The 55,164-nt window shown below is 72.8% G+C and carries 54 protein-coding genes, 2 tRNA genes and 2 pseudogenes (1 of these 58 running past the window's edge); 33 read left to right on the top strand and 25 right to left on the bottom strand.

Features of this window, described 5'->3' with window-relative positions:
* Positions 1-1,599, bottom strand: the 5' portion of a protein-coding gene (gene fabD / locus ACIBAF_RS09845; RefSeq protein ID WP_399462630.1) for an ACP S-malonyltransferase. 5,760 nt of this gene lie to the left of the window's left edge; the window shows 1,599 of its 7,359 coding nt (coding positions 1-1,599); the start codon lies at positions 1,597-1,599; the stop codon falls past the left edge of the window.
* A 145-nt stretch (positions 1,600-1,744) separates the two neighbouring features.
* Here fabD and ACIBAF_RS09840 point away from each other — a divergent pair, with 145 nt between their 5' ends.
* From ACIBAF_RS09840 to ACIBAF_RS09805, 8 genes are all read left to right on the top strand, one after another.
* Positions 1,745-3,376 (top strand): PfaD family polyunsaturated fatty acid/polyketide biosynthesis protein, encoded by a 1,632-nt coding sequence (locus ACIBAF_RS09840; RefSeq protein WP_399462629.1) that lies wholly within the window; start codon positions 1,745-1,747, stop codon positions 3,374-3,376.
* A gap of 43 nt (positions 3,377-3,419) precedes the next feature.
* Positions 3,420-9,737 carry an SDR family NAD(P)-dependent oxidoreductase gene (locus ACIBAF_RS09835; RefSeq protein ID WP_399462628.1) on the top strand — a complete coding sequence of 2,106 codons (6,318 nt, stop codon included), beginning with the start codon at positions 3,420-3,422 and terminating at the stop codon, positions 9,735-9,737.
* Positions 9,738-9,744: 7 nt separating this feature from the next.
* A complete protein-coding gene (locus ACIBAF_RS09830; RefSeq protein ID WP_399462627.1) occupies positions 9,745-13,281 on the top strand; it encodes a hypothetical protein in 3,537 nt (1,178 codons plus the stop codon).
* Positions 13,282-13,467: 186 nt separating this feature from the next.
* Positions 13,468-13,899 (top strand): SRPBCC family protein, encoded by a 432-nt coding sequence (locus ACIBAF_RS09825; protein WP_399462626.1) that lies wholly within the window; start codon positions 13,468-13,470, stop codon positions 13,897-13,899.
* 153 nt (positions 13,900-14,052) lie between these two features.
* Positions 14,053-14,448, top strand: coding sequence for a protein NO VEIN domain-containing protein (locus tag ACIBAF_RS09820; protein ID WP_399462625.1), 396 nt, complete (start codon positions 14,053-14,055; stop codon positions 14,446-14,448).
* A gap of 238 nt (positions 14,449-14,686) precedes the next feature.
* Complete coding sequence (locus ACIBAF_RS09815) at positions 14,687-14,884, top strand: hypothetical protein (protein ID WP_399462624.1); 198 nt, start codon at positions 14,687-14,689, stop codon at positions 14,882-14,884.
* Positions 14,885-15,154: 270 nt separating this feature from the next.
* Positions 15,155-15,667, top strand: coding sequence for a hypothetical protein (locus ACIBAF_RS09810; RefSeq protein WP_399462623.1), 513 nt, complete (start codon positions 15,155-15,157; stop codon positions 15,665-15,667).
* A 434-nt stretch (positions 15,668-16,101) separates the two neighbouring features.
* On the top strand, positions 16,102-16,755 hold the full coding sequence (locus ACIBAF_RS09805) for a tyrosine-type recombinase/integrase (protein WP_399462661.1): 654 nt from the start codon (positions 16,102-16,104) through the stop codon (positions 16,753-16,755).
* Between the two features lie 28 nt (positions 16,756-16,783).
* On the opposite strand, the gene ACIBAF_RS09800 is transcribed toward ACIBAF_RS09805, so the two are convergent.
* A tRNA-Pro gene (locus tag ACIBAF_RS09800) sits at positions 16,784-16,860 on the bottom strand.
* 98 nt (positions 16,861-16,958) lie between these two features.
* Between ACIBAF_RS09800 and ACIBAF_RS09795 the strand changes: the two genes are divergently transcribed.
* Genes ACIBAF_RS09795 through ACIBAF_RS09785 form a run of 3 tightly spaced genes read left to right on the top strand, consistent with a single transcriptional unit; the run spans position 16,959 to position 20,448 of the window.
* Positions 16,959-17,489 carry a DUF309 domain-containing protein gene (locus ACIBAF_RS09795; RefSeq protein WP_399462622.1) on the top strand — a complete coding sequence of 177 codons (531 nt, stop codon included), beginning with the start codon at positions 16,959-16,961 and terminating at the stop codon, positions 17,487-17,489.
* Positions 17,490-17,533: 44 nt separating this feature from the next.
* Positions 17,534-18,307, top strand: coding sequence for a precorrin-6A synthase (deacetylating) (gene cobF / locus ACIBAF_RS09790; RefSeq protein WP_399462621.1), 774 nt, complete (start codon positions 17,534-17,536; stop codon positions 18,305-18,307).
* Positions 18,308-18,363: 56 nt separating this feature from the next.
* Positions 18,364-20,448 carry an MDR family MFS transporter gene (locus ACIBAF_RS09785; protein WP_399462620.1) on the top strand — a complete coding sequence of 695 codons (2,085 nt, stop codon included), beginning with the start codon at positions 18,364-18,366 and terminating at the stop codon, positions 20,446-20,448.
* Between the two features lie 32 nt (positions 20,449-20,480).
* On the opposite strand, the gene ACIBAF_RS09780 is transcribed toward ACIBAF_RS09785, so the two are convergent.
* Together ACIBAF_RS09780 and ACIBAF_RS09775 are read right to left on the bottom strand one after the other, a co-directional pair.
* Positions 20,481-21,227 carry a cobalt-precorrin-6A reductase gene (locus tag ACIBAF_RS09780; protein WP_399462619.1) on the bottom strand — a complete coding sequence of 249 codons (747 nt, stop codon included), beginning with the start codon at positions 21,225-21,227 and terminating at the stop codon, positions 20,481-20,483.
* Complete coding sequence (locus ACIBAF_RS09775) at positions 21,224-21,673, bottom strand: hypothetical protein (protein ID WP_399462618.1); 450 nt, start codon at positions 21,671-21,673, stop codon at positions 21,224-21,226. Before ACIBAF_RS09775 ends, ACIBAF_RS09780 begins: the two co-directional genes overlap by 4 nt.
* A gap of 180 nt (positions 21,674-21,853) precedes the next feature.
* Between ACIBAF_RS09775 and ACIBAF_RS09770 the strand changes: the two genes are divergently transcribed.
* The 3 genes from ACIBAF_RS09770 to ACIBAF_RS09760 all read left to right on the top strand — a co-directional run bounded on the left by ACIBAF_RS09770 (position 21,854) and on the right by ACIBAF_RS09760 (position 23,743).
* On the top strand, positions 21,854-22,450 hold the full coding sequence (locus ACIBAF_RS09770; protein WP_399462617.1) for a TetR/AcrR family transcriptional regulator: 597 nt from the start codon (positions 21,854-21,856) through the stop codon (positions 22,448-22,450).
* Between the two features lie 73 nt (positions 22,451-22,523).
* Positions 22,524-23,198, top strand: a complete 675-nt coding sequence (locus ACIBAF_RS09765; RefSeq protein ID WP_399462616.1) for an enoyl-CoA hydratase-related protein — start codon at positions 22,524-22,526, stop codon at positions 23,196-23,198.
* A gap of 131 nt (positions 23,199-23,329) precedes the next feature.
* Positions 23,330-23,743, top strand: coding sequence for a PaaI family thioesterase (locus tag ACIBAF_RS09760; protein ID WP_399462660.1), 414 nt, complete (start codon positions 23,330-23,332; stop codon positions 23,741-23,743).
* Between the two features lie 39 nt (positions 23,744-23,782).
* Here the strand turns inward: ACIBAF_RS09760 and ACIBAF_RS09755 are convergent, their stop codons facing one another.
* Entirely contained in the window at positions 23,783-24,556 is a 774-nt protein-coding gene (locus ACIBAF_RS09755) for a sulfite exporter TauE/SafE family protein (RefSeq protein WP_399462615.1), read from the bottom strand.
* 124 nt (positions 24,557-24,680) lie between these two features.
* Here ACIBAF_RS09755 and ACIBAF_RS09750 point away from each other — a divergent pair, with 124 nt between their 5' ends.
* From ACIBAF_RS09750 to ACIBAF_RS09735, 4 genes are read left to right on the top strand one after another with little or no spacing between them, the layout of a single operon-like run.
* The gene (locus ACIBAF_RS09750; protein ID WP_399462614.1) at positions 24,681-25,478 is read left to right on the top strand and encodes a lysophospholipase; all 798 of its coding nucleotides are present in this window, start codon (positions 24,681-24,683) and stop codon (positions 25,476-25,478) included.
* 22 nt (positions 25,479-25,500) lie between these two features.
* Positions 25,501-25,791 carry a WhiB family transcriptional regulator gene (locus tag ACIBAF_RS09745; RefSeq protein ID WP_399462613.1) on the top strand — a complete coding sequence of 97 codons (291 nt, stop codon included), beginning with the start codon at positions 25,501-25,503 and terminating at the stop codon, positions 25,789-25,791.
* The gene (locus tag ACIBAF_RS09740; RefSeq protein ID WP_399462612.1) at positions 25,788-26,270 is read left to right on the top strand and encodes a Dps family protein; all 483 of its coding nucleotides are present in this window, start codon (positions 25,788-25,790) and stop codon (positions 26,268-26,270) included. Before ACIBAF_RS09745 ends, ACIBAF_RS09740 begins: the two co-directional genes overlap by 4 nt.
* 22 nt (positions 26,271-26,292) lie before the next feature.
* Positions 26,293-26,625: a DUF3140 domain-containing protein gene (locus tag ACIBAF_RS09735; protein WP_399462611.1), complete on the top strand. Its 333-nt coding sequence runs from the start codon at positions 26,293-26,295 to the stop codon at positions 26,623-26,625.
* A 26-nt stretch (positions 26,626-26,651) separates the two neighbouring features.
* On the opposite strand, the gene ACIBAF_RS09730 is transcribed toward ACIBAF_RS09735, so the two are convergent.
* Entirely contained in the window at positions 26,652-27,896 is a 1,245-nt protein-coding gene (locus ACIBAF_RS09730; protein ID WP_399462610.1) for an amidohydrolase, read from the bottom strand.
* 136 nt (positions 27,897-28,032) lie between these two features.
* Here ACIBAF_RS09730 and ACIBAF_RS09725 point away from each other — a divergent pair.
* From ACIBAF_RS09725 to ACIBAF_RS09715, 3 genes and pseudogenes are all read left to right on the top strand, one after another.
* Positions 28,033-28,134 (top strand): annotated as a pseudogene (locus ACIBAF_RS09725) (ABC transporter ATP-binding protein); the annotation flags it as partial.
* Positions 28,135-28,150: 16 nt separating this feature from the next.
* On the top strand, positions 28,151-28,522 hold the full coding sequence (locus tag ACIBAF_RS09720) for a hypothetical protein (RefSeq protein ID WP_399462609.1): 372 nt from the start codon (positions 28,151-28,153) through the stop codon (positions 28,520-28,522).
* Between the two features lie 14 nt (positions 28,523-28,536).
* Positions 28,537-29,253, top strand: coding sequence for a response regulator (locus ACIBAF_RS09715; RefSeq protein ID WP_399462608.1), 717 nt, complete (start codon positions 28,537-28,539; stop codon positions 29,251-29,253).
* An 18-nt stretch (positions 29,254-29,271) separates the two neighbouring features.
* Here the strand turns inward: ACIBAF_RS09715 and ACIBAF_RS09710 are convergent, their stop codons facing one another.
* The gene (locus tag ACIBAF_RS09710; protein WP_399462607.1) at positions 29,272-30,126 is read right to left on the bottom strand and encodes a Cof-type HAD-IIB family hydrolase; all 855 of its coding nucleotides are present in this window, start codon (positions 30,124-30,126) and stop codon (positions 29,272-29,274) included.
* Between the two features lie 70 nt (positions 30,127-30,196).
* On the opposite strand from ACIBAF_RS09710, the gene ACIBAF_RS09705 reads away from it, so the two are divergent.
* From ACIBAF_RS09705 to murJ, 6 genes are all read left to right on the top strand, one after another.
* Positions 30,197-31,039 carry an SAM-dependent methyltransferase gene (locus ACIBAF_RS09705; protein WP_399462606.1) on the top strand — a complete coding sequence of 281 codons (843 nt, stop codon included), beginning with the start codon at positions 30,197-30,199 and terminating at the stop codon, positions 31,037-31,039.
* 79 nt (positions 31,040-31,118) lie between these two features.
* Entirely contained in the window at positions 31,119-32,522 is a 1,404-nt protein-coding gene (locus ACIBAF_RS09700; RefSeq protein WP_399462605.1) for a glutamine synthetase family protein, read from the top strand.
* Between the two features lies 1 nt (position 32,523).
* Positions 32,524-33,660, top strand: coding sequence for an amidohydrolase family protein (locus tag ACIBAF_RS09695; protein WP_399462603.1), 1,137 nt, complete (start codon positions 32,524-32,526; stop codon positions 33,658-33,660).
* 15 nt (positions 33,661-33,675) lie between these two features.
* A complete protein-coding gene (locus tag ACIBAF_RS09690; protein ID WP_319672363.1) occupies positions 33,676-34,215 on the top strand; it encodes an NUDIX hydrolase family protein in 540 nt (179 codons plus the stop codon).
* A 5-nt stretch (positions 34,216-34,220) separates the two neighbouring features.
* Positions 34,221-34,637 (top strand): (2Fe-2S) ferredoxin domain-containing protein, encoded by a 417-nt coding sequence (locus tag ACIBAF_RS09685; RefSeq protein ID WP_399462602.1) that lies wholly within the window; start codon positions 34,221-34,223, stop codon positions 34,635-34,637.
* Positions 34,638-34,697: 60 nt separating this feature from the next.
* The gene (gene murJ, locus ACIBAF_RS09680) at positions 34,698-36,341 is read left to right on the top strand and encodes a murein biosynthesis integral membrane protein MurJ (RefSeq protein ID WP_399462601.1); all 1,644 of its coding nucleotides are present in this window, start codon (positions 34,698-34,700) and stop codon (positions 36,339-36,341) included.
* Here murJ and ACIBAF_RS09675 read toward each other — a convergent pair.
* The 3 genes and pseudogenes from ACIBAF_RS09675 to ACIBAF_RS09665 form a co-directional block, all read right to left on the bottom strand.
* Positions 36,253-37,014: a sigma-70 family RNA polymerase sigma factor gene (locus ACIBAF_RS09675; protein WP_399462600.1), complete on the bottom strand. Its 762-nt coding sequence runs from the start codon at positions 37,012-37,014 to the stop codon at positions 36,253-36,255. The genes murJ and ACIBAF_RS09675 overlap by 89 nt on opposite strands.
* Positions 37,015-37,118: 104 nt before the next feature.
* Positions 37,119-37,304, bottom strand: coding sequence for a hypothetical protein (locus tag ACIBAF_RS09670; protein ID WP_399462599.1), 186 nt, complete (start codon positions 37,302-37,304; stop codon positions 37,119-37,121).
* 628 nt (positions 37,305-37,932) lie between these two features.
* Positions 37,933-38,433: pseudogene (locus tag ACIBAF_RS09665) on the bottom strand (site-2 protease family protein); the annotation flags it as partial.
* A 231-nt stretch (positions 38,434-38,664) separates the two neighbouring features.
* Between ACIBAF_RS09665 and ACIBAF_RS09660 the strand changes: the two are divergent.
* From ACIBAF_RS09660 to ACIBAF_RS09650, 3 genes are all read left to right on the top strand, one after another.
* On the top strand, positions 38,665-38,961 hold the full coding sequence (locus ACIBAF_RS09660) for a hypothetical protein (protein ID WP_399462598.1): 297 nt from the start codon (positions 38,665-38,667) through the stop codon (positions 38,959-38,961).
* Positions 38,962-38,972: 11 nt separating this feature from the next.
* A complete protein-coding gene (locus ACIBAF_RS09655; protein ID WP_399462597.1) occupies positions 38,973-39,248 on the top strand; it encodes a hypothetical protein in 276 nt (91 codons plus the stop codon).
* A 516-nt stretch (positions 39,249-39,764) separates the two neighbouring features.
* Positions 39,765-40,193 carry a VOC family protein gene (locus ACIBAF_RS09650; RefSeq protein ID WP_399462596.1) on the top strand — a complete coding sequence of 143 codons (429 nt, stop codon included), beginning with the start codon at positions 39,765-39,767 and terminating at the stop codon, positions 40,191-40,193.
* Positions 40,194-40,272: 79 nt separating this feature from the next.
* Here the strand turns inward: ACIBAF_RS09650 and ACIBAF_RS09645 are convergent, their stop codons facing one another.
* Positions 40,273-41,181, bottom strand: coding sequence for a class I SAM-dependent methyltransferase (locus ACIBAF_RS09645; protein ID WP_399462595.1), 909 nt, complete (start codon positions 41,179-41,181; stop codon positions 40,273-40,275).
* Positions 41,182-41,410: 229 nt separating this feature from the next.
* On the opposite strand from ACIBAF_RS09645, the gene ACIBAF_RS09640 reads away from it, so the two are divergent.
* Positions 41,411-41,995 carry a dihydrofolate reductase family protein gene (locus ACIBAF_RS09640; RefSeq protein ID WP_399462594.1) on the top strand — a complete coding sequence of 195 codons (585 nt, stop codon included), beginning with the start codon at positions 41,411-41,413 and terminating at the stop codon, positions 41,993-41,995.
* Positions 41,992-42,405 carry a VOC family protein gene (locus ACIBAF_RS09635; protein WP_399462593.1) on the top strand — a complete coding sequence of 138 codons (414 nt, stop codon included), beginning with the start codon at positions 41,992-41,994 and terminating at the stop codon, positions 42,403-42,405. Before ACIBAF_RS09640 ends, ACIBAF_RS09635 begins: the two co-directional genes overlap by 4 nt.
* Before the next feature lie 225 nt (positions 42,406-42,630).
* On the opposite strand, the gene ACIBAF_RS09630 is transcribed toward ACIBAF_RS09635, so the two are convergent.
* The 9 genes from ACIBAF_RS09630 to tdh all read right to left on the bottom strand — a co-directional run bounded on the left by ACIBAF_RS09630 (position 42,631) and on the right by tdh (position 49,110).
* Positions 42,631-43,617 (bottom strand): NAD-dependent epimerase/dehydratase family protein, encoded by a 987-nt coding sequence (locus tag ACIBAF_RS09630; RefSeq protein ID WP_399462592.1) that lies wholly within the window; start codon positions 43,615-43,617, stop codon positions 42,631-42,633.
* Between the two features lie 66 nt (positions 43,618-43,683).
* Positions 43,684-43,929 (bottom strand): hypothetical protein, encoded by a 246-nt coding sequence (locus ACIBAF_RS09625; RefSeq protein WP_399462591.1) that lies wholly within the window; start codon positions 43,927-43,929, stop codon positions 43,684-43,686.
* Between the two features lie 210 nt (positions 43,930-44,139).
* Positions 44,140-44,213 (bottom strand) — tRNA-Pro (locus tag ACIBAF_RS09620).
* Positions 44,214-44,322: 109 nt separating this feature from the next.
* The gene (locus tag ACIBAF_RS09615) at positions 44,323-44,682 is read right to left on the bottom strand and encodes an MmcQ/YjbR family DNA-binding protein (protein WP_399462590.1); all 360 of its coding nucleotides are present in this window, start codon (positions 44,680-44,682) and stop codon (positions 44,323-44,325) included.
* 30 nt (positions 44,683-44,712) lie between these two features.
* Positions 44,713-45,234, bottom strand: coding sequence for a GNAT family N-acetyltransferase (locus ACIBAF_RS09610; protein WP_399462589.1), 522 nt, complete (start codon positions 45,232-45,234; stop codon positions 44,713-44,715).
* Complete coding sequence (locus tag ACIBAF_RS09605) at positions 45,231-45,815, bottom strand: helix-turn-helix domain-containing protein (protein WP_399462588.1); 585 nt, start codon at positions 45,813-45,815, stop codon at positions 45,231-45,233. The genes ACIBAF_RS09610 and ACIBAF_RS09605 overlap by 4 nt, the downstream gene beginning before the upstream one ends.
* Before the next feature lie 35 nt (positions 45,816-45,850).
* Positions 45,851-46,765 carry a LysR family transcriptional regulator gene (locus tag ACIBAF_RS09600; protein WP_399462587.1) on the bottom strand — a complete coding sequence of 305 codons (915 nt, stop codon included), beginning with the start codon at positions 46,763-46,765 and terminating at the stop codon, positions 45,851-45,853.
* A 49-nt stretch (positions 46,766-46,814) separates the two neighbouring features.
* Complete coding sequence (locus ACIBAF_RS09595; RefSeq protein ID WP_399462586.1) at positions 46,815-48,008, bottom strand: glycine C-acetyltransferase; 1,194 nt, start codon at positions 48,006-48,008, stop codon at positions 46,815-46,817.
* A gap of 73 nt (positions 48,009-48,081) precedes the next feature.
* The gene (gene tdh / locus ACIBAF_RS09590; RefSeq protein WP_399462585.1) at positions 48,082-49,110 is read right to left on the bottom strand and encodes an L-threonine 3-dehydrogenase; all 1,029 of its coding nucleotides are present in this window, start codon (positions 49,108-49,110) and stop codon (positions 48,082-48,084) included.
* A gap of 248 nt (positions 49,111-49,358) precedes the next feature.
* Here tdh and ACIBAF_RS09585 point away from each other — a divergent pair, with 248 nt between their 5' ends.
* A complete protein-coding gene (locus ACIBAF_RS09585) occupies positions 49,359-49,964 on the top strand; it encodes a GPP34 family phosphoprotein (RefSeq protein ID WP_399462584.1) in 606 nt (201 codons plus the stop codon).
* A gap of 16 nt (positions 49,965-49,980) precedes the next feature.
* Here ACIBAF_RS09585 and ACIBAF_RS09580 read toward each other — a convergent pair whose 3' ends face one another.
* The 5 genes from ACIBAF_RS09580 to ACIBAF_RS09560 form a co-directional block, all read right to left on the bottom strand.
* Positions 49,981-50,553: a GAF domain-containing protein gene (locus ACIBAF_RS09580; protein WP_399462583.1), complete on the bottom strand. Its 573-nt coding sequence runs from the start codon at positions 50,551-50,553 to the stop codon at positions 49,981-49,983.
* A 61-nt stretch (positions 50,554-50,614) separates the two neighbouring features.
* Positions 50,615-51,253, bottom strand: coding sequence for a GTP-binding protein (locus ACIBAF_RS09575; RefSeq protein WP_399462582.1), 639 nt, complete (start codon positions 51,251-51,253; stop codon positions 50,615-50,617).
* Positions 51,231-51,602 (bottom strand): DUF742 domain-containing protein, encoded by a 372-nt coding sequence (locus ACIBAF_RS09570; protein WP_385277831.1) that lies wholly within the window; start codon positions 51,600-51,602, stop codon positions 51,231-51,233. The genes ACIBAF_RS09575 and ACIBAF_RS09570 overlap by 23 nt, the downstream gene beginning before the upstream one ends.
* 2 nt (positions 51,603-51,604) lie before the next feature.
* Positions 51,605-52,039 carry a roadblock/LC7 domain-containing protein gene (locus tag ACIBAF_RS09565; protein WP_334575178.1) on the bottom strand — a complete coding sequence of 145 codons (435 nt, stop codon included), beginning with the start codon at positions 52,037-52,039 and terminating at the stop codon, positions 51,605-51,607.
* Between the two features lie 83 nt (positions 52,040-52,122).
* Entirely contained in the window at positions 52,123-55,044 is a 2,922-nt protein-coding gene (locus tag ACIBAF_RS09560) for an ATP-binding protein (protein WP_399462581.1), read from the bottom strand.
* Positions 55,045-55,164 lie beyond the last annotated feature (120 nt).

Here is a 55,164-nt window from a genome sequence, read left to right as displayed (position 1 = left end):
GTCGAAGGCGTCGGGGGCGCGCAGATACGCCCCCCAGGGCACGTGCGCGGCGTCGTCGTCGCCGTGCCGCCCGTAGGGCGCGCGCCAGTCCCAGCGGGCTTCGGGGACACGGCGGATGACGTCCTGGCCTGCCATCAGGTTCCGCCAGAACTGGTCGAGGTCGTCGGCGCCGGGCAGCATCCCGCTCATGCCGACGACGGCGATGGGTTCGGGATGGGGCCTGTGCTCGGACACGGTGGGGGCGTGCACCGGGCGTTCGGTGGGCGAGAGCCTCGGCGCCGGGGCCTTGGGGCCGGCGGCGGACCGGTGCGCCGCGTCGGCGTCCTCGCCGTACCGCGCCGCCAGCCGCTCGCCGTACGTGCCGACGAGGTGTGCGGCGAGATCCCGCACCGTGCGGTGTTGGAAGAGGATCGCCGGTGGCACATCGAGTCCGAGTGCCTCGCACAGTTCGGCGCAGAGGTCGACCAAGGCGGCCAGGCCCATGCCGTGGGTCCCGAGGTCCTCGTCCGGCGCGGGCCCCGGACCGTCGGCGCGCAGTACCTCCCGCACCCGCAGCAGCAGCTCCCGCTCCACGCGGGCGGCCAGCGGCCCGGCGGCGTTCGCGGGCCGCGCGGGCGCGGTGGCGCGGATGTCACGCACCATCGAGTCCAGGGCTTTGCCGACTCCGACCTGCCGGAAGTTCTCCACGCCCGCCGCGAGCAGGTAGCGGATGGACTGGGTCCACCGCACGGGCGACGAGAGCTGCCGCACCAGGTCGTCGGTCGGGTCGGCGCCGTGCGGCAGCGCCGTGACGTTGGAGACGACCGGGAACCGCGGCGCGCCGAGAGCGGCCGACCGCACATGGGCGGCGAACTCTCGCCCCGCCTCGCGCATATAGCGGGAGTGGAAGGGCCCGCTGACGTCGAGCCGGGAGTACAGGCGGGCGCCGGCACGGTTGAAGTGGGACTCCGCGCGGGCCAGGCTCCGCGCGGGACCGGAGATGACGAACTGCGTCGGCGTGTTGTGGTTGGCGATGTCGACGTCGTCCAGCCCGGTGTCCCGGAGCACCGCGGCGACCCGCTCCTCCTCCAGTCCCACCACGACGGACATGGCGCCCTCGGGGGCCCGGGACATCAGTTCGGCCCGCCGGGCCACCAGGTGCAGACCGGCTGCGAAGCCGAGGACGCCCGCCGCCTCCAGGGCGTTGTACTCGCCCAGACTGTGACCGGCGGCGAAATCCGGGGAGTTTCCGTGCTCTTCCCGCCAGGCGCGGTGGGCGAGGGCGTTCACCACGTAGAGCGCGGGCTGGGTCCACCTGGTCTTCCCCAGCAGCCCGTCGGGGTCGTCCAGACAGAGCCGGTCGATCGCGTAACCCAGGACGTCACCGGCCTCGGCGGTCAGTTCCGGGTAACGCCCGAAGAATTGCGCACCCATGCCGAGGCGCTGGGCCCCTTGTCCGGGGAAAAGAATTGCGATCACTCCGCAAAAGGTACGCGGCCGGGGCTGTATATAGGCCAAGCGTGGGGGAATGTCACTGGGTGAGGTGAGGTTCGCCCCCGCCGTGGACGCCGAACGGATTGTCGTATGAGGGTAATTCGACAAGCGGGCGGGCGGGTTCATCCGGTCGAGTGCTTGCCGCGAAGAATGATCAATTACGGCCGCGCGGACCTCTAGGCTCCCAGTGTTCAGTTTTTTCTGCGTGCTTTCCTCCGCTGCGTCTCCCTGTCTGCTCGATGACGATCCTTGAATGGTGGGGCATTCTTCTATGAGTACCGTGTCAGCGGATGATCCGACGTGTTCCCGGGACCGCCACAGCGCCGAGGAATCGGTGACCGGCCGTCCCTTCGCGCCCGAATCCGTGGCACGTCTCGCTCGGACACCCAGGATTCCCGTCACTCTGCTCCGCGGGCGTACCGACGGACGGCGCGGAGCGCTGCCCTCGGCGGACGTCGTCCAGGGCCTCGCCGCAGGGCTCGACGTCATCGGCGAGCTGCCGGGAACGTATCCGGAGTGGCTCGGCGACCAGCGTTTCACCTCCGCGCACGGGGTGCGCTATCCCTATGTCGCCGGTGAGATGGCCAACGGAATCTCCACCACCGCGATGGTGAGGGACCTGGCCCGGTCCCACATGCTCGGCTTCTTCGGCGCGGCCGGCCTGCCCCTGGAGCGGATCGAGGCCGCGACGGCCGACCTGGCCGGTGCGCTGACCCACGACCAGCCCTGGGGCGTCAACCTCATCCACACCCCGGGCGAACCCGCACTGGAGGAGCGGACGGCGGACCTCCTGCTGGCCCGCAACGTCCGCCGGATCAGCGCCTCCGCCTTCATGGAACTGACCCCCGCCGTCGTCCGCTGCTCGGCCGCCGGACTGCGCACCGACCGGGCGGGACACGTCGTCCGCCGGACCCACCTCTTCGCGAAGGTCTCCCGCCCCGAGACCGCGGCCGCCTTCATGTCCCCCGCACCTCCCGCCCTGCTGACCGCGCTGGTCGAGCGCGGGCAGCTCAGCCACGAGGAGGCGGCGCTCGCCGCCCGGGTGCCCGTGGCTCAGGACATCACCGTCGAGGGCGACAGCGGCGGCCACACCGACAACCGGCCGCTGATCTCCCTGCTGCCGCGCGTCCTCGCGCTGCGCGAGAGGATCCAGCAGCGCTGCGACCATCCCGAAGCGGTCCGCGTGGGCGCGGCGGGCGGCCTCGGCACGCCGCAGTCGGTGGCGGCGGCCTTCGCCCTGGGAGCGGCCTACGTCGTCACCGGCTCGGTCAACCAGACCGCGCGGGAGGCCGGGATCTCCGACGAGGCCAAACGCATGCTCGCCGCGGCCGACCTCACCGATGTGATCATGGCTCCCGCCGCCGACATGTTCGAACTCGGAGTCAAGGTCCAGGTCCTGCGCAGGGGCAGCATGTTCGGCGTGCGCGCGCTGAAGCTCTACGACCTGTACCGCACCTACGACAGCCTGGAGGCGCTGCCCGCCGCCGAGCGCGCCGTACTCGAACGTGACATCCTGCGCGCCGGCGTGGCCGAGATCTGGGCCGAGACAGCACGCTTCTGGGGCGACCGCGAACCCGGACAGCTTCAGCGTGCGGCGACCGACCCCAAGCACCGTATGGCGCTGCTCTTCCGCTGGTACCTCGGCCGGTCCTCCGGCTGGGCCGTCACCGGAGACACCGGGCGCAGCATCGACTACCAGCTGTGGTGCGGACCCGCACTCGGCGCCTTCAACCACTGGGCGGCGGAGAGTTTCCTCGCCGATCCCGCACAGCGCACGGTCGTGCAGATCGCCCGCAACCTCCTGGAAGGCGCCACCGTGCTGACCCGCGCACACCAACTGCGCGGCCTCGGGCTGCCCGTGCCCGACAGCGCCTTCTCCTTCGCTCCCAGGCCACTGGCCTGAGCCGGTTCTGTCCGCTTCTCACGGCAAGGCTCTCTCCATCTCCATGCCCTCCTCCGGCACGGGGCCGAAACGCCTCGACATCGCCATCGTCGGACTGTCCGCGCTGCTCCCCGGGGCGGCCGGCCCCGACGAGTTCTGGCGCAACGTGGTCACCGGCCGCGACCTGATGCGCGACGTGCCCCCGACGCACTGGAACCCCGACGACCACCACGACCCCGATCCGGCCGTACAGGACAAGACCTACGCCCGGCGCGGCGCCTTCCTCGACCCGGTCGAGTTCGACCCGCTGGCGTTCGGCATCCCGCCCAACCAGATCGAGGCGACCGACACCACCCAACTGCTGTCCCTGCTCCTCGTCCGCCGACTGCTCGACGACGTCACCGACGGCGACCCCGCACGGCTGTCCGGCGACCGGACCGGCGTGGTGATCGGCACGAGCGTCCTGCCCCTGCTGGTCCAGATGGGCACCCGGCTCGGTCGTCCCGCGTGGCTGCGCGGCATGCGCGAGGCGGGCATCGCCCCGGACACCGCCGAGCGCGCCGCCGACCTCATCTCCGGCCGCTTCGCGCCCTGGCAGGAGGCCACCTTCCCCGGCCTGCTCAGCAACGTCGTGCCCGGCCGCATCGCCAACCGCTTCGACCTGCGCGGTCCGAACTACGCCGTCGACGCGGCCTGCGCGTCGGCCCTCGGGGCGCTGTCGGCGGCCGTCGGCGAACTCGCGCTCGGCCGCTGCGACATGGTGATCACCGGCGGCGTCGACACCTTCAACGACCCGCTGATGTACGTCTGTTTCAGCAAGACCCCGGCGCTGTCCCGCACCGGCGACTGCCGTCCCTTCGCCGCCTCCGCCGACGGCACCATGCTCGGCGAGGGCCTGGTGCTGTTCGCGTTGAAGCGGCTGGCGGACGCCGAGGCGGACGGCGACCGGATCCACGCCGTGCTCCGCGGCATCGGCTCCTCCTCGGACGGCAAGGGCTCGGCCGTCTACGCCCCCGTCTCCACCGGACAGGCGCGGGCCCTGCGACGGGCCTACGAACAGGCGGGCTATGGCCCGGAGACCGTGGAACTGGTCGAAGGCCACGGCACCGGCACCCTCGCCGGGGACGCCGCGGAGTTCGGCGGGCTCGCGCAGGTCTTCGGGGAGGCCGGCCGTAAGGACACGGGGTGGTGCGCGCTCGGCTCGGTCAAGTCGCAGATCGGGCACACCAAGGCCGCCGCCGGGGCGGCCGGCCTGCTCAAGGCCGTACTCGCCCTGCGCCACCGGACGTATCCGCCCACCATCAAAGTGGACCGCCCGAGCCCCCGGCTGCCCCTGGCCGGCAGCCCCTTCTACCTCAACACCGAACTACGGCCCTGGGTGCACGCTCCGGGCACGCCCCGCCGCGCGTCCGTCTCCAGCTTCGGCTTCGGCGGCAGCAACTTCCACGCCACGGTGGAGGAGTACACGCCCGAGGGCCGTCCGCGCAGCCCCGCGCCACGGGTGCGCACCGCACGGACGGAACTGTTCCTGTGCTCCGCCCCGAGCGCCGAGGAGGTCGCCGACCGGCTCCGGACGGCCGCCGCGGCCACCGACGCCCCGGCCGCCCTCGCCCACCGGTCCCAGCGGGAGTTCCGGTCCGACGCCCCGTACCGCCTCATGGTGACCGCCGCGCACGGCGCCGAACTGCGCCACAGGCTGCTGGCCGCCGCCGAACGCGTCCTGGGCGCACCCCGCCGGCCCTTCCATCTCCCCGACGGCAGCCGCTACGTCTGCACCCCCGCGCGCAGCGCGCCGACGGCCTTCCTCTTCTCCGGGCAGGGCAGCCAGTACGTGGGCATGGGCGCCGGCCTGGCACTGGACTGCCCCATCGCGATGGACACCTGGGACTCCCTCGCCGACTGGCGCCCCGAGGGAGCGGAACCACTGCACCGCGTGGTCTTCCCGCCGCCCGCGCACACCGAGGAGGAGCGGGACGCGCAGCGCGACCGGCTCACGGCCACCGAGTGGGCACAGCCCGCCCTCGCCGCGCAGTGCCTCGCCCAACTGGCGGTCCTGGCCGAGACCGGCGTACGACCCGACTGCGCCGCCGGACACAGCTTCGGCGAACTGGTCGCCCTGCACACCGCCGGTGTCCTCACCGCGACGGAGCTGCTGTCCCTGGCCCGCTCCCGCGGCGAACTGCTCCGCGACGCGGCAACCGCCCCCGGCGGGATGACGGCCGTGCAGTGCGGCCACCCACAGGCGCGCGCGGTGCTCGACCGGCACCAGTTGCCCGAGGTGTGGCTCGCCAACGACAACGCCCCGGACCAGGTCGTCGTCTCCGGCACGCTCGACGGACTCGCCCGGGCGGAGCGGGCGTTCGGTGCCGCCGGGATCAGCGTGCGCCGACTGGTCACCGCCGGGGCCTTCCACACCCCGCTGGTGGCGACCGCCGTACCGCGCTTTCGCGAGGTACTGGCACAGACCCGCCTGCGGGCGCCGCGGCTCGACGTGTACTCCAACGCCCGCGCCGACGTCTACCCGGCGGACACCGAGGTCATCGCCGACCGGCTCGCCGAACACCTGGTGTCGCCGGTGCGCTTCACCGAACAGATCGACGCCCTGTACGCCCGAGGGGTCCGCACGTTCGTGGAGATCGGGGCGGGCAGCGTACTGACCGGCCTGGTCGGGCGGACCCTCGGCGACCGTGCGCACCTCGCCGTCTGTCTGGACCGGCCCGGCGAGGACGGCTTCACCACCCTCCAGACGGCGCTGGGAACACTCGCCGTGCACGGCGTGCCGGTCGACTTCGGCTCGCTGTGGCGCGACGTCCCGCCGCCGGCCGACTCCCATGCCGGACGCGAACAGAAACCGGAAAGGACCAAGAAGAGGATGACCGTGCAGATCACGGGGGCCAACCACCCCCCGCAGGCCCCGGCTGTGCCGGCGGTCCAGGCCGCCGCCTTGCCCGCCGCCTGGACCGATCCGATGAGAGAAGCGCAGCGGCGGCTGACGGAGTCGGCCGCCGCCCTCCAGCAGGCGGTCGCGGGTTGCCTGCACGCGCTGGAGGCGGCAACGGCCGTCCAGCACGCCCTCCAGCACGGGCAGCCCGGCGCGGCCTGGACACCCGCACCGCCCGCCCCCGGTCCGTGGCCGCCGCCCGGCCCGCCCGCCTGGATGCCGGGACCCTCCGGGTGGGTGCCCGGCCCGTCGGCGTGGACGACGTGGGCGCCCGCGCAGGCCTGGCCGCCCCCGCCCGTCACCGGGCCCTGGACCCCCGAACCGGCTCCCGCGCCCGTGACATGGCCGCCGCAGCCCGCCGGTGTCGCCTGGGCGCAGCCGCCCGCTCCCGCAGCCGCGCCGGTCGGGTCCGTTTTCCCGGCGCCCGCCAACCCGGTGGCGCCCGCCGTCCCCGGGGCCATGCGTCCAGCGCCCGCGGCGTGGTCGGAGGCGCCCGCTTCCGTTGCCTCGCCGGTGGGTTTCCCGGGGCCTGCTTCCCCGGCAGCGCCTGCCGCGGTGGCCGAGGTCCCCGCGGCCGCGCCGGAGATCATGCGTCCGGCGCCCGTGGCGTGGTCGGAGGCGCCCGCTGCGGCCGCCTCGCAGTGGGGGTCCGTTCCCCCGGTGGCGCCTGCCGCGGTGGCCGCCGATCCCGCGGCCGCACCTGAGATCATGCGCCCTGCACCCCAGGTCATGAAGCCGCCGTCCGCCACGGCGGACACCCCGCCAATCCCGGCACCGGCCTCTCCGCCGCTCCCGGACACTCCGGCCGCCGCCCCCGGCCCCGCCCTCGGCCCCGCTCCCGAAGTCGACACCCGCGCCGTCCTGCTCGGCGCCGTCGCGGAACTCACCGGCTATCCCATGGACGTCCTCAACGAGGAGATGGACATGGAGATGGACCTGGGCATCGACTCGATCAAGCGGGTACAGATCCTTGCCGCGATCCGCAACGCGATTCCCTCCCTCCCGCCGCTCGACCCGGGCGAGGTGATCAAGCTGCGTACGCTCGGTCAGGTCAGGGAAGCACTGGACCAGGTCACCGGCGCCGGGCAGCTGCCGTCGTTACAGGGCCCGGCCGACGGCTTCGCGCCGTCGGTCTCCAGCGGCCTCGCACGGCTCGTCGTGCACGTCAGCCCCGCTCCCGCACCGGGCCTGGCGCTGCCCGGCCTGTCCGGCGGGCCGGTCCTCATCACCGATGACGGCGCAGGCGTCGCCGAGGAACTCGCCGCCGAACTGAGGCGCTGGGGGCTGACCGCGGACCGGGTCCGCGGGGAACTCCCCCCGGACGCCAGGGCCGTGGTCTGCCTGGAGGGACTGCGCCCCGCGTCCCAGGCCCGGCAGGCGGCCGAGGCCGCCTTCCGTACCGCGCGGGCTCTCGCCCCCCGACTGGCGGCGGACGGAGGCGTCCTCGTCACCGTCCAGGACACCGGGGGTGATTTCGGACTGAGCGGCGGCAGCGGCGACCGGGCCGACCTGGGCGGCATCGCGGGCCTCGCCCGGACCGCCGCCTGCGAGTGGCCGCACGCGACGGTCAAGGCGATCGACGTCGAACGCGCCGGCCGTCCGGCGGCCGAGGTCGCAAGGCTCCTCGCCGCCGAGCTGCTGCACGGCAGCGCCCAGACCGACGTCGGGCTGCGGGCCGACGGCGGCCGGGTTCGGCTCGGACGGCGTCCCGGCAGCCTCCCGGCCGCCCCGGACGCTGAGCCGGCCGCGCACCCGGCCGAGCACCTCGTGGTCACCGGAGGCGGCCGGGGGATCACCGCCGCGTGCCTCGTCGAACTGGCCCGCGCCCGCCGCCCCCGTCTGCTCCTGCTGGGCCGCACCCCGCTCGCCGACGAGCCCGCCTGGCTGCGCGAGGCGGCCGGTGAAGCGGCGGTCAAGCACGCCCTGCTGGCGCACGGCGGGCCGGCTTGCGACCGTCCGCCGCCCCTGGCCGAGGTGGGCGCCCGCGCCCGCCGGGTACTCGCGGCCCGCGAGGTACGCGACACGGTGCAGCGGCTGGAGCAGGCCGGAGCCCGGGTCCGCTACGAGGCCGTGGACGGCCGCGATGCCACCGGCGTACGGGCCGCGCTGGACCGGGCACGGGCGGTCTGGGGACCGGTGACCGGGGTCGTGCACGGCGCCGGGGTGCTCGCGGACCGTCCGATCGCGCAGAAGACGGACGCGGAGTTCGCCGCCGTCTACGACACCAAGGTGGAGACGCTGCGCGTCCTGCTGGAGGCCGTCGCCCAGGATCCGCTCCGCCTGCTGTGTGTGTTCTCCTCCGTCGTCGCCCATACCGGAAACACCGGCCAGTGCGACTACGCCATGGCCAACGAGACACTCCACCACCTCGTCTCCGCCGCCCGCGCGGCGCGGCCCGGACTGCGCGCCACGGCGCTCGGCTGGGGCCCGTGGCGCGGCGGCATGGTCGGCGCCGCTCTCTCGCGGCGCTTCGAGGAGGCGGGCGTACCGCTCATCGACCCGGCGACGGGGGCCGGCGCCTTCACCGCCGAACTGACCGCCGGACCCTGCGGACCTGCGCAGCACGCGGACCGGCTCCTGCTGGTGCCGGACGCGGACCGCATCGCGCTCCCCGCGCCGGCCGCCCCGGCCGCCGGGACGCCGCCGACCCTCCGGGAGCGTCATCTCGCGGACGTCGTGGTGCCGCGCAGCGGATTCCCCTACACCGAGGACCACGTCGTGCGGGGCACTCCGGTGCTGCCGCTGGCCTGTGCCGTGGAGTACTTCGCCAGGGCCGCCGGGCCGCCGGGACCGTCCGGCGGACCGGTCCTGCACGGGCTGACCGTGCTGAACGGCGTCGTACTCGACCCGTCGGACCACCGGCCGTACCCGCTCCGGGTGCGCGGCAGCCGCGCCGAGAACGGCCTGCGCCTGACGCTGGAGGCGGTGACCGGCCGCCCGCACTACCGGGCCGTGGCCGTGGCCGAGGACCGGCTCCCGCTCCCCGCGCCCGCATCCGCGCCCCCGCCGGACGGCGCAGGCCTGCCGCCCTCCGGGATCTACGACGGTGAGGTGCTGTTCCACGGCCCCCGCTACCGCATGCTGCGCGCCGTCGAGACCCTCGGCCCCGGCGGCGCCAGGGCCGTACTGGACGGTCTCGAGGCCCTCGGCTGGGATCCCCGACAGCCCTGGGCCACCGACCCGGCGGCCGTGGACGGCGCACTCCAGCTCGCGGTCCTGTGGGCCCGGCGCGTCCTCGGCCGGGCCACCCTGCCCATGGGCGTCGGCGAGGTGCGCCTGCACCGCGCCGGTGCCCTCGGCCGGGATCTGCTGGCCGTCGTCACCCCGGGCCCGGTGGCCGACGAGCAGGCGGAGTGCGACGTACGGCTGTCCGACCCCCGGGGCGCGACCGTGGCCGAGTTGACCGGCGTGCAGTTGGTGGCACGCCCCAGCCGAAAGTGAGCTTGTGATGGCGGTACACCCGCCGACGATCCCGGCCGACCGGGTGACGTGGGCCGACCGCGAACCGGGCGGTGCGCCCGGGGCCGTCATGCGGTCCGAGACGGACATCGCCCAGGGCCACTGGTACCTCGACCCGGCCGGACGGGTGTGTGCGGGCGCTCTGCTGGCGGCCGGGCAGGGAAACCGCCCGCCCGCAGGTCCGTCCGGTGAGGACCCGGAGGCCCCGTCCGGGCGGTCGTACCGCCTGCTCGACTGCGCACTGACCTTCCATGGTCCGCTCCCCGTGCCCGGGCAGACCCTTCGCTGCGAGACCGGGGTGGAGGACCGCGCCGAGTACGTCGGTGTCCCCCTGCTCTCCTTCCGCTCCGACGTCCGCGTCGACGGCGAACTCCGGCTCAGCGTCCGCGGGGGACAGGCCGGGCTCTTCACGAAGCGGGAACTCGCCGACGCGAAGGGGGTGTTGTGGACACCGGAGAAACACCCGGGCCGCCCGTTGGGCCCGTTCGGGCTCCCGCCCACGGTCTGCACCTCCGCCTCCTTCACCGCCGCCCAGGTGCGCGCCTTCACCGACGGCCGTCCGGCCGACTGTTTCGGAGCGGGCTGGGAGCGGGCCGCCGCCCACGTCCGCAGCCCGCGCCTGACCACGGCGCGAGGGCTGCTCTTCGAGGAGGTCACCGACTTCGACCCGACGGGCGGACCGCTGGGCCGGGGCTACCTGCGGGCACGGCTGAACCTCACACCCGACCAGTGGTTCTTCGCGGGCGGCGAACCCGGCGACCCGCACCTGCCGTCCTTCCTCCTGCTCGAGGGCTGTCTCCAGGCACTCGCCTTCCACCAGGTCGCCCTCGGTACGACCGTCGACCGTGACGGCTGGCGCTTCGAACCGGCGCGGGGCGAACGGCAGTCCGTGTGTCTGCGCGCGCAGGCCACCCCCCGCAGCCGGGTCCTGGTCTACGAAGTGTTCGTCACCGACGTGTGCCCCGGTCCCGTGCCCCGGATCAGGGCGGACGTGCTGTGCCGGGTGGACGGCGTGACGGCGTGCACCGTGGCAGGACTGGCGCTCGACCTGGTGCAGGACTGGCCCCTCGGCGACCGAGGGCACACCGGGCCCGCGCTGCACGGCGGTACCGCCCCCGATCAGCGCGCAGCCGTGGTCGACGGGCTGACCCTGGACCGCCGGAGCATGCTCGCCCACGCCCGTGGACGCTACCGGGACGCGCTCGGCCCGGAGTTCGGCGCACTGGACACGCCGGTGCGGTCGCTGCGGGTCCCCGCGCCGCCGTTCCTGTTCATGACCCGCGTCAGCGCCCTCGGGGCCGCGAAGGCGCGGCTGCGCAAGGGCAGTTGGGTGGAGGCGGAGTACGACGTTCCGGGCGGCGCGTGGCTCGGCGGCCACGACGGAGGCGACAGCGCCCCGCCGCGGCCGTCCATGGCCGCGCTGATGGAGATCGGCCTGCAACCCTGCGGCTGGCTCGCCCAGTACAGCGGCTGCTGCCTCGGCCGCGACGCGGACCTGCTCTTCCGCAACCTGGACGGGCGGACCAGGGCGCTGCGCACCGAAGGACTCGCCCCGCGCCGGGTCCGCACCCGGGCCACGCTCACCGACTGGGCGGACGACGGCGCCGTGCTCCTGCTCTTCTTCGACGTCGAATGCCGCGCCGACGACGAAGATGACCCGTTCCTCGCCTTCACCACCAGCTTCGGGTTCTTTCCGCCGTCCGCGTTCGAAGGACAGGCCGGGCTGCCCCCGTCCGAGGCGGAACAGCGGCACCGGGCCGAACCGGACACCCGCTGCGTCGACCTCACCGGCCGGCCGGAGAAGTTCTTCACCGGGCCGCTGCGGCTGCCCGACTCCGACCTGCTGGTGCTCGACCGCATCACCGGCTACCGGCCTGCGAACGGCGACGAGCCCGGCCGGATCCGCGCCGAGACGGAGATCCGGGCGGACGCCTGGTTCTTCAAGGCCCACTTCTTCCAGGACCCGGTGCAGCCCGGATCACTCGGCGTCGAAGCCATGTACCAGTCGCTCCAGGCCTACGCCGTCGAGCGGGGTCTGGCGGCGGGGCCGCGGGCGTCTCGCTGTGAGCCGACGTCCGCCGACGTCGCCTTGGTGTGGCGGTACCGCGGGCAGGTGGTCCCGGCGCATCGGCTCGTCACCGTGCAACTGGAGATCACCGCCGAACGGCAGGACGCGCACGGTCACTGTCTGGAGGCCCGGGGGACACTGTGGGCGGATGACACCCTCATCTACCGCGTGGAGGGCCTGGCCCTGCGGATCACCCCCGAGGCGGCGCTCGCTCCCGGAGAGGCACACCCCACCGCCGTCCCGCCCACGGGCGGGCACCTCGCCGGAGAACTCCTCGACCCGGCGCACGAGACCTGGCTCGCGGACCACTGTCCCGCCCTGACCACCCCGAGCGTGCCGATGATGCATGTGGTGCGGATGGTGGCGGAGGCCGCCGAACGCGCCACCGGCCGGCGACCGGGCCGTATCCGTGACCTGACAGTTCGCCGGTGGATCGTGGCCGACGCCCCGGTCCGCTACGTCACCGCGATCCGCCGGGGCGAGCGCGGCACGGGGGTGGACCTCCTGCTCCTCCCGGCGGACGACGGGACCGGCGACCCCGCTCCCGTCGGCGAACCCACTCTCGCCGCCAGGGGAACGGCGGAGCCGGGACACCCGGAGCCGGCCGCGCCACTGCCTCCCCTCACAGGAGCCCGCCCGGTCGCCCACCTGCCGTACGAGGGCGACGCCCCCCTCGTCTTCCACGGGCCCGCCTTCCACTATCTGCGCGCCATGCGGATCGGTGACCGGGGCGCCAGCGGCGTGATCGACCCCCGGCGGGGTTCCGTGTCACCGGCAGCCCACCATTCCGGCCTGCTGGACGCGGCGCTGCACATCGTCCCCCACCACGCCCTGTGGACCTGGGACGAGACGCTTCCGCGTGATGTGTTCGCCTACCCCTACCGCCTGGACAGCCTCGATCTGTACGAGCCGTTGCTAGGCCCCGCGCCGCTGCGTGTCGAGGCCCGGCTCCTGGACAGTGACGACCTGCCCGCCGGCAGTTTCGTCCGCGTCGGCCTGCAACTGTTCCGGCGTCGGGCCATGGTCGCCGACATCCGGCTCACCGACGCTCTGGTGCCCCTGGGCCTCACCGGTCCCGCCGACCATCCGGCACGGTGGGCGTTCCTGCGTGACCGCGCCTACGCGGCGGGCCTTGGGGTGAGCCGCACGACCCAGCAGGGCGTCACCCACGTGACCGCGGCCGACGTCCAGCGCGCCGACTGGTATCCCGGCCTGGTCGACAGCCTCTACCGGCTTCCCGAGCAGGGTTGCGACCATCCCCTGCGGCCGGCCCGGATCGCCGTACGCGACCACGTGGGCCGCCTGCTGCGCACCCACCCCTGCGGGATCGAGACGTCCCCCGGCCTGGACCGGGCCTGGGCGGTGGGCCGCCCCCGGGAGGTCGTCAAAGTGTGGGTACGCGCCGAGGGGTCGTCCGTCGCGGTGGGCACCCTGGCGGGTCCCGGCGGCACGTCCTGACCTGCGGCGGCGAGCACCGAGAACCCGACCCGTCCGGACAGCGTGAGGGGTCTTCGCAGGCGAGAGCCTGTGAGGGCTCTTCATGCGTGGGCCCTTTCGCGTGGCACGTCTCCGCTTCGGCTGTACGGCCGGGCGCAGACTGGAGGGAGAAGGCCATGCGTCGTGAGCCGAACCTGGAGGTGGGCCATGAGCACCCTCGAAGAGCACATCGATGTCGGAGTTCCGATCGACAAGGCGTGGAACGACCTGCACCGGACGGAGAACTATCCGCGCTTCGTGGCAGGAGTGCGCGAGGCCCGTTCGGAGACGGAGGGCCGCGCGCGTCTGGACGTCGAGGCCGGCGGCCGGGTCCGGGAGTTCGAGACCGAGGTCTCCGATCGCACGGGGGAACGCGTGATGGACTGGCAGACCACGGGCGCCCCCGACCTGATGGGCTCCTTCTCGCTGCAGCCGATCGACCAGAACCACACCCGCGTCCAGGCACGGCTGGAGTACGACCCCGACGCGGTCAGGGACACCTTCGGCGGGCCGAAGGGATTCGCCCAGGTGAACGCGATCGAGCGGCTCGTCCGCAGCGATCTGGAGCAGTTCAAGCAGTGCGTGGAACAAGGGCGGTAAGCGGGGGGTGCGAAGGCCGGGCGTCGCACACGCCCGTCAGGTCTTGATCACGGCATCGCAGTCGGAGCAGACCACGGACGCGTACTCCGGCGGGTACCAGGCCGCGGTGGGGACAGCGGGCTGGCCACGGCCCAGCGGGAGGCAATCGGGTACGTGGGCGAGTGGTACGCGTACCAGTGGCTGTGTGCGCGCTACCCGGACCGCATGGACGAGACCGGCTGGATGTCGGGCAACCGCCGCAAAGCCTTCCCCGGCCCGTCCGGCGACGACGGCCTCGGCTTCGACTTCCGGGTCGGCTCCGGCAGTCGGCCCTACCTGTACGAGGTGAAGGCGACCGGGGGCGAAGGCGGCCGCTTCGAGCGGGGAGAGAGCGAGGTCCGCGCAGCCCGCCGGCACGCGGGCAACGACCGCTGGCGCCTCCTGGTGGTCACACACGCCCTCACCCCTCACAAGATGGCCGTCCAAATGCTCCCCAACCCCCACGGAAAGCGCGGCCGGGGCCGCTACCGCGAGGAAGGCGGGGCACTGCGCTTCTCATACCTGCTGTGACGAAGAAGCCACAGGACCGCTAGGCCGCAGAGCTGAACTCCGTTGCTGTCTCCAGCTGGTGGCAGTCGATGCACAGCACGTGCACGTTGCCGTCCGTGTCCGGTCCCGCCCATGGCGAGAGGCCGGCGTACGTGGGCCACGTCCACCCCGGGCACGGAGAAGTCGCCCAGGCACGAGGCACACCAGGCGGAACCCTTCCGTTCGATGGTCCGGCGAAGTCGCGCGGCAGCGTCGTGCTGTGCGGCCTGTCGTCGCCCTTGGGACCGACGAGTGGGCGCACGTCGAGCGCAGCCTGGCCTGCCTTGCCGTAGTCGCCCTGGACCGCTTGGAGGCCCTTGTCCGCAACCGGCTCAAACAACCCCAGTACCGGCCCGAAAACCTCAACGGCTTCATAACCGGCACCAGCCTCGCCCTCGGCGACCCGACCTCACCCTAACGAGCCGAAGTCAATAAGCGCTTGCCCTGGACCAGCTGGACGCCCCTGGACCGTCGGTACGACCTGTGCCATGTCGTACCGCAGGACTCGCACGCCAACACCACAGATCACGGACCAAGATCCGGACCAGGTGCGGACCAAGTCGGCTCAGCAGCAGACAATTCCACCCTTTGTCGCAGGTCAGAGGCGACGGTGAGCGTGTACCACCAGCAGACGAAGAATCTGCCGGGGTAACCGATGGGCAACTCCACCGCTCCCGAGCCGTAGCCCTTGGCGCCCGGCAAAGGGAAACGCGCTGGTCACGGCAGGTATCGCGGGCGTTGTTGCCGCAGGTGGTCGCACGAGACTGGAGGCATCGGCCCTTCCTCCGCCTCCGGGAGGCATCCTCATGAGCACCACCACCGACCGCGGCCGCGTCTACCCAGGTGCAGCTGCCGCGACAGCCACCGCCGCCGGCTCGGAGCACGCTGCCCCCGCCTGTTCACCGACGGTCACCATCGGACGTGGGCGTTCGCCGTCGACGTCCCCGCCCCGCACTACCGGCGGACGACCGTCCGGCGCGGCCGCTTCCCCAGCCCCGACGCCGCCGAGGCCGCGCTGCGGACGTTTCTGGAGGGTGAGGCGGGCGGGTTCAGCGCCGACCCGAACCAGACCGTCGCCGACTACCTGCACACCTGGCTGGCGGCGAAGGCTCTGGTGCTCAAGCCGACGACCATGGTCCGCTACCGGGACTATGTGCACAACGGTCTCGTTCCCGCCTTCGGCGAGCCTCAAGTTGGATGAGCTCCGGCACCGGCACATCAGCGCCTTCGTCACCGGCCAGATCGGCGCCGGCTGCGGCCGATCACCCTCTACCGGTGCCTGGCCACCCTCTCCAGCGCGCTGGGGGACGCGGTCCGCCAGCACCGCCTCGCCCACAACCCCGCCAGCCCACCGGCCCTGCGGCGGCCGCCCGCGCCGGAGCGCCGGATCTGGACCGCCGACGAGGCGGTCCGCTTTCTCCGTCACTGCCACCGGGCCGACCCGGACCTGGCCGACCTTTTCGAGTTCCTCATCGGCGCCGGCCTGCGCAAGGGCGAGGTCCTCGGCCTGCACTGGAACGACGTCCACCTACACGAGGGCGTCCTTTACGTGCGCTGCATACTCTCCGCGGTTGAATTGCAGGGTGCACCTTGACTTACGGTCTGCACTGGAACGACGTCCACCTCGACCAAGGCGTGCTCTACGTGCGCTGCACCCTCTCCGCCATCGACAACAACCACCTTGTGATCACCACGCCAAAGACCCGGTCGAGCCGCGGCTGGGTCGCCATCTCACCCCGCGTCGCCACTGCCCTCCGTCATCGGGCACGATCAACTTCCCGGACCCGCGGAGATCCCAACAACCCGTTCGCCGGACTGGTCTTCTGCCGGCACGACGGTAGCCCGCTCAGACCGCATCTGGTGCTTGATCGGCTCCGCCGGCTGTCTGAGGAAGCCGGTGTTTCCCGGGTTACGGTCCACGACCTTAGGCACCTGGCCGCCACGATCACCGCAGGTGTCCCGCTCACCGTGGTGTCCAAGACGCTGCGGCACTCCGCCCTGTCGACCACCGCGAACCTCTACAGCCACCTCACCCAGAAAGCAGCCCGCCAAGCCGTCGACACCATCGACCGTGCCCTTACCGGCGCAGAATGCATTGACTGGCACGCGAACCAGCCAGCGTGGCTGCGACCACCACGTGACCACATCCATCGGCGCCGCGAAGCCCTACATCGGCTCCGCTCCCCTGCTCCGCCCGCCATCAGCGCCCCGGTGGACCAACCCCGGCCCGGGCGTGACATTGGACCACCACATCCCCGAACGCACGAAGGGCCGCTCTCCCATGGATGAGAGAACGGCCTCCGACCTGCATCAAAGCTGGTCGGGACGACAGGATTTGAACCTGCGACCCCTTGACCCCCAGTCAAGTGCGCTACCAAGCTGCGCCACGTCCCGGTGCGCTTCGCACGGCGGGCCGTGTGATCGCGCGAACAGCACTTTACCCCACGCCGGGCGCAGCGCCGAAGCGGGCCCGGGCGCGGGACAATCGCCGTATGGACCGTTTGGGCAGCACAGGAGGTACGCGCGGGGGTCGGTCCGCCGGCGCCCGGGACCGGGACGGCGAAGGGCGGGCGCGCAACGCCCGACCGCGGGACGGGCTCGGTCGGCCCCTGCCGTACGGCACGGCCGGGGTGGAGCGGCAGCCCGAGGGCGTCGTCCGCACGCCGCAGGAGAGCGTCGCCGAGGCGCAGGCCCTGCTGGACGCCGGGAAGCCGTTCCATGCGCACGAGGTCTTCGAGGACGCCTGGAAGTCGGGCCCCGAGTCGGAACGCGCGCTGTGGCGCGGGCTCGCCCAGCTCGCGGTGGGTCTGACGCACGCGGCCCGGGGGAACCGCACGGGCGGGGCACGGCTGCTGCGACGCGGCGCCGGGGCCGTCGGGGAATGGGCGGCGGCCGCGGGGCAGGTGCGGCCGTACGGGATGGACCTCGCCGGGCTGGTCGGCTGGGCGCGCGCACTGGCGGACACGGTGGAGCGGACGGACACGGCGGTGGACGCGCGGGCCCGGGCGCCGCGGCTGCGCTGACACCCGGCACGGTCACTGTCAGTGGCGTACGGCAGACTCGAGGCGTGCGAGAGATTCATGTGATCGGTATCGGCGCGGGCGACCCCGACCAACTGACCCTGCAGGCGGTCAGGGCGCTGCGGAGCACGGACGTGTTCTTCGTCCTGGACAAGGGCGAGGTGAAGAGCGACCTGACGCGGTTGCGCCACGACATGCTGGCCACGCACATACCGCAGGGCGGCTACCGGGTGGTCGAGGCCCGGGACCCGGAGCGGGACCGCCGGGCCCGCGGCGCGGCCTACTCCCCGGCCGTCGGCGACTGGCGCAGCGCCCGCGCCGACATCTACGAGCGGCTGATCACCGAGGAGCTCGGCGAGGACGAGCGCGGCGCGTTCCTGGTGTGGGGCGACCCGGCGCTGTACGACAGCACGCTGGGCATCCTCGAGGAGGTGCTGGCCCGGGGCGCGGTGGACTTCACGTACGACGTCGTGCCCGGGATCAGCAGTGTCTCGGCGCTCGTCGCCCGGCATCGGACCGGGCTGAACCGGGTGGGCCGGCCCGTGCAGATCACCACCGGCCGCCGGCTCGCCGAGGGCTTCCCGGAGGGGGTGGACGACGTGGTGGTGATGCTGGACGCGCATCAGACGTTCCGGCAGTACGCCGAGGACGACGTCGACATCTACTGGGGCGCCTACATAGGCACCCCGGACGAGATCCTCGTCTCCGGTCCGATCGCCGAGGCCGGCCCGCGCATCGAGCGGCTGCGCGCCGAGGCCCGCGAACGCAAGGGCTGGATCATGGACACCTACCTGCTGCGCCGCGCCCCGGACCGGAAGTAGCCCCCGAGCGGCCCGTCCCACGTGCGCGGACGGTGTGCCGGTGTGATCGTGACCTCGTGACCGTCATCGAGGAAGGCGCTCCGGCCGCCGCCCAGCCGCCCGTGCTGGACGCGCGCCGCCGGAACGTCGTCTTCGTGACGATCGTGCTGGGGATGCTGCTCGCGGCCCTGGACCAGACGATCGTGGGCACGGCGCTGCCGACGATCGTGTCGGACCTCGGCGGGGCCGCGCACATGTCGTGGGTGGTCACGTCGTACCTCCTCGCGGAGACCGTCGCGACCGTGCTGGTCGGCAAGTTCGGCGACCTGTTCGGCCGGAAGGCAGTTTTCCAGGTCTCGGCGATCGTCTTCATCACGGGGTCGTTCCTGTGCGGGCTGGCGACCGACATGTCGCTGCTGATCGCCTGGCGGGCCGTGCAGGGCATCGGCGCGGGCGGGCTGATGGTGACGGCGATGGCGCTGATCGCCGACGTCATCCCGCTGCGGGAGCGGGGCAAGTACCAGGGCGCGATCGGCGCCGTGTTCGGGGTGGCCACCGTCATCGGACCGCTGCTGGGCGGGCTGTTCACCGACCACCTGACCTGGCGGTGGGCGTTCTACGTCAACGTGCCCATCGCGATTCTCGTCGTCTTCGCGGCCGACCGCACCATCCCGGTGGTGAAGTCGGCGGTCCGCCCGGTCATCGACTACCTGGGCATCGCGCTGGTCGCGGTCGGCGCGAGCGCGCTGATCCTGGCGACGAGCTGGGGCGGCAACGAGTACGCGTGGGGCTCGGGCGTCATCATCGGGCTCTTCGTGGGCGGCGTGGTCGCCCTCGGCCTGTTCTGCTGGGCCGAGACCCGCGCCCAGCAGCCCATGCTGCCCATGCGGCTGTTCGGCAACCCGGTCTTCACCGTCTGCTCGATCCTCAGCTTCATCGTCGGCTTCGCGATGCTCGGCGCGATGACCTACCTGCCGACGTACCTCCAGTACGTCGACGGCGACTCGGCCACGGTCTCCGGCGTGCGCACCCTGCCCATGGTGGTCGGGCTGCTCATCGCGTCGATCTTCAGCGGCAACGTGGTCAGCAAGACCGGGCAGTACCGCTTCTTCCCGATCGTCGGCTCGCTGGTGATGGGCGTCGGCCTGTATCTGATGTCCCTCATGGGGCCCGGCACGGGCGCGTGGCTGGAGTCGCTGTACATGTTCGTGCTCGGCACCGGCATCGGCCTGTGCATGCAGGTGCTGACGATCGTCGTGCAGAACACCGTCGAGTACGTCGACCTGGGCACCGCCACCTCCGGCGTGACCTTCTTCCGCACCCTCGGCAGTTCCTTCGGCACGGCCGTGTTCGGCACCCTGTACACCAACTCCCTCACCCCGAACCTGAAGGACGGCATCGCGTCCGCGGTTTCGGCGGCGGGCGGCGGTGTCGACACGGCGACCATCGCGAGGGCGGCGACCAGCCCGGAGGGCCTGCACAGACTACCCGGCCCCGTCGCCGCCCCGATCGTCGAGGCGTACGCGGACACCATCCAGACGGTCTTCCTGTGGACCGTGCCCGTCGCGGCCGTGGGTTTCGTCGTCGCCCTGTTCCTCAAACAGGTCCAACTGCGCGACAGCGCACGGATGGGCTCCACCGACATGGGCGACGGGTTCGGGCAGCCGTCCGGCGCGAACTCCCAGAGGGTGCTGGAGGCGTCCGTCGCGAAGATCATCGGCACTGCGGACCCGGACACCGCGCGGCGGCTCTTCGAGGCCTCCGACACCCGTCTCGACGTCGCCGGGGCCTGGGCGGTGATGCAGGTCGAGCTGTTCACGCGGCTGGTCGGCCACGCCGGCCTCGGCCTGATCGCAGCCCGCCGCCATATGCCGCCGGAGGTGCTGCTGCCGGTGTTCGACCGCATGGTCGACGAGGGATACCTGACCCGCCACGGTTCCCTCCTCTCCCACACGGAGGCGGGCGCGCGCGAGGCCCGGACCATCGGCGAGGCCTGGGGCACGTGGTTGGAGGAGCAGGTGACTCAGGACATCGGCCGCCCGGCGGGCGGCGACCTGCGGGCAGCGGTGGACGCCATCTCCAAGCGGCTCCTGGTCGAGGACCTGGGCGACGGCCTCTCCCCGCGCCGCCCGCAGCCGGAACAGGCGGTCCTCGCGCCCTGAGAGTCGCGCCCCCGGACCGCCGGCCGGCCGCGTCACCGCAGGATGAGGCCCAGCTCGTCCAGGACGGCTCCCACGTCCGGGACGGCCGTCACGCCCGCCGGCAGCGGCGGGCGTCGTACGACCACGACCGGGAGTCCCAGTTCCCGCGCGGCCGTGAGTTTCGCGGCTGTCGCCGTTCCGCCGCTGTCCTTCGTCACCAGCACGTCGATGCGGTGGCCCCGCAGCAGCGCCAGCTCGTCGGCGACGGTGAACGGGCCGCGTGCCAGGACCAGTTCGACGTCGGGCGGCATCGGCGGCGCGGGCGGTTCCACGGACCGTACGACGAAGTGCGGGCCGTCGAGGTGGGCGAAGGCCGCGAGGCCGAGCCGGCCCGTCGTCAGCAGGACCCGTCGGCCCACGCTCGGCAGCAGCTCGGCCGCCGCCGCCAGCGACGCCACCTCGTGCCAGCGGTCGCCGGCCCCCGGCCGCCAGCCCGGGCGGCGCAGTACCACCAGCGGCAGGCCGGTCGCCGCCGCGGCGCTCGCCGCGTTCGCGGTGATGCCGGTGGCGAAGGGATGCGTGGCGTCGACGACGGCGTCCGTCCGCTGCTCGCGCAGCCAGTCGGCGAGCCCCTCCGCCCCGCCGAACCCGCCGATCCGTACGTCCCCGTCGAGCGCCCCCGGCCGGGACACCCGGCCCGCCAGCGACGAGGTCACCCGGACTCCGCGGCGGGCCGCCAGAGCGCCGGCGAGCTCACGTGCCTCGGCGGTGCCGCCCAGCACCAGAACGTGTCTGCTCATGCCGACCCCCGCACGACGGCGGCACGGGGGACGCAGGGCTCGGCGTCGATGCGGACGGTGGTGAGCGTGGGGGTGACGAGTGCGCCGTACCCGGTGTCGTCGTAGGCGGCGACCGCCGTCGCCTCTGGGTGCTCGGCATGCAAGGCGCGGACCGCGTCCATGCCCGCTTCCCTCGGCCGGGACGCCTCGAAGGACGCCGACGACGCCAGGCCCGGCCGGTGGGCGGTCTCGCGGGCGGACCGCGGACGCCCCCCGGCGGAACGGACCCCGGTGGATCGGACCCCGGTGGACGGGAGGTCGTGGTCGGGCAGCGCCGGGGCGCGGTCGCGGGTGGTCTCGGAGATCGTCTGTCGCGGGCCGTCGTCGAGCACGAAGCTCACCGTGGCGCGGCAGACCCCGCTCTCCGCGGCGACGTCGTTCAACGGCGCCCGCCGTGCAGCAGCCATCTCTCCCTGCCCCGATCGATGCGTCACCCGCGGCTCCGCCGCCGTCCGCCGGTCAGTCTAGGCAGCCGCCGCGAGGCCTCCGCCCCTGCTCGGGCCGCTTCGGGCCGCTGTCGCCCTGCCCACCGATCCCCGTCGAGATCGGCTCTTGCATGTTCTATGTCATAGAGCATAATCAGAGTCATGAGCCCACGCAGGAGTGACAGTCGTGAGCGGATGGTCACGAGTGCCGTCGCTCTGCTCGGGGAGCACGGGGCCAACGGCGTGAGCATCGATCGGGTGCTCGCCCACAGCGGCGCCCCCCGCGGCTCGGTGTACCACCACTTCCCCGGCGGCCGGACCCAGCTGATCGACGAGGCCGTGGTCTTCGCCGGGGACGTCATCGCCGGCCTGATCGACGCCGCCATGGACGACCCCGATCCGCTGCGGGCCGTCGACGGGTTCTTCGCGCTGTGGCGGGACCGCCTCCTGCGCAGCGACTTCCGCCTCGGCTGCCCGGTCGTGGCGGTCGCGGTGGAGAGCGACGACAGCGCGCCGGAGCGCGCCCGCTCGGCAGCGGCGGCCTTCGCTCGCTGGCAGGCGGCCCTGGCCGCCCTGCTGCTGCGCCACGGCCTGCCCGAGGAGCGCGCGGCACGGCTTGCCGCGTTCGTCGTGGCCGCCGCCGAAGGCGCCGTGATCATGTGCCGGGCCGAGCGGAGCCCCGCCCCGCTCGACGCGACTGCGGCGGAGATCCGCGCCCTGCTGGAGCACGCTCTTCGGCCCGCCGCCCCGGAGTCCTGACCTGCGCCCCACGCCGCACGCCTTGTACGCATGCCCCGTGTCCTCCCGTGTGCCCCTCTGTGAAGGAGTCATCATGCCCACGCTCACCCGCCAGGACGCCGTCTTCGTCCTCGATCTCGGCGACGGCGAGAACCGGTTCCACCCCGACTGGATCGCGGCCGTGGGCAGCGCGTTGGACGAGGTGGAGAAGGCGGACGGGCCACGCGCCCTGGTGACCGCCGCCACGGGGAAGTTCTACTCCAACGGCCTCGATCTGGACTGGGTGTTCGCCCACCCCGACCGGCATGTGGACTACGTCGTCTCGGTGCACGAGCTCTTCGCCCGGCTGCTGACCCTGCCCGTGGTGACCGTGGCCGCGCTGCAGGGGCACACCTTCGCGGCGGGCGCGATGTTCTCGCTGGCCCACGACTTTCGTGTGATGCGCGCCGACCGCGGCTTCTGGTGCCTGCCCGAGGCCGACCTCAGCATCCCCTTCTCCCCCGGCATGTCCGCCCTCATCCAGGCCAGGCTCGCCCCGCAGTCCGCGCACGAGGTCATGGTCACGGCCCGGCGCTACGGCGGCAGCGACGCGCTGGCCGCCGGTATCGTCGACCACGCGGTCGACGAGGACGCCGTACTCGCCACCGCCGTCGACATCGCCGCGGCGCAGGCCGGCAAGGCGGGCGACACACTGGGCACCATCAAGTCCCGCCTGTACACGCCCGCCCTGGCCGCCCTGCGGGACACGGAGAACCCCCTGGGCGGCTGAACTCCCGTACCGATCACGCCCCTTCTGCAACCCAAGGAACCGTCTTGACCACCACCGAGCGCACCGCGCCCACCGACCGCACCGAACACACGCCGCGTGCCGACCTCGCCGCCCTCTCCGGTCTCGACCTCATGCGTCTCGTACAGGCCGGGAACCTGAGCGACGTGCCGTCCATCGGGCGGCTGCTCGGCATGCGATTCGACGACGTGGAGCACGGGCGGGTCGTGGTCTCGCTCGACACCCGGCCGGACTTCGCCAACCCCCTCGGCACCGTGCACGGCGGCATCTCGGCGACCCTGCTCGACTCGGCGCTGGCCTGCGCGATCCACACCACCCTCCCGCCGGGCACGGGCTACACCACCCTGGAACTGAAGGTGAACTACATCCGGGCCGCCCGCACCGACGGGCAGACCCTCACCGCCGAGGGCAACGTGATCCACGTCGGCCGCCGCACCGCCACCGCCGACGGCAGGGTGCTCGACGAGCAGGGCCGGCTGATCGCCCACGCGACGACCACCTGCATGATCCTTCCGGCGGACGACTGACCCCGGCGTCGTCGTAGGAATGCGGTGCGCGCCGTACTCCTAGCGAAGAAGCAGTTGGAGGCCGCCCACCACCGTCGCCGCGATGACCAGTTGCTCGAACAGCCGCTGGTTGATGCGGTGCACCGCCCACTTGCCGAGCAGTGCGCCGGGGACGACGAACGCGACGAGGGCGGCGTCCAGGAGCAGCGAGTGGCCGTCGATGAGGCCGAGGCCCGCGCTGAAGGGCACCTTCGAGACGTTGACGATCAGGAAGAAGAACGCCGAGGTGCCGAGGAAGCCGAGCTTGCGGAAGCCGGCCGAGAGCAGGTACATCGACATCACCGGGCCGCCCGCGTTGGCGACCATCGTGGTGAAGCCGCCGAGGACGCCGTAGGAGCGGGCCTTGATCCGGCCGGCCCGGGTGACCACCGCGTCGGGTTGGTCCGTGGCGTCGGCCGTGCGGTGCCGCCACAGGGTGACGCCCGCCATCAGCAGCAGGATCGCGCCGATCGACGTCCGGACGATCCCGTCGTCGGCCCACACCAGGAAGAGCGTGCCGAACACCACGCCGGCCGCGACGGCCGGGAACAGCCGCCACAGCGTGGGCCAGTGGGCGTGCCGCCGGTAGGTGAGGACGGCCAGTACGTCGCCGGCGATCAGGATCGGCAGCAGGACGCCCGTGGAGGCCTTGGCGGGCAGGATCGCCGCGAAGATCGCGAGGCTGACCGTGTTGGCCCCGCTGACGGCCGTCTTGGAGAAGCCGACCAGCAGGGCCGCGGCGGCGAGCGCGACGAATTCCCAGCCGGTGATGTGCCACAACGTCATCGTGTTCATGCGGGGACCGATGCTACGCACATCTAACGGATGGCCGCAGGGCTGTCTCGTCAGGTGGCCGGAGCCCTGGAAGGATCGGCGGATCCTGTCCTCGAAGACCTTCGCCGACGCAGTTGGAGGAGCGATGACCGAACACGTCCTCACCGGGACCCGCGGCGCGGTCGCCGTGCGCGAGTGGCCGCATCCGCGCCCCCGCTGGCTCGCCCTGGTGGTGCACGGCTACGGCGAGCACGCCGGCCGTTACGCGGAACTCGCCGAGGTCCTGAGGGGGCACGGCGCCGCCGTGTTCGCCCCCGACCACATGGGGCACGGCAGGTCGGCGGGCGAGCGGGTGGTGATCGAGGACTTCGAGGACGTGGTCACCGATGTGCACGCGGTCGCGGAACTCGCCCGGGCCGCGCACCCGGACGTCCCGCTGGTCGTGATCGGCCACTCCATGGGCGGACTGATCGCGGCCAGATACGCCCAGCGCCACGGCGACACCCTCGCCGCCCTGGTGCTGTCCGGCCCGGTGATCGGCGCCTGGGAGCTGCCGGGCCGGCTGCTGGCGCAGGAGAAGATCCCGGACGTCCCCGTCAACCCCGCCGCGCTCTCCCGCGACCCGGCGGTCGGCGCGGCGTACGCGGCGGATCCGCTGGTCTGGCACGGCCCGATGAAACGGCCGACGCTGGAGGCCTTCGTGCGGACCCTGGAGACCGTCGCCAAGGACGGCGACGTCGGCCCGCTGCCCCTGCTGTGGCTGCACGGCGACGACGACCGGCTCGTTCCGCTGCCCGGCAGCCGGGTCGGCGTGGAGCGGCTGAGCGGCGCCCCGGTCGAGCGGATCTACCCCGGTGCCCGGCACGAGGTCTTCAACGAGACGAACCGGGCGGAGGCCTTCGCGGACGTCACAAGCTTCCTGGACGGCGTTCTCGCTCCCTGAGACGGCCGACGGAAACGCCCGTTTGCGCCGGTTCGCCCTGGGCACCCGCGCCCCCATGGAGTGGTTGCGCGCTGCCGCCTGCGTGGGCGAGGACCCCGAACTGTTCTTCCCCGTGGGCACGAGAGGACCGGCCCTGCGGGACACCGCGGCGGCCAAACGAGTCTGCGTGCGCTGCCCGGTGAGCACCGAGTGCCTGTCCTACGCGCTCGTCAGCGGACAGACGTCGGGCGTGTGGGGCGGCACCGGGGAGGAGGAACGCGCGGAACTGCTCCGGACCGCCCGACAGAACGCGACGAGGAGGAGCACCGTATGACTGTCGTGAAGAGCCCGCTGCCCGAACCGGCCCGCCAGATCACCTTCGACGCGCTGCAGGGCACCCTCGTGGATCTGCTCGGCCTCTCCCTGGTGGGGAAGCAGGCCCACTGGAACATCGTGGGTCCCCGGTTCCGTTCGATCCACCTCCAGCTCGACGAGGTGGTCGCGACAGCCCGTTCGTACGCCGACACGGTCGCGGAGCGCGCGGCGGCGCTGGGCCTGCCGCCCGACGGCCGCCCGGAGACCATCGCCTCGGCGTTCACACTGCCCTCACCGAAGGACGGCTGGCTGCGCGACGAGGACGTCGTCCAGGTGATCGCGGAGGCCCTGGGGGCCGCCATCGTCCGGCTGCGCGAGCGGATCGCGGCGACCGACAAGCCGGATCCCGTCACCCAGGACCTGCTGATCGGCATCACCGCCGAGCTGGAGAAGCAGCGGTGGATGTTCGAGGCGGAGAACTGGCCGCGCGAGAAGTGACCCGTCTGGAGAGGGACCTGCTATGACCGACGCCCTCGAACTCGACGCGCTGTGGGAGGACTTCCACCGCGCCGTGAACATGACCTCGCAGGAGCTGGCCGCCTGGCTGCGGGTGCGCGACGCCGACGAGAACGCGGAGCCGCTGCCCGAGGAGGCGGGCAGTCCGACCGGACAGCACGTGCTGGCGATCCTGCAGAAGCGGCGCACCGACCTGACCGACGACGACATCCGGGTGATGTACCGGGTGGTCGACACGGTCGCCGCGCAGACGGACGCGGAGAACGAGCCCGAGGCCGAGGAGACGCGCCGCCGCCACCGTCTGATGACGATCGGCCACGACCCGCTCCGGCCGTAGCTCCCCCCGCGTGGCCTGGGCGCGTCTCAGCCGGTGAGCCGGGACAGCGCCGCCGACACCAGGGTCCGCACGCCCGGCGCCAGCACCGACAGGTCCGGCGCGAACAGCGGGCTGTGGTTTCCCGGCACGCCCTCGAACTTCTCCCGCAGCTCCTGCCCCGGGGCCGCCTCCCAGACGGCGGCCGGGGTCGAGGTCACGTACCAGTAGTCGTACGGCACGCCCGGCGGGGCGAGGAGGGAGAAGTCCTCGCTGCCCATCGCCTGGCCGAAGTCGAACACCGTGTGATCGCCGAAGAGTTCGCGGTGCACGGCGGCGATCTCCCCGTCCAGGGCAGGGTCGTTGACGGTGTTCGGGTAGCCGGGGTGGACGATGACCTCGGGCGGAACCGGGCATCCTGCGGCGGCGCACTCGCCTTCGACGACCCGCCGGATCGCGGTGAGGACGCGCTCGCGCACCCGGGTTTCCTGGGTGCGCACGTTCAGCGCGAGCCGGGCCTCGGCGGGGATGATGTTGGGCTTCGTACCGGCATGGAAGCGACCCACCGTCAGCACCGCCGACTCGCTCGCCGCGACCTCGCGCGCGACGACGGTCTGCAGCCTGGTCACGATGTACGCGGCCGTCACCACCGGGTCGACGGTCGACTCGGGCCGTGAGCCGTGGCCGCCCACGCCGTGCACGACGACGTCGACGTCGTCCGAGGCCGACAGGGTCAGGCCGGGGGTGTGCGGGTAGAACCCGGCGAGCCCGGGCGCGGCATGCTGGCCGAACAGAGCGTCGGGGCGCGGGAAGCGGACGTGGACGCCGTCCGCGACCATCGCCGCCGCACCGCCCTCGGCCTCCTCGGCGGGCTGCCCCACCACGACGAGCGTCCCGGACCACGTCTCGCGGGCAGCGGCGAGCACCTCGGCGGCGGCCGCCAGCCAGGTGACGTGCAGGTCGTGGCCGCAGGCGTGCATCAGGCCGTCGACGGTGGAGGCGTACGCCAGCCCGGTCGCCTCCCGCACGGGCAGCGCGTCCATGTCCCCGCGCAGCCACACCACCGGCCCAGCGCCGTTGACGAGCACGCCCACCACGCCGGTACGGGCCACCCCTTCCGTCACCTTGTACCCGGCCGTGCGCAGCCGCTGCGCGAGCTTCGCGGCGGTGCGGTGTTCCGCGAAGGACAGCTCGGGGTGGCGGTGCAGGTCGGTGTAGAAGTCCTCCAGGTCCCCGGTTTTCAGCCCCGAGGTGATCTCCCGGGTCAGGCGGGCGACATCGGCCGGTGCGCTCATTACGCTTCCCTCTCCTCTGCTCCCCGCAGCCTAGGCCGAACAGTTGAGGAGCGGGGGCGGGAAGGCCGGGGCGTTCTGGCCGTTCGGCCGAGGCGGGGGCGGCCTCGTCATGAAGTACGGCTCCACTGCCGCGCTGGCCGTCGGGCGCGCCCGCGGCTGGTTCGCGCCGCTGGGTCTGGACGGGCTGGAGAAGCGCCGGCCGGGGCAGTTGTCGGGCGGTCAGGCCCAGTGCGTCAGCTCGTGATCGTCGCCGAGTGCTCGGCTCCGGAACCCGCGCCGACCGCACCGCGCGGCGCAGCCCCGAGCCCGACCGGCACGGCGCCGGGCTGCCGTACCGTCAGGACTGCGTATACGCGGGCGACCGTGTGCTCCCCTCCCGTCCCGCCGACGTCAGCACCGCCACCCCCCCCTGGGCTTCCTCGTCGCGACCGCGACGCCACCGCCAGTGGGCGCTGTACGGCTCCTGCCGGCTCGACGAGGCGGCCGGGGCCGCGATCAGCGCCTCCGGCGCGCTGGAGTTGGTCGCCCGGGTCGGGCTCTGCGCGCTCGCCGTGTTCGCGGCGATCGCCGGAAGCCGCCCGCTGCTGCGCCGGGTGACGGCCGATCCCGCGCGGTCCGTCGGCTGAGGCATGATCGAGCCATGACCGACCCCGCCACGAACCCGTCGGGCCCCGCCGCCCCCATCCGGGTCCTGCTCGCCGACGACCAGGAGATGGTCCGCACCGGCTTCCGCTTCTTCCTGGACGCACAGCCGGACATCACGGTCGTCGCCGAGGCCGCCGACGGCGAGGAGGCGGTGGCGCTGGCCCGCCGGGTGCGGCCCGACGTGTGCCTGCTGGACATCCGGATGCCGAAGCTGGACGGGCTGGAGGCCACCCGGCTGCTGGCCGGGCGGGACGTCCCGGACCCGCTGCGGGTGGTCGTCGTCACCACCTTCGACCTGGACGAGTACGTGTACGGGGCGCTGCGCGGCGGCGCCTGCGGCTTCCTGCTGAAGGACTCCGGGCCGACCCTCCTCGCGGAGGCGGTCCGGGCGGCCGCGGCGGGCGACTCCCTGGTCTCCCCGTCGGTCACCGTCCGTCTGCTCCAGCATCTGACCGCCCCGCAGACCCCCGCCGCCCCGCCTCCGGCCGCGCTCCCGGCGACCCTGGCCGAGCCGCTCACCGACCGCGAGCTGGACGTCGTACGCCTCGTCGCCCTGGGGCGGACGAACGCGGAGATCGCCGCCGAGCTGTACGTCTCCCTGTCGACGGTGAAGACGCATCTGTCGAGCGTCCAGCTCAAGCTGGGCGCCCGCAACCGGGTCGAGATCGCGGCCTGGGCCTGGCAGCACGGGTACGGACAGCCTCGCGCGTGAGCACGACCGTCGTCGGGTTCAGAGGTCCAGGACGCGGGCGATGGTGCGCAGCACCCCGTTGTCGTTGTTGGAGGGCGCGAGGTGACGGGCCCGGCGGACGACCTCCGGGTGGGCGCCCGCCATGGCGAACGACCAGTGGGCGGCGTCCAGCATCTCCAGGTCGTTGAGGTAGTCGCCGAACACCATGGTCTGCGCGGGGGTGATGCCCAGCTCGCGCTGGAGCCGGCGCAGCGCGGCGCCCTTGTTGGCGGTGCGGTTCATGACGTCGACCCAGTGTGCGCCGGAGACGACGACCTGGTGGGTGTCCGCGAAGGGCGCAAGCGCCGGGGCGGTGCTCTCCTCGACGGACCCGAAGTCGAACAGGGCGACCTTGAGGATGTCGTCGTCGACGGCGGTGACGTCCTCGACGACCCGGTGGCGGACGTAGTACCGGGCGACCTCGGCCAGGAAGGGCTCGTCGGCCCGCTCGACGTACGCGGACCGCTTGCCGCAGACCACGGCGCCCATGTCGACGCCGCCGGACGCGAGCCCGCGCACGACCTCGATCACCCGCGCGACCGCGCCGGGGTCCAGCGGATCCGAGCTCAGCTCCGCGCCGTCACGCACCACGTAGGTGCCGTTCTCGGCGATGAACACCATCCCGTCGGCGACCTCCGCGAACTCGGCGGCCAGCGTGGCGTACTGGCGTCCGCTCGCCGGGCTGAACAGCACCCCGCGTTCCCGCAGCCGCGCCAGCGTGTCCCACAGGCCGTCGGGCACCTTCTTGTCGTCGTCGAGCAGGGTGCCGTCCATGTCGGTGACGACGAGTCGTATGTCGGCGGGGCCGGCCGACGGCTCGGAGGCGGGCGGGCGGGGGGCGGGCGAGTAGGGCATGTCCTGCTTCCTGTACGGGATCACCGGATTTTCACCCTACCGGGGACAACGGTGATCATCCGGCGGCACAATGGCGGGCACAGGCCCGGGACACGGGCGGGACGCGGGAAGGGGCGGTCAGGTGAGCGGGCCGACACGACTGGACACGAGCGTGGCGCACAACGCGCGGGTGTGGAACTACTGGATCGGCGGCAAGGACAACTACCAGATCGACCAGCGGGTCGGCGAGCACGTCGCCGGGATGTTCCCGCTGATCCGGGACATCGCCCGCGCGGACCGCTGGTTCCTGGGGCAGGCGGTGCGGTTCCTGGCCGAGGAGCGCGGGATCCGGCAGTTCCTCGACATCGGCACCGGGCTGCCGACGGCCGACAACACCCACGAGATCGCGCAGCGCATCGCGCCCGAGTCGCGGATCGTGTACGTCGACAACGACCCCATCGTGCTGGCACACGCCCGCACGCTGCTGACCGGCACCGCCGACGGCGTCACCGACTACATCGACGCCGATGTGCACGACCCGGCCGCGATCCTTCAACGGGCGGCGGGCACCCTGGACTTCACGCGTCCGGTCGCGGTGATGATGCTGGGCATCCTGAACTTCGTCCTCGACGTGGAGGCGGCCCGGGAGATCGTGCGGAGGGTCATGGCCGACATGCCCTCCGGCAGTTTCCTGGTCCTGACGCACCCCACGCACGACAGCGCGGTGGGCGGCGAGGGTCAGATCCCGGCGATGAAGTTCTGGAACGAGAACGCCAAGCCGCCGATCACCGCCCGCAGCGGCGAGGAGATCGCCGCGTTCTTCGACGGCCTGGAGCTGCTGGAGCCGGGCCTGGTGTCGTGCTCGCGCTGGCGCGGCGAGGCCGGCTCCCTCGCCGTGGTGCCGCAGTACGGAGCGGTGGCCGTGAAACCCTGACGGCCGCACGGCACGCGGCGGACGTGCCGGACATGCCCGCCGTGCCGTCCGTGCCGGACGCAACGATCGTGGAGGACGCATGACCACCCTTGCCGATCCCGTCCCCGGCGGACGCCCGGGAGACGTCGAGCGGGCGAGCGCGCTGAGCGGCGAGCTGTCCGGCGCGGGCGTGCAGGGAGTCGTCCTGGCCTACGTCGACACGGCGGGCGCCGGCCGGGTGAAGACGGTCCCGACGGCCCGGCTGGCCTCGGCGGCGGCCTGGGGCGTCGGGATGTCCCCCGTGTTCGACACGTTCCTGGCGAACGACCACATCGTCGCCACCGACGTGCTGGGCTCCCCGGACGGCGACCTGCGCCTGTACCCGGACCTCGACGGGCTCGTGGTGCTGGCGGGACAGCCCGGCTGGGCTTGGGCGCCGGTCGACCGCGTCACGCAGGACGGCGAACGGCACCCGGGCTGCTCCCGCACCTTCCTGCGTCGCGTCGTCGCGGACGCGGCCCGCGCCCACGGTCTGGCCTTCAAGGCGGCGATCGAGATCGAGTGGGCGGTCGGCCTGGACTCGGCGCCCGCCGGGGAGTTCGTTCCGGCGACGTCCGGGCCCGCGTACAGCGCGATGCGGCAGGTGGAGCTGAGCGCTTACACCGCCGACCTGCTGGCCGCGTGCGCGGCGCAGGGCGTGGACGTCGACCAGGTCCATCCCGAGTACGCGCCCGGCCAGTTCGAGATCTCCGTGGGCGCCCTGGACCCGGTGGCGGCCGCCGACCGCAGCGTCCTCGTCCGCCAGACGATCCGCGCGGTGGCGCAGCGGCACGGTCTGCGGGTCTCCTTCTCCCCGGCGGTCCTCGCGCAGGGCGTCGGCAACGGCGGGCACGTCCACCTCTCGGCCTGGCGCGAGGGCACGAACCTGCATGCGGGCGGCGACCGGCGGTACGGCATGACAGCCGACGCGGAGGCGTTCGCGGCCGGTGTCCTCGCCCGCCTCCCGGCCCTCACGGCGGTGACCGCGCCGAGTCCGGCGAGCTATCTGCGCCTCAAACCCTCCCAGTGGGCGGGGGTGTTCACCGCCTGGGGTCTGGAGACCCGCGAGTGCGCGGTGCGTCTGGTGCGGGGTACGGCGGGGCGGCGCGCGGAGCAGGCGAACCTGGAGGTCAAGCCGGTCGACCTGGCCGCCAACCCGTATCTCGCCCTGGGCGCTCTGATCGCCGCCGGACTGGACGGGCTCGCGTCGGGGGCCGTCCTGCCGGAGGAGACAGCAGGTGATCCGGTGCGGCTCGACGCGGACGACGCCGCCGCCCGGGGCGTGCGCCGGCTGCCGACCTCGCTCGCCGGGGCGCTCGCCGCGTTCCGCGAGGACGAGGTGCTGCGGGCCGCGCTCGGCCCGGTCCTCGCCGACGCGGTGAGCGCCGTACGGCAGGGCGAGATCGACGCCGTCGAAGGGCTCGCCGACGAGCGGGTGGCCGCCGCGTACCGCTGGAGGTACTGAGATGCCCGGCGGACCGGTCCATGAGGCGCTCGCCGGGCTGGAGTTGGTGGACCACCACTGCCACGGCGTCGTCACCGACCCCCTGGACGGGCCGGGCTTCGAGGCTCTGCTCACCGAGGGCGACCCGTGGCCCGGCGTGTCGACCTTCGACACACCGGCGGGCGTGGCCGTACGCCGCCACTGCGCGCCCCTGCTCGACCTGGAGCGGCACGCACCGGCCGACGTCTATCTGGCCCGCCGCGCCGAGCTGGGTCCGCAGGAGGTGAACCGGCGGTTCCTCGCCGCGGCCCGGACCGGCGTGTTCTGCGTCGACACCGGGTTCGCCCCGCACCGCGTCACTTCGCCCGCCGAGCTGGCGGGGGCCGCCCGCGGGGCGGTCGCCCACGAGGTCGTCCGGCTGGAGTCCGTGGCGGAGGCGGTGGCCGCGCGAGGCGTCGAGGCCGGCGGGTACGCCGACGCGTTCCGGGCGGCGGCGCTGGACGCGGTACGGCGGCCGGGGGTGATCGCGGTGAAGTCGGTGGCCGCGTACCGCACGGGCTTCGACCTCGACCCGGCGCGGCCCTCGGACGCCGACGTCACCCGGGCGGCGCGGCGCTGGCTGGCGCGCGGCGGACGGCTGGCGGAGCCGGTGCTGGTCCGGCATCTGCTGTGGACCGGCGTCGATCTGGGGCTGCCGCTGCAACTGCACACCGGTTTCGGCGACAACGACATCCGGCTGCACCGGGTGGATCCGACGCGGCTCACGGACTGGCTGCACCTGACGGCGGGCACGATCCCGGTGCTGCTCCTGCACTGCTGGCCCTACCAGCGGCAGGCCGCCTACCTGGCCGCGGTGTTCGAGCAGGTGTACCTGGACGTGGGGCTCACGCTGCACCATGTGGGTCCGGCGCGAGCGCGGGCGGTCCTGGAGGAGGCGTTGGAGATCACACCGTTCCGCAAACTGCTGTACAGCTCCGACGCTTATGGTGTGGCGGAGTTCTATGCGCTCGGCGCGCTGGCGTTCCGCCGGGGACTGGGGGATCTGCTCCAGGACCGGGTGGACGCCGACGAGCTGGGCCTGCCCGACGCGCTGCGCCTGGCGCGCTGGGCCGGAGCGGACAACGCCCGCCGGGTCTACCGGCTTCCCGACGGACACTGAAAGTATGATCAAGCAATGTCTGACTTGACCGAAACCACGCCGGGTTGGCTGAGCTCCGACGAGCTCGAGATGGCGCGCGCCCGTATGCCGATCCTGTACGTCGAGGCGGTGCCCGTGCGCGTCGACGAAAGCGGCGAAGTCACCAGCATCGGCCTGCTGCTGCGGATCGGACCGGACGGCAATGTCAGCCGCACGCTGGTCTCCGGCCGGGTCCTGCACCACGAGCGCGTCCGGGACGCCCTGCTGCGCCACCTGGAGAAGGACCTCGGCCCGGTGGCCCTGCCCCGGGTACCGACCTCTCTGCAGCCGTTCACGGTGGCGGAGTACTTCCCCACGCAGGGCATCACCCCGTACCACGACCCCCGTCAGCACGCGGTGTCGCTGGCGTACATCGTGCCGGTGACCGGCGACTGCCGACCCCGGCAGGACGCCCTGGACCTGGTGTGGTTCGACCCGCAGGAGGCCGCCTCCCCGGCGGTGCAGAGCGAGATGCCGGGCGGGCACGGGTTCCTGCTGCGGCAGGCCCTGGCCCACGTCGGCCTCTCGGCCTCCTGAGCGGCATGGTTCCGGCTCAGCGAACACTGGTCGGGGCCGCCCGGAGCCGTCCCTGCACGCTGGTGGTGTGCAGGGGCTGCTGCTGCGGCGACGCACGCAAGCACCCCGGCTTCGACCACGACTGGCAGCTGGAGCGGCTGCGCGCCGCCGCGGCCGCTTCGGGCGGCGGCTTCGAGATCCGTACGACGGACTGCCTCGGCCCCTGCGACCAGGCGAACGTCATCGTCGTCCAGCCGTCGGCCACCGGCCGCCGGTCCGGCGGCCGGGCCACCTGGGTCGGCTTCGCCATGGACGACGACGGCACGGAGGAGATCCTGGCCTGGGCCGCGGCGGGCGGGCCGGGCGTCGCCCCGCCCCCCGTGGCGCTGGAGCTGCAGTTCATCGATCCGCCGAGGGACGCCCGGGTCCGCAGCCGTCGCTAGCAACTGCCGGGCGGGCAGCGCGGATTGGGCGCATGGATCTTGATGCCGTACGTTGAGCCGATGGGGGCGACGACACAGGAGCGGGTCGAGAAACGTTCCGGCGGGGCGGCACGCTCGTCGGTGCTGATGGCGCTGGGCACGGTGGTGTCGAGGGCGACCGGACTGATCCGGACGGTACTGCAGGGCGCCGCGCTGGGCACCGGTCTGCTGGCCAGTACGTACAACACGGCGAACACCGTGCCGACCAGCCTGTACACACTGCTCATCGGCGGCGCGCTGAACGCCGTGCTGGTGCCGCAGCTGGTGCGGGCGAGGGCCGCTCACGCGGACGGCGGGCGGGCGTACGAGCAGCGGCTCGTCGCCCTGGTCGTGTCCGTCCTCGCCGCGGGGACCGCGCTGGCGGTGTGGGCGGCCCCGCAGATCGTCGCGGTGTACATGCGCGACACCCCGGACACCCACGAGGCGTACCGGCTCACCGTGGTCTTCGCCCGCTTCCTGCTCCCGCAGATCTTCTTCTACGGCCTGTTCAACATCTACGGCCAAGTCCTCAACGCCCGCGAGCGGTTCGGCGCGATGATGTGGACGCCGGTCCTCAACAACGCCGTCCTGCTGGGCATGTTCGGCGCCTACCTCGGTCTGATGACCGTGCCGCAGCGGGTGGCGGACGTCACCGACGCCCAGGTCCGGCTGCTGGGCGTCGGCACGACCGCCGGCATCGCGGTGCAGGCGCTCGCGCTGGTCCCGTTCGCGCGGGCCGCCGGGTTCCGGTTCCGGCCGCGGTTCGACTGGCGCGGCTCGGGCCTGGGTTCCGGTGTGCACGCCGCCAAGTGGACGCTGCTGCTCGTGCTGACGAACCTCGTCTCGCTGACGGTGGTCACCAACTACGCCAACGCGGTCGACCAGAAGCTGCCGGACGCCGGCGCGGGCTACTCGGCGTACATGTACGCGCAGACCATCTGGATGCTGCCGCAGTCGGTGGTCACCGTCTCCCTGGTGACGGCGCTGCTGCCGCGCATGAGCCGCGCCGTGGCGGAGGGGCGGGTCGCGGACGTGCGCGCGGACCTCTCGCGCGGGCTGCGGGTGAGCGGGGTCGTCATCGTCCCGGCCGCGTTCCTGTTCCTGGCCCTCGGTCCGCGGATCTCGACCCTGTTGTTCGCGCACGGCGCGGCCGACGCGGCCTCCGCGCAGCCGCTCGGCCACATGCTCCAGGCGTTCGGGCTCGGCCTGATCCCGTTCTCCGCGCAGTACGTCCTCCTGCGCGGCTTCTACGCCTTCGAGGACACCCGCACCCCGTTCTTCATGGCGGTGTGGATCGCTGCGGTGAACATCGCCCTGGCCACCGCCTGTCATCTGCTGCTGCCCGACCGCTGGGCGGTGACCGGCATGGCCGGGTCGTACACCGTGTCCTACGTGGCGGGGCTGGCCCTCACCGCGCGGTTGCTGCGCAGGCGCACGGGCGGCCGACTGGACGAGGGGGCGCTACGGCGCACGTACACCAAGCTGCTGGCCGCGGCGGGCCTCGCCGCCACCGCGGGCTGGGCGGCCGACCGGGCGTGCGCGGCCTCGCTCGGCGACGGAACCCTGCCGACCGCGACCGCCCTCACGGCCGGCGCCCTCACCCTCGGCCTGGTCTACCTCGCTCTGGCCCGGCTGACGAAGGTCGACGAGCTGCGGGCGCTGAGCGGCCTGCGGGGTCCGCGGTGACGACCGGCTCGGGCTCGCCCGCCTCGGTGAGCAGGGCGGTCAGGGCAGCGCGGGCGCGGGCCACGCGTGAGCGGACGGTGCCGACCGGGCAGCCGGTCACCGCGGCGGCCTGCGCGTAAGGCAGGCCCAGCAGCTGGGTCAGCACGAACGCCTCCCGCCGGTCCTCGGGCAGCGCGGCCAGCAGCTCCAGCAGGACGACGCCGTCGTCGAAGCCGGGAAGGCCGCGCGGCTGGGCCAGCTCGACGGCCGTCTGCCAGTCGGCCGTGTCCGACAGGCGCGGCCGGGCGGCGGCGGACCGGTGGCTGTCGATCACCGCCCGGCGCGCGATGGACAGCAGCCACGCCCGTGCTGAGGAACGCCCCTCGAACCGGTGCAGTCCGCTCAGCGCCCGCAGGAACGTGTCCTGCGCCAGATCGTCCGCCGCCTGTGGATCGGCGCCGAGGTGGGTGACGTAGCGCACCACGTCACGGTGCAGGGCGCGCACGAACCCCTCGACGGCCGCCGTGTCGCCGCTCCGCGCGGCCAGCGCCAGCTCGGTCGTCGACTCGTCGGCCGGCGCCGCGTGGCCGGCCCGCTTCGCGCGCGACGCGCCGTGCGATGTCCGGTGCCTCTCGGCCTTGGCGCTGTCGTGGAGCCTGCGGTGCCGGTCGGCCTTGTCGTGCCCTGCGGTCATAGTGCCTGATCATGGCAGCGCGGCCGGGCGGGTCGGGCGGGGCCGGGCGAATCCACAGGCCGGCGGGCCGACTCACAGCGAGGCCGGCTCCGTGTACTGATCGTTCAACGGCGCTCACGCGGTCCGGGTTCGTCCATCCGCTCGCCCTCCGCCTGGGACGGCTCGGTTCGGGGGACGTCCGGGTGCTGCTCCACGGCCGCGCGCTCGGCCGGTTCGTCGCGCTCGCCCTCGGCCTGGGAGGGTGTGTGCGAGTACAGCCAGCGGTCGTAGTCCGAGGCTCCGGTCTTCACGGCAGGCCTCCCTTGGTCGCTCTCCTCCCATACTCCTCCTGGGGGCGCGGCGGGGCCAGAGCGGCTGGAGGGGGGCGCCGCAGGACATCCCCGTGGTGGGCCGCTGGGAGAGCCGTTCGATGTCGTGGCCTGTGACGATCCCGCAGAGGCGGCCGGCGTCCAGGACCAGGATGGGCAGCCCGCCCCCGGCGCCGAGACGCTCCAGGACGGCGGTCAGCAGCTCGTCCGGTGCGGCGAGCGTGCACCGCGACAGCGGGGTCGCCGCGTCCCGTACCCGGACCTCCTCCCGCCGCCAGGACGGCACGGCGGCCAGCCTGCGCAGCTGCACGACACCGCTGGGACGGCCCTCGAAGTCCACCAACGCCAGCACCGAATGCCCCGCCCGAGCGGCGACGTCGGCCAGGAAACGGTCCACGGTCAGCCAGTCGGGACCGGCCACGGCCGGGCTGGTCATCGCCTCCGCCACCCGCACGCCGCGCAGGGCCGTGGCCAGCTGGGCCCACCGTCGCTCGGCCGCGGCGACGCCCGCCACGAACAGGCCGACCAGCATCAGCCACAATCCGCCCGGCACTCCCCTGACGAACACCAGCCAGCCCAGCACGCCCAGCGCCACACCGACGAACTGTCCGCTGCGCCCGGCCGCCCGCTGGGCCCGTTCACGGTCTCCGGTACGCCACCACCACACGGCCTGGAGCACCCGCCCCCCGTCCAGCGGCGCGGCCGGCAACAGGTTGAACACGCCCAGCAGCAGGTTCATCGCGCCCAGCCAGCCCAGTACGGCGACCGGCATCCGCCACCCCAGCACCGCGTGCACTCCCACCGCGGCCCCGACGGCGGCCCCGCCCAGCAGCAGACTGGCGAGGGGTCCGCTGACGGCGACCGCGAACGCCGCCCGCGCCGTCGCCGGCCGGTCCATCCGGGTCATGCCGCCGAGCGCCCACAACGTCATGTCCCGCACGGAGATCCCGGACCTGCGGGCCATGAGGGCATGCGCCGCCTCATGCACCACCAGGCTCACCAGCAACAGCAGCGCCCCGACCACTCCGGCGGCCGCATACGCCACGGGGGCCCCTCCGGGCGCGTACGCGGGCAGCGTCCGGGCGGCCAGGTCGTAGGCGAGCAGAAGCATGATCAATGGCACGCTCCAGTGCGCCCGCAGCACCACACCGCGCACGCTCCCGATCCGGGTCGAACCCTTCATCGCCCTCACCGCCGACAGGGCACACGTCGCGCGCCACCCGACCGCGCTCCGGGCTCTCTTCCATGGTCCGCCCGGTACCGCGCAGGCGGAAGCGGTCATCGGCACCTACGGTGGTCTGGCAAGGGCAGGAAGCCGAACGGACACCGAGGAGGAGCCGCGATGGATGAGCAGTTCGTCTGGGTGACTGCGCGCCGCCTCAGGCCGGGCACGTCGGAGGAGTTCGAGCGGGCATGGCGTCCCTCCCCCTACCCGGAGGGTCTGCGCCGCGCCTTCGCGTACTGGTCCGAGGACGGGCAGGAGATCACCGGGGTGTCGTTCTGGGACTCGAAGGAGGCCTGCGACGCCTGGCGGACGTCCGAGCCGGAAGCGCAGCGACGTGCGGCGATGGCCCCGTACGTCGTCGAGGAGCGGGAAAGCTTCTACCGCGGCCGTGAACTCGCCGTCCCCCGGCGTTAGCCGGTCGAGGCATGAGCGAGATCGTCGTCGTGTACGAACTCGACAAGCCGATCGCCGGGGACTCCCCGGGGACGGCGGCTGAGGCACGGCCCGTCCGCAGGGTGCACGCGGCGCCCTCGGCCCCGGGGGCGCCCTCGGCGACGGGACCGCGGACCCTCTGCGGAAAGGACACCTTCGCCATGGAGACGGCCTCCCGACAGCCCGCCGAGCACCCGACGGCGAGCTGGTACCCCCCGGAGTACGCGTCGGTGGTCTGCTCCGACTGCGATGCCGTGATCAAGACCTGACGACCTGCCTGACGACCTGACGACCTGCCTGACGGCCGAGGAACCCGTCAGGTCGTCAGGTCGTCAGGTCGTCGGGCGAGGTCAGTTGATGCGGACGATCTTCCGCGAAGCGACCGGTCCCGCATCGAGGGACCGACGTGGCGCGATTCGGTTCCGCCGGGGGTGGGCACGGCAAAGCCTTCGCGCCGCGGTCAGGCTTGCGCGAAGGCTCCGAGGGCAAAAACAGTCCCCGGTAGTGCTGCGCGTGTCTTGAAGCCTCAGTCGTCACTGTTGCCTCGGTGTCGCGCCGGCTTGCCGGGGGCCTGAACCACATCCTGTCCAAGACACTCCACCGACTAGACGTCCTCGTCGACTTTGTGGCTCTTTCGGTGTTGTGGTCTAGTAGCCATGTTGCACAGGAAATGTATCAAGTCAATAGCTTTTGGGAAAAATCTTCCATATCCAGTGGGTGAGGGTGGTGGCGGGCGGATCCACCTGGGGAGATGAGCGGCCGTGTCCGCCTGCTACGGTGCGCCGATGCCAGCGATCAAGAAGTTCCAAGTCACCTTTGACTGCGCAGAACCTGAGCGTCTCGCTCGCTTCTGGTGCCAGGTGTTGGGGTATGTCATACCGCCGCCACCGGAGGGGTTTGCCACTTGGGACGAATTCAAGCGTTCGCAGCCACCTGAGCAGCGGGATTCATGGTTCGCCTGCATGGATCCCTCAGGCGTCGGCCCACGCCTGTACTTCCAGCGCGTCCCTGAGGGGAAGGCCGTCAAGAACCGGGTGCATCTTGATGTGCGGGTCGGCACCGGACTCGTGGGCAAGGAGCGCCTCGCCGCACTTGAGGCCGAATGCGCGCGACTGGTCCCCCTCGGTGCGGTGCACGTGCAAACGCTGTATGACGGCAACGATGCGTGCATCCCGATGCTGGACATCGAGGGCAACGAGTTCTGTATCGACTGAGCATTCTCCGAGCCGGGGTGGCGGGGAGCCGCTCGTTGCGAGGGCAACGGGTTCGCCGGTGGCCGGCGCGCAAACGAGCTCAGTCCTGCCCGGTGCCGTCGAGTTGGAAGTGCCAGATGACCACGATCGGGGACTCGTCCAAGGCTGCGGCCGACGCTTCCGGGCACCAGTGCAACAGGTCCCAGGACATGTGGGTCGGGAGTGGGTCCGGGGCGGTGTCGGAGTCGAGGGAGTGGCGCGGGCGGCGGGGTTCCTCGCAGTGCCGGACCTGGAAGCCCAGTGGGAGGGCTGCGGCGAGGTAGGCGCTGAGCGGGCGGTGGTATTCGGTGAGGAGGGACGGGCAGCCGTCCGGGCCAGGACGGCGGGCCAGGGTCGGCCGGAGGTAGGACACCAGCAGGTGGGCATCCGAGATCACAAGGTTCCCGCCAGGGCGCAGCACACGCGCGAACTCGGCCAGCACCGCGGCCAGATCGGGGACGTGAGTCAGGGCGAGCGTGCAGACGACGGTGTCGACCGCGTTGTCGGGAAGCGGCAACCGGTGCAGCTCGGCCTCGTGAAAGTCGACATCTGGCAGGGCCTTGCGGGCCTGGGCGAGCATGTCGGGCGAAGCGTCGACGCCGATCACATCATGGCCTAGTTCATGCAGGTAGATGGTGTGGCGGCCGGTCCCGCAGGCCGCGTCCAACGCCGCGCCGACGGGCAGGCTGTCCAGGATGCGCCGGACAACCGGCTGCTCGACGTCGATCATCTCGTTGCCGGGGGCGTCATAGTGCGGAGCCCACTCCTGGTAGACGTCGGCCGCGCTGATCGTGCCCGGACTCGCCGTGACTCCCTCGGCATGCGCGAGGGCGGGCACATCCAGCAGGGTGCGGATCTCTGCGATCCGGGCCGCGACGAACGCCCGGTCGGCCCTCCCCTCCCTGATGCCACGCAGCAAAGCAGCGCCCTCGATGCCCAGCAGATAGCCCAGGGGGCTCAGATAGGTCATCCCACGGATGGTAGGGACTCATGCTCCGGCGGCTCCACCGGTTAGTTCGTGTCGATGGCACTCCCCGGCGACGGCGATGTGGCTCCTGCCCCCTCAACCCGGCGACAGGCCGGCGCGTGGGGACGATGAGTTTGCCGGTTGCCTGAAGTCTTCCTTGTGACAAGCCGGCCCCGTCGGCGGATCCGGGAACGCCGGATCCCGGTGTCATGGAGGAGAGAGGGAGGCCAGGATGAACAATCCGATTCGGCTGTACATGTCGATGTCGCTCGACGGCTGTATCGCTGGTCCGGACGATCGGCCAGGGCAGGAGCTCGGACGCAACGGCGGACGGCTCTTCAACTGGCTCGACGACCGGGAGACCGACGGCCCGAGCGGCCAGGTCTACCGCGAAGCGCTGGCGACCGGCGCGGTGATCTCCGGCCGTCGGACCTTCGAACTCGCCGGGCGCTGGCAGGGCGATCACCACGACGGCGTGCCGATCTTCGTACTCACCCACCAGGTGGATGAAGGAAACGTGCCACCCGGCCACGCGCGTTTCGTCACCGATGTCGAGGACTGCGCCCGTCAGGCTCGCGCAGCCGCAGGGGACCGGCCGGTCATGGTCCATGGGGCGGGGGCGGCCCAGGCACTTCTCCGAGCCGGGCAGGTGGACGAGATGGAGATCCACCTGGTTCCGGTCCTCCTCGGGGAGGGGCGACGGCTGTTCGAACACCTGGGTAGCGATCACATCGAACTCGACCTCGTCCGACGGCTCGAGGATCGAGACGTGACGCATCTCCGCTACCGGGTGCATGGCCGCGAGGAGGACGCGTGAAGACGCTCTTCGTCGCCTACCGCGTCACCGACCTGGATCGCTCGCTCGGCTTCTACACCGCCTTGGGTTACGCCGAACTGGGCAGGGTCGAGGTCGGCGACGGGGCTCGCCTCGTGATCCTCAAGTTTCCCGACGAACCGGCGGCCTCGCTCGAACTGGTCCACCGCCCCGGCGACGGACCGGTCGACGTGGGCAGCGGTTTCGATCACCTCGCGATCCAGGTGGACACACTGGCCACCACGCTGGAGACGCTGACCGAAGCCGGCCTGAGGCCCGAGCCCCTCCAGTTCCCGGGCGGCCCTCACGGCCCGAAGACGTCGTGGCTCACGGACCCGGATGGTTACCGGATCGAGTTGGTGGAGTGGCCGCCCGGACATCCCCACGGCCTCACCGCAGCGGACTTCGCCTGAGGCGGCCACGGTCTGCGGAGCGACGAATCGGTCTTGACGATTACTCCAGCCAGTCCCCCGGCGTCGGACAAGAGGCGCTCGGCCTCGGATTGCCGCCCAGCGGCCAGGAGCAGTTCGGCCTACACCGCGCGGGGGTCTGGATGAGGATGCCCACCACGAGATCGTGAAGTCAGAACGGAAGGCGCCTGTAGCGGCGCTCGGGTGGGCGAGACCGGTCCAGCGCCGTCAGCCGAGGGCGTCGAGCAACTCGCGCTCGCGCTGCGCGCTGAGGCCTGCGCGCCTTTCCCGGTCCAGCCCCTGCTCGCGTTCCCAGCGCAGCGTGTCGGCCAGCATCTCCGCCGGGGGCCGGTGGCGCAGCCCCGCGGCGCGCGCCGCGGACCCGTCCCGGGCCGACCACCCTTCCCAGCCCGGCTCGACCAGCCACATCGCCAGCGATTCGGACCCCATGTACTGGGCCACGCCGTTGGCGAGCAGCCACGCCGATTCGGCGGTGACGACCGGACCGGTGTGCCCGCCGGCGGCGCGGGACAGCTCGATCCACTCTTCGAACGGAACGACCGGGCCGACGGCGTTGTAGGTGCCGGTGGTTCCCGTCTCCGCGGAGTCGAGCAGCCAGGAGGTGAGGTCCCGCACGTCGACCACCTGGGTGGGCATGGCCGGTGTGTCCGGGACCAGCATCGGCCCTCGCGGATCGCGTGCGGCGCGGGCGACCCAGTAGCCGGAACGCCCGCTGTGATCGCCCGGGCCGCCGATGAGCCCGGCTCGTGCGATGAGGAGTCGGTCGCCCACAGCGGCCGTCGACGCCTGCTCACAGGCGACCTTCGCCTCGCCGTACGACTCGCGGTCGGCCTCGCTCCGGTCGGTCGGGGCGAGCAGGGCCGCGGACTCGTCGGCCCCCAGCGTGGCGTGGGAGGCGTAGGCGTTGCCGGACGAGACATACACCCAGTGCCCGGCCTTGCTGCCCAGCACGTCGAGCGCTCCGCGAACGAAGCCCGGCTGCCACGACACCTCGACGACCGCGTCCCAGATCCGGTCGAGCAGGGGCTCGTACGCCGACGGATCACGCCGGTCGGCGGCGACCAGTGTCGCTCCGTCCGCGACTTCTCCGCTCTCGCCACGCGCGAGGCACGTCACCCGATGGCCGCGTTCGATCGCCTGCCGCGACAACTCCCGAGCCACCCATGCCGTTCCGCCCAGAACCAGGATCTCCATGCCGACACACAAGCACCAGGACCACCGCCCAGCCAGGCGGATTCGCTGACAGCAGATGATCGGCCGTCAGGTCGGTCTCAGCCCTCGGGCATGAGGCTGCGGAATCCGAGGGCGGAGCCGCCGAGGTGTTCGAGCCGTCCGTTGACGGCCTCGGTCGGTCCGTTGACGGCCTCGGTCGGTCCGTTGGACGTGCCCAGGCGTTCGAAGTAGGCCAGCACGTCGGCGGCTCGCTTCTTCAGCGTCCAGCCGAGCGTGACGATCTCGTCGGACACGTCGGCGGCATCGGTCGAGTGCGTCGCCGGGCAGGCGCACGACGTGGAATGGGTCCCTGCCCGCGACCGCGTCGAGCAGTTCCTCGCCGGCGGTCTTCGCGTTCGGCGAGCCAGCCAGCCCCTGAAAGCCTGCTGGGAGCGGCCCTCGACCATGTCGAGCAGTCGGCCGGTCCCCACCTGGTCCCCGAGAATGATCAAGGGCCGGTTTCGGATTCCTCCGAAACCGGCCCTGACCTGCGACTCGTACGAGTCGGGACGACAGGATTTGAACCTGCGACCCCTTGACCCCCAGTCAAGTGCGCTACCAAGCTGCGCCACGTCCCGTTGCCCGTCTGACCTGGGGTTTCCCCTGGCCGAACGCGCATGGAAACAATACCGCACTCGGGTCGGTGGTCGCGCACCCGTTTCTCTCGCCCCGGCCGCCGGGGCGCCCTCAGTCCCCCTTGGCCACCCCCAGGTCCGGATACGCCTCCAGCAGTCGCTGCGGGGCCGCCTGCCGCCAGGAGTCGGCGAGGATGTCCCGAAGCTCGTTCTCGTCCTCGAGGGCGGCCAGCCGGGCGCGCACCCAGGCGAACTGGGCCTCGTGGTCGGCGATCCAGAACTTCCGGGGCTCGGCGAGCACCAGTTCGTCGCGCTCCTCCTTGGGGCAGCGCACGGCGAGGGAGGTCTCCTCCTCGGGCAGCGTGGCGAACATCTTGCCCGCGACCCGGAAGGTGGGCATGCTCCAGGCGATCTTCTCCGCGGTGTCCGGCAGGGACAGGGCGATACGGCGTACGTCTTCGGCGTCCGGCATGCTTCGCACCGTAGCGGCTGCCACTGACAGTCACCTGAGGGCGACGTGTTTGTAGTAGAGGGTGGTCGGGCGGAGGACCCCGGCGGGGTCGGCGGCGTAGTCGGGGATCACGCCGGCCCTGGTCCAGCCGGCGGTGCGGTAGAGGTGTTCGGCGGGGCTGTCGGTCTCGGTGTCCAGGTGCAGCAGGGTGACGCCGGCCGCGGCTGCGGCCTCCTCGGCGGTGGTCAGGAGGGTGCGGCCGAGGCCCTTTCCACGGGCGCACGGGTGCACCATCAGCTTGACGAGTTCGGCGCGGTGGCGGCTGTTGGGCTTGTCCGGGAAGGCCAGGCTGACGGTGCCGAGGACACGGCCGCCGTCCCGGGCCGCCCAGACCGCGAGCCGTCCGGCGGCCACGCCCTGTGCGCGCTCGCGCCACCAGGCGACGGCCTCGGTCCCATCGAGCGGACGCAGGAAGCCGACCGAGGCGCCGCCGTCCACCGTGGCGATCAGCAGGTCGGCCAACTCCTCGACGTGGTTGAGGAGTTGGGGTGGGTCGAGGCGGACCGCGGTCACGGCAGCACCACCGCCAGCACGTAGCGCACGGCATCGGGGCCGGAGCACCGGAACCGCGTCGGCCCCCACACCCGCAGCCGCAGACAGTCGCCCGCGTCGAGGTGGTGTCCGACGTCCTGGGCGGTCACGTCGAGCGCCCCTTCGAGGACCCAGATGTGCTGTTCCAGTCCGGGTACGGGCGGCCGGTCGTACGCGATGTCGGCGCCGGGCCGCAGCCGGCCCTCGACGAGTTCGCCGCGCAGTCCGGTGTGCGGCGGCGAGACGGAGCGTCGCAGGAAACCGGAGGTCCGGTCCTGCCACACCTGCTGGTCGGCCGCCCGGACCAGCAGCGCGGGCTCCGCCTCGACCTCGCTGAGCAGCTGGGACATGGTCCGTCCGTACACGCCGCACAGGCGGTTGAGGAGCGAGGCCGTGGGGCTGGTCTCGGCGCGTTCGGCCCGGGAGAGGGTCGACCGGCTCACCCCGCTGCGCTCGGCCAACTCCCCCAGGGACCAGCCGCGTTCGGCCCGCAGCTCGGCCAGCCGGGCGCCGAGCCGGGCGTCGACAGGGTCCGGGGCGACCCCGGCGTCATCCAGTTTCATATACGGGAAGGTATCCCATATATGAAACATCCAGGTTACGGGCCGGGTGACGTCCGGGACACCTCTTCCAGCGCTTCCAGCACCGGGCGGATCAACGGGTGCTCCTCCGCGCCCCGCCGTACGGCCGCGAAGACCCGGCGGGTGGGCGCCACCCCGTCGACGGGCCGTACCACCACTCCGGTCAGGTCCATGCCGCGCAGCGCCGAGCGGGGCACCAGGGCCACGCCCACGTCGGCCGACGCAAGAGCCACCACCGCGCGGAAGTCGTCGGAGGAGTGTTCGAGGCGGGGCTGGAATCCGGCGTTCTCGCAGGCCAGGACGACCACCTCGTGGCAGGGGTTGCCGGGGTACGGGCCGATCCACGCGTCCTTGGCCAGCTCCGCGAGGGGGACCTCGGCGGCGTCGGCCAGGCGGTGGGCGACCGGGACGACCGCGTCGAAGGGCTCGGCGTACAGCGGGACATGGGTCAGGCGCGGATCGTCGGCGGGCGGGGCCCCGCGGTACTCGACCGCGACCGCGACGTCCACCTGCCGGTCGAGCACCATCGGCAGACTGGCGTCGCCCTCGGCGTCCTGGACGCGGATCCGTATCCCCGGGGCGGCGCCCGCGAGGCGGGCCACGGCGGGCGCGACGACCTGGGCGATGCCGGTCGCGAAGGCGGCCACCGTCACCGTGCCGGCCGCGCCCGAGCTGTACGCGGCGAGTTCCGCCTCGGCCCGCTCCAGCTGGGCCAGGACGGCGTTGGTGTGCCCGAGGAGGATCTCGCCGGCCGGGGTGAGCCGGACGCCCTTGGCGCTGCGCTCGACCAGGCGGTGACCGGTCTCCTGCTCCAGGGCCGTCAGCTGCTGGGAGACCGCCGACGGGGTGAGGTACAGCGCGGCGGCAGCCGCGGTCACCGTGCGATGGTCAGCCACCGCACGGAGGATGTGGAGCCGCCGCGCTTCGATCACAGGATCGATTATCGCAATATGTCCGGGCCGCCCGGTCCGCCCCGTCCGCTCAGCCCGCCAGCTCCGCCCGGGCCGCGACGAAGGCGTCCACGGCCCGGTTCACGTCCGCCGTGGAGTGCGCGGCGGACAGCTGGACGCGGATGCGTGCCCGGCCCTGCGGGACGACCGGGTAGGAGAAGCCGATCACGTACACCCCGCGCTCCAGCAGCAGCTCGGCCATCCGGCCCGCCTGCGCCGCGTCCCCGATCATCACGGGGGCGATGGCGTGGTCGCCGGGGAGGATGTCGAAGCCCTCCTCGGTCATCCGGCGGCGGAAGAGGGCGGTGTTCGACGCCAGCTTCTCCCGCAGGTCCCCGGCCGACTCCAGCAGGTCCAGGACCTTGAGGGAGGCGGCGGCGATGACCGGGGCGAGGGTGTTGGAGAACAGGTACGGGCGGGAGCGCTGGCGCAGCAGCGCCACGATCTCGGCGCGGGCGGCGACGTAACCGCCGGACGCGCCGCCGAGCGCCTTGCCCAGCGTGCCGGTGATGATGTCGACGCGGTCCATGACGCCGTGCAGCTCGGGGGTGCCGCGGCCGCCGGGGCCGACGAAGCCGACGGCATGCGAGTCGTCGACCATGACCATCGCGTCGTAGCGGTCGGCGAGGTCGCAGATCTCCGCCAGGGGCGCCACATAGCCGTCCATGGAGAAGACGCCGTCGGTGACGATCAGCCGGCGGCGCGCGTCGGACGCGTCCTTCAACTGCCGCTCCAGGTCCGCCAGATCACGGTTGTCGTAGCGGAGGCGGCGGGCTTTGGACAGGCGGATGCCGTCGATGATGGAGGCATGGTTGAGGGCGTCGGAGATCACCGCGTCCTCGGGGCCGAGGAGGGTCTCGAAGACACCGCCGTTGGCGTCGAAGCAGGAGGAGTACAGGATCGTGTCCTCCTGGCCGAGGAAGGCCGACAGCCGGGCCTCCAGCTCCTTGTGGACCTCCTGCGTGCCGCAGATGAAGCGCACGGACGCCATGCCGTAGCCCCAGCGGTCGAGGGCCTCGTGGGCGGCGGCGATCACCTCGGGGTGGTCGGCGAGGCCGAGGTAGTTGTTGGCGCAGAAGTTGAGGACCTCGCCGGGCCGGCCGCCCGCGGTGACGTTGACGGTCGCGGACTGCGGGCTGCCGATGACCCGCTCGGGCTTGTGCAGACCGGCGGCGCGGATCTCGTCGAGGGCGGCGCGCAGGTCGTCGCGCACGGAGTCGAACATCTCAAAGCTCCTAGAAAAGCAGAGGACTTACGCAGATGACTTACGCGGTCGGCTTACGCCGTCGGCTCACGGCCTACGCCGTCCAGTCGAGGATGACCTTGCCACCGCGGCCGCTCGCCGCGTCGGCGAAGGCCGCCTCGAAGTCGCGGTAGCCGTACCGGCCGGTGATCACGGGGGCGAGGTCGAGTCCGCCCTCCAGCAGGACCGACATCGCGTACCAGGTCTCGAACATCTCCCGGCCGTAGATGCCCTTGACGGTGAGCATGGAGGTGACGATCCGGGCCCAGTCGACCGGGAACTCGGCGGCCGGCAGCCCGAGCATCGCGATCCGGCCGCCGTGCGTCATGTTGGCGATCATGTCGCGCATCGCCTCGGGCCGGCCGGACATCTCCAGGCCGATGTCGAAGCCCTCGCGCAGCCCCAACTGCCGCTGTCCGTCCGCGATCTGAGACTCCGTCACATTCAGCGCCAGGCTCACGCCGATCTTGCGGGCCAGCTCCAGCCGCTCCTCGCTGACGTCGGTGACGACGACGTTGCGGGCGCCGGCGTGCCGGGCGACGGCGGCGGCCATCAGCCCGATCGGACCGGCGCCGGTGATCAGCACGTCCTCGCCGACCAGCGGGAAGGACAGGGCGGTGTGCACGGCGTTGCCGAACGGGTCGAAGATCGCCGCCACGTCGAGGTCGACGGGGACGCGGTGCACCCAGACATTGGCGGCGGGCAGGGCCACGTACTCCGCGAAGGCGCCGTCGCGCCCGACGCCCAGACCCACGGTGGCCCGGCACAGATGGCGGCGCCCGGCGAGACAGTTGCGGCACTTGCCGCAGACGAGATGCCCCTCGCCGCTGACCCGGTCCCCCACCTGGACGTCGACGACGTCACGGCCCGTCCCGGCGACCTCGCCGACGAACTCGTGCCCGAGCACCAACGGTGTGCGGATCGCCTGCTGCGCCCAGCCGTCCCAGGACCGGATGTGCAGATCGGTGCCGCAGATGCCGGTGCGCAGCACCTTGATCAGCACGTCGCCGGGCCCGACGGCGGGCTCCGGGACGTCCGCGAGCCACAGCCCGGGCTCCGCCTTCTCCTTGACCAGCGCCTTCAACGCAACGGCTCCTGTGGTGAGGGCCCGGGCGCGGGCAGGCCGAAGGGCCCCGCATCCGGGAAGACGTGTGGATTCGCCCAGCAATCTGCCGCACTCCACCCGCCCCGGTCCATCGAGCTTTTCTTAAGCGCCGCCACAGCTCCGCTTCACACGGGCTTCCCATGCCGTCTCTTCCCGCACGGCACGCCGGGGCGTGTCACCCTGGACCACGACCCTCACCAGGCGGGCCGACCGACGGGGAGCACGTGATGACCACAGCACGGGACCTGATGTTCGTCGCGATGGACGTGACGCCCGTGCGTCCCGTCGGGCAGGGCGATCTGTCGCTCGCCCTCGCGGGCGCCGAGGCGATCGACCTGATCACGGCCGAGGCGATCACCCTCGACGGCGACCTCCTCGTGCCCCGCCTGCCGCCGGCCCCGGACGATCCCCTCCTCGACGCGGCCGCGTCCGCGCTCGTGCGGATGACGCCGTACGAGTCGGTCGAGGACTGGCTGTGGCGCCGCGGCCGTGGCCTCGCCTCGGCCTACAGCGCCCGGCTGGAGGCGGACGGGCTGATCGGCCGGCCGCGCCGCCACTGGCTCCCCGTCCGGTCCGCGGGGGCGGAGCCCGTCGACTCACCGGCCCGTCGCGATGCCACCGGGCGCTGGGAGGCGGACGAACCGGTTCTCGCCGCGCTGGCCGCCGCGGTCGGCATCCGCGAGGAACCGGCCGACGGCTTCCCGGATCTCCCCGGCGAGGCGGTCGTGACGGTGGTGGCGGCGGTCGGCGACGCGGTGGCGGAGCTCGAGGCCGTACGGCAACGGCGCACCATCGAGGACGCGGCCTTCGACAACATCTGGCGGGCCCCCTGACGGGCCTACGCCTCCCTCACGGCGCGTGGGGCCCGTCGGCCTCCCGCCGTTGGAGCTGTCCGGCGAGATCGGCGGCCGTCGCCTTGATGGTCTCCAGGCCGGTCTTCCCCCACGGCCGGGGCGCGAGGTCGGCGACGCAGACCGTGCCCAGCACCATCCCGGTCGAGTCGATCAGCGGGGCGCCGAGATAGGAGCGGATGCCGTACTCGTCGACCATCGGGTTGCCCGCGAAGCGCGGGTAGTCGCCCACGTCCTCCAGGACCAGCGCCTTGCGCCGGACGACGACGTGCGGGCAGTAGCCGTAGTCGCGGGGCAGCCGACGCCCCACCTCGGGCTTGCCGCCTCGGGCCGCCCGGCCGCCGGCCGGGGTGTGCAGCCCGGCGAAGAACTGCCGTTCCTCGTCAAGGAAGTTGACCATGGCGTACGGCGCTCCGGTCACCTCGGCGAGGCGGTCCGCGAACGCGTCCAGGGCGGGCTCCGGCTGTCCCCCGAGGCCGAGTCGCCGCAGCCGCCGGGCGCGGGCGGGGGCTTCCTTGTCCTCCGGGGTGAGCAGCAGACGACCGGCCGGGCGCGGCGGGTCGTAGCTCATGGCCGGGCTCCGTCACTGGGGACGTAGGTCATATGCGGCTCCGGGGCGTTGGGGGCGGGCGTCACATGTGGGCGCCGCGGCTCGGCTGGGGTGCGGCCGGTGCGTGGGCGATCAGGTGTTTGACGAGGGTGAGCAGGGTCTGGACGCTGGAGGCGGAGATACGGGCGTCGCAGCGCACGACGGGGATGCCGGGGTCCAGGTCGATGGCGGCGCGCACCTCGTCGGGGGCGTAGCGGTGGGAGCCGTCGAACTCGTTGATGGCGACGATGAAGGCGAGCCCGCGTTCCTCGAAGAAGTCGACGGCCGCGAAGCACTCCTCCAGGCGGCGGGTGTCGGCGAGGATGACCGCGCCGAGGGCGCCCTCGCACAGCTCGTCCCACATGAACCAGAACCGCTCCTGGCCGGGTGTGCCGAACAGGTAGAGGACGTGCTGCGGGTCGAGGGTGATGCGGCCGAAGTCCATGGCGACGGTCGTCTCGACCTTGTTCTCGATGCCGTCGAGGTTGTCGGTCGCGGCGCCGACCGTGGTGAGCAGCTCCTCGGTGCTGAGCGGCGCGATCTCGCTGACGGCGCCGACGAAGGTCGTCTTGCCGACCCCGAACCCGCCCGCGACCAGGATCTTCAGGGCGGTGGGAAAGGGGTCGGGGCCGCTTTGGTGAGCTCCGTGCTCGTCGCGCTCAGAGCTGTCGTCGTAGTCCATCGAGCACTGCCTCCAGAAGGGCCCGGTCGGTGGGGATGTGGTGGTACTCGGGGGGCTTGGTGGTCAGCGCCCCGCAGTCGAGGAGGTCCGACAGCAGCACCTTGGTGACCGCCGCCGGCAGCTTCAGATGGGCCGCGATCTCGGCGACCGACACGGGGGCCCGGGTCAGGTGGAGCGCGGTCGCGTGTTCCGGGCCGAGATAGCCGAGGGGGGTCGCCCCGGTGGCCATCACCTGCGACATGAGATCGAGGGCGACGCTGGGCCTGGTCCGGCCGTTGCTGACCGTGAACGGGCGCACCAGCCGTCCGGCCGCGTCGTCGAGCCAGGGCCCGTCGCCGGCCGCAGCCACGCTCAAGGCCCCATCACCGAGGGTTCGACGGCGTGCTGCCGGGGTGCGGTCGTGAGATACGGCCGCACGCTCTTGACGAGCATCGCCATCTCGTAGCCGAGCACGGCCGCGTCGGCCTCCCGGCCGGCGAGCACGGCGAGGCACGTGCCCGAGCCGGCGGTGGTGACGAACAGCAGGGTCGCGTCGAGTTCGACGACGACCTGCCGTACGTCCCCGCCGTCGCCGAAGCGGACGCCGGCGCTGCGGCCGAGGGAGTACAGGCCGGAGGCCAGGGCCGCCATGTGGTCGGCGCTGTCGGGGTCGAGGCCGTGGACCGACTTCACGAGCCCGTCGCAGGAGAGCAGCACCGCGCTCGTGGTGTGCGGCACCCGCTGCACGAGGCCGCTCATCAGCCAGTCGAGATCGGATACATGGCCGGTCGGCGCATCGCTCGCCATGGTGGATCGACTCCTTGGGGTACGAAGGTCTGCGGGAGCGCTGGGGGTGGGGGTGGCTGTGGGGGTGGCTGTGCTGAGAGTGCTCATCCGGCTGGTGTGCTCCCGTCGTGCCGGGCGGTGGATTGATCGGTACCGGGCAGGTCGAGCCCGTCATGCGCGCCGTACGCCTCGCCTATGCGGGACGGGGCGTGGTCCGAGGCCGGGTGCGGGGTGGGGGGCAAGGCGTCCGACGGGTGTGCCCGTGGGTACGGGGGCCGGCCGGGGACGTTCGTCTCCAGGCTCTGCTGGGCCTCGGCCAGGCCGATGCCCCGCTGGAAGGCCGCCATCAGGCCGGGGTCGTGGCTGACGGGCTGTTCGGCGTCCTGGCGTGGGGCCGGGCCGCCGCGCAGTTGGGGCACGATGTGCTCCTGGGCACGACGGCGGGGCAGTTGGGGCTTGCCCATGGTGCCGCGTACGGCGCCGACGCGGGGGGTGGGCGCGATGCCCGCGTGCTCATCGACGACGGGCCGGTCGGCCTGCCGGATGCCGGGTACGGCCTCGGCCGGGTTGGCTCGCGTCTCGCGGGCGCCGCGGACGGGCAGGGGCGCCGGTCGGCGTCCGCTCCCGCGCGGTGCGTCCGGCCGGCCCGGGCCCGAGTCGGCGAGCCCCTGCGAAGAGCCCCCGTCGGCCACGGACCGCCCCTGCGGGGCCTCGGCCGCACGACCGCTGCCCGAGGCCCCGTCCAGCGAGGCGTACGTCATCCGCGTCCGCCCCGACCCCGGGTCACCGGATCCCGAGGAACCCTCCCCCCAAGCCGACCCGCTCGACGAACCCCCGCCGCCGACACCCGCCCCCCGACCCGAACCCGCGACCTCGGACCAGCCGATAGCCCCGGGCCTCTGAGCCGAGGCGGGGTCCTCGCTCCTGCCGACAATTTCCTGCCCCGGAACCGAACCCGAAGCCTCACTCCTACCGACAGCACCCAGCCCCGGAACCGAACCCGAAGCCTCACTCCTGCCGACAGCGCCCAGACCCTGAACCGCATCTGGGGCCTCGCTCCTGGCGACAGCGCCCTGCCTCTGAGCCGAGGCTGGGGCCGCTGCCCTGTCAGCAGGGCTCTGCACCTGGTCAGAGCCTGCGGTCCGTGCCGCGTCGACAGCGCCCGGCACCTGAGCCAAGCCCGAGAACTGGCCCGCGTCGCGAGCGCTCCGCCCCCGGGGCGTCGCCTGCGGTCGGCCTCCGTCGCGCGCGCCCCGCCCCTGAGCCGAAGCCGGCGGTCGGCTCACGTCACCGGCACCGGGACCCGAGGACCGGCCCGCGTCGGCAGTGCCCGGTGCCGTGGCCGAGCCCAGCGGTCGGCCCGCGTCGCCGGGGCGCTGGATACGGGCCGGACCCGGAGCGCGGCTCGCGTCGCCGGTGGCCGGAACCTGCGGCAAGCCACGCGCCGCGGACGTATCGCCGGTGCCATGGCCCCGAGTTGGGCCCTGCAACCAGTCCGGTTCAACAGTGCCCTGGCCCGAGGACCGGCCCGCGTCGGCAGTGCCCGGTGCCGTGGCCGAGCCCAGCGGTCGGCCCGCGTCGCCGGGGCGCTGGATACGGGCCGGACCCGGAGCGCGGCTCGCGTCGCCGGTGGCCGGAACCTGCGGCAAGCCACGCCTCGCGCCCGTGCCGCTGGGGTCCTTGCCGGGGGTGTGGACCCGCGTTGGGTCCTGTGGGCGGGGGTGGGGGGCGGGTGGCAGCAGGGGGCGGGGGGCTGCGGACGCGGGGGTGAGGGGGAGGCCCGCGCCGTCGGTGGCCGGGGCCTCGGCTGCGGTGGAGGCCGGACCCAGTAGGGCCTGGGGGACGACGAGGACGGCCTGGACGCCGCCGTAGATGTTGTTCTGGAGGCGGACCCGGATGCCATGCCGTCGGGCGAGTTGGGAGACGACGAAGAGACCGATGCGGCCGTCGGCCAGCAGGCGGCCGACGTTGACCTGGTCGGGGTCGGCGAGCAGGGCGTTCATCCGGGCCTGCTCCTCGACGGGCATGCCGAGGCCGCGGTCCTCGACCTCGACGGCGAGCCCGGAGGTGACGAGGTTGGCGCGCAGCAGCACCTGGGTGTGCGGGGCGGAGAACACCGTCGCGTTCTCGACGAGTTCGGCCAGGAGATGGATGACGTCGGCGACGGCGTGGCCGCGCAGTTCGCCGTCGATCGGCGGGACGAGTTTGACCCGCGAGTACTGCTCGACCTCGGCGATGGCGGAGCGCAGCACCTCGGTCATGGAGACGGGGTTGCTCCACTGCCGCCGGGAGACGGCCCCGCCGAGGACGGCGAGGTTCTCGGCGTGGCGGCGGATCCGGGTGGCGAGATGGTCGACGTGGAAGAGACCCTTGAGCAGGTCGGGGTCCTCGATCTCGTTCTCCAGCTCGTCGAGGATCGAGATTTCGCGGTGCACCAGGGACTGAAGGCGCCGCGCGAGGTTGACGAAGACCTCCAGTTTCTGTTCGCTCCCGGCCTGGCTGGACAGCTGGGAGGCCTGCACGACGGCGGTGACGGCCCCGTCGTGGGCCCGGGCGAGGTCGGCGGCGAGCAGTTCGAAGTCGTCGGCGTCGGGGCCGGGCGGGCCGCCGCGCGAGGCGCCCTGCGGCGGGACCTCGCCGCGGCGCAGCGACTCCATGACGGCACGCAGCTCGGCCTCGCCGCGCGCGCTGCCCTGGCGCAGGGCCGCGATGCGGTCGCTGACGGAGCGGGCGGCGCGGTCGGCGGCCACGGCGGCGATGACGATGCCGACGCCGGTCACCGCGACCGCGCCGGCCAGCACCGCCCACAGGGTCACGCCGGGCCGGACGCCGGTGGAGCGCACGGTGAACAGGACGACCGCGCAGGCGCTGAGGGCGACCGCGGTCGGGGGGAGCACGGCGAGCCGCAGCAACTGGGGCCGTATGTGTGTCTCGGCCGGCGCTGGTGCGGTGCGGGCGACCGGCCGCCCGTGCCGCCCGCCCTCGCGGCGGTCTGCGCGGGCGGCGGGTGCGCGGAGGTGAGACATCGGTGTCCTCGTACTGGTCCGTCGAGCCTGGCTGTCGGTCGGGAGAGCCAAGAATTCGGCCCGGTGTCGCCCGACGGCCACTCACAGTAGTCGGCAACCCATCATGTGCGGTGGGCAGTT

It is taken from the genome of Streptomyces sp. NPDC051677, from assembly GCF_044453465.1.
GTDB lineage: Bacteria > Actinomycetota > Actinomycetes > Streptomycetales > Streptomycetaceae > Streptomyces.
Note: the sequence above shows the minus strand (reverse complement) of the source record. Positions and strands in the feature narration are given on the sequence as shown.

Coding starts and splice junctions, on each gene's coding strand:
- ACIBAF_RS09840 (WP_399462629.1), top strand. CDS start 1,745: ATGAGTACCGTGTCAGCGGATGATCCGACGTGTTCCCGGGACCGCCAC.
- ACIBAF_RS09835 (WP_399462628.1), top strand. CDS start 3,420: ATGCCCTCCTCCGGCACGGGGCCGAAACGCCTCGACATCGCCATCGTC.
- ACIBAF_RS09830 (WP_399462627.1), top strand. CDS start 9,745: ATGGCGGTACACCCGCCGACGATCCCGGCCGACCGGGTGACGTGGGCC.
- ACIBAF_RS09825 (WP_399462626.1), top strand. CDS start 13,468: ATGAGCACCCTCGAAGAGCACATCGATGTCGGAGTTCCGATCGACAAG.
- ACIBAF_RS09795 (WP_399462622.1), top strand. CDS start 16,959: ATGGACCGTTTGGGCAGCACAGGAGGTACGCGCGGGGGTCGGTCCGCC.
- ACIBAF_RS09780 (WP_399462619.1), bottom strand. CDS start 21,227: ATGAGCAGACACGTTCTGGTGCTGGGCGGCACCGCCGAGGCACGTGAG.
- ACIBAF_RS09775 (WP_399462618.1), bottom strand. CDS start 21,673: ATGGCTGCTGCACGGCGGGCGCCGTTGAACGACGTCGCCGCGGAGAGC.
- ACIBAF_RS09770 (WP_399462617.1), top strand. CDS start 21,854: ATGAGCCCACGCAGGAGTGACAGTCGTGAGCGGATGGTCACGAGTGCC.
- ACIBAF_RS09765 (WP_399462616.1), top strand. CDS start 22,524: ATGCCCACGCTCACCCGCCAGGACGCCGTCTTCGTCCTCGATCTCGGC.
- ACIBAF_RS09760 (WP_399462660.1), top strand. CDS start 23,330: ATGCGTCTCGTACAGGCCGGGAACCTGAGCGACGTGCCGTCCATCGGG.
- ACIBAF_RS09755 (WP_399462615.1), bottom strand. CDS start 24,556: ATGAACACGATGACGTTGTGGCACATCACCGGCTGGGAATTCGTCGCG.
- ACIBAF_RS09750 (WP_399462614.1), top strand. CDS start 24,681: ATGACCGAACACGTCCTCACCGGGACCCGCGGCGCGGTCGCCGTGCGC.
- ACIBAF_RS09740 (WP_399462612.1), top strand. CDS start 25,788: ATGACTGTCGTGAAGAGCCCGCTGCCCGAACCGGCCCGCCAGATCACC.
- ACIBAF_RS09735 (WP_399462611.1), top strand. CDS start 26,293: ATGACCGACGCCCTCGAACTCGACGCGCTGTGGGAGGACTTCCACCGC.
- ACIBAF_RS09730 (WP_399462610.1), bottom strand. CDS start 27,896: ATGAGCGCACCGGCCGATGTCGCCCGCCTGACCCGGGAGATCACCTCG.
- ACIBAF_RS09715 (WP_399462608.1), top strand. CDS start 28,537: ATGACCGACCCCGCCACGAACCCGTCGGGCCCCGCCGCCCCCATCCGG.
- ACIBAF_RS09710 (WP_399462607.1), bottom strand. CDS start 30,126: ATGCCCTACTCGCCCGCCCCCCGCCCGCCCGCCTCCGAGCCGTCGGCC.
- ACIBAF_RS09705 (WP_399462606.1), top strand. CDS start 30,197: ATGGCGGGCACAGGCCCGGGACACGGGCGGGACGCGGGAAGGGGCGGT.
- ACIBAF_RS09700 (WP_399462605.1), top strand. CDS start 31,119: ATGACCACCCTTGCCGATCCCGTCCCCGGCGGACGCCCGGGAGACGTC.
- ACIBAF_RS09695 (WP_399462603.1), top strand. CDS start 32,524: ATGCCCGGCGGACCGGTCCATGAGGCGCTCGCCGGGCTGGAGTTGGTG.
- ACIBAF_RS09690 (WP_319672363.1), top strand. CDS start 33,676: ATGTCTGACTTGACCGAAACCACGCCGGGTTGGCTGAGCTCCGACGAG.
- ACIBAF_RS09685 (WP_399462602.1), top strand. CDS start 34,221: ATGGTTCCGGCTCAGCGAACACTGGTCGGGGCCGCCCGGAGCCGTCCC.
- murJ (WP_399462601.1), top strand. CDS start 34,698: ATGGGGGCGACGACACAGGAGCGGGTCGAGAAACGTTCCGGCGGGGCG.
- ACIBAF_RS09675 (WP_399462600.1), bottom strand. CDS start 37,014: ATGACCGCAGGGCACGACAAGGCCGACCGGCACCGCAGGCTCCACGAC.
- ACIBAF_RS09660 (WP_399462598.1), top strand. CDS start 38,665: ATGGATGAGCAGTTCGTCTGGGTGACTGCGCGCCGCCTCAGGCCGGGC.
- ACIBAF_RS09655 (WP_399462597.1), top strand. CDS start 38,973: ATGAGCGAGATCGTCGTCGTGTACGAACTCGACAAGCCGATCGCCGGG.
- ACIBAF_RS09650 (WP_399462596.1), top strand. CDS start 39,765: ATGCCAGCGATCAAGAAGTTCCAAGTCACCTTTGACTGCGCAGAACCT.
- ACIBAF_RS09645 (WP_399462595.1), bottom strand. CDS start 41,181: ATGACCTATCTGAGCCCCCTGGGCTATCTGCTGGGCATCGAGGGCGCT.
- ACIBAF_RS09640 (WP_399462594.1), top strand. CDS start 41,411: ATGAACAATCCGATTCGGCTGTACATGTCGATGTCGCTCGACGGCTGT.
- ACIBAF_RS09630 (WP_399462592.1), bottom strand. CDS start 43,617: ATGGAGATCCTGGTTCTGGGCGGAACGGCATGGGTGGCTCGGGAGTTG.
- ACIBAF_RS09615 (WP_399462590.1), bottom strand. CDS start 44,682: ATGCCGGACGCCGAAGACGTACGCCGTATCGCCCTGTCCCTGCCGGAC.
- ACIBAF_RS09605 (WP_399462588.1), bottom strand. CDS start 45,815: ATGAAACTGGATGACGCCGGGGTCGCCCCGGACCCTGTCGACGCCCGG.
- ACIBAF_RS09595 (WP_399462586.1), bottom strand. CDS start 48,008: ATGTTCGACTCCGTGCGCGACGACCTGCGCGCCGCCCTCGACGAGATC.
- ACIBAF_RS09585 (WP_399462584.1), top strand. CDS start 49,359: ATGACCACAGCACGGGACCTGATGTTCGTCGCGATGGACGTGACGCCC.
- ACIBAF_RS09580 (WP_399462583.1), bottom strand. CDS start 50,553: ATGAGCTACGACCCGCCGCGCCCGGCCGGTCGTCTGCTGCTCACCCCG.
- ACIBAF_RS09575 (WP_399462582.1), bottom strand. CDS start 51,253: ATGGACTACGACGACAGCTCTGAGCGCGACGAGCACGGAGCTCACCAA.
- ACIBAF_RS09565 (WP_334575178.1), bottom strand. CDS start 52,039: ATGGCGAGCGATGCGCCGACCGGCCATGTATCCGATCTCGACTGGCTG.
- ACIBAF_RS09560 (WP_399462581.1), bottom strand. CDS start 55,044: ATGTCTCACCTCCGCGCACCCGCCGCCCGCGCAGACCGCCGCGAGGGC.